The sequence below is a fragment of the Halobacillus litoralis genome, from assembly GCF_009856355.1.
Classification (GTDB): Bacteria; Bacillota; Bacilli; order Bacillales; family Halobacillaceae; genus Halobacillus; species Halobacillus litoralis_B.
The window spans coordinates 692060-749730 of sequence record NZ_WMEW01000001.1; the positions used below are offsets into that span (position 1 = coordinate 692060).

The 57671-nt window shown below is 48.8% G+C and carries 48 protein-coding genes and 1 riboswitch (2 of these 49 running past the window's edge); of the genes, 20 read left to right on the forward strand and 28 right to left on the reverse strand.

Annotated features, from left to right (window positions below; translation table 11 throughout):
- From GLV97_RS03205 to gltB, 3 genes are all read right to left on the reverse strand, one after another.
- Nucleotides 1-931, reverse strand: partial view of a catalase gene (locus tag GLV97_RS03205; RefSeq protein WP_160837264.1) — the 5' portion only. 1106 nt of this gene lie to the left of the window's left edge; only the first 931 of its 2037 coding nucleotides appear in the window; the start codon lies at nt 929-931; the stop codon falls past the left edge of the window.
- Between the two features lie 183 nt (nt 932-1114).
- Nucleotides 1115-2602 carry a glutamate synthase subunit beta gene (locus GLV97_RS03210; RefSeq protein WP_160837266.1) on the reverse strand — a complete coding sequence of 496 codons (1488 nt, stop codon included), beginning with the start codon at nt 2600-2602 and terminating at the stop codon, nt 1115-1117.
- A gap of 19 nt (nt 2603-2621) precedes the next feature.
- Nucleotides 2622-7202 carry a glutamate synthase large subunit gene (gltB, locus tag GLV97_RS03215; protein WP_160840999.1) on the reverse strand — a complete coding sequence of 1527 codons (4581 nt, stop codon included), beginning with the start codon at nt 7200-7202 and terminating at the stop codon, nt 2622-2624.
- A gap of 374 nt (nt 7203-7576) precedes the next feature.
- Between gltB and GLV97_RS03220 the strand changes: the two genes are divergently transcribed.
- Nucleotides 7577-8629 carry a P1 family peptidase gene (locus GLV97_RS03220; RefSeq protein WP_160888982.1) on the forward strand — a complete coding sequence of 351 codons (1053 nt, stop codon included), beginning with the start codon at nt 7577-7579 and terminating at the stop codon, nt 8627-8629.
- 39 nt (nt 8630-8668) lie between these two features.
- On the opposite strand, the gene GLV97_RS03225 is transcribed toward GLV97_RS03220, so the two are convergent.
- The 9 genes from GLV97_RS03225 to glgB all read right to left on the reverse strand — a co-directional run bounded on the left by GLV97_RS03225 (nt 8669) and on the right by glgB (nt 21483).
- Nucleotides 8669-9493 carry a YihY/virulence factor BrkB family protein gene (locus tag GLV97_RS03225; protein WP_160841001.1) on the reverse strand — a complete coding sequence of 275 codons (825 nt, stop codon included), beginning with the start codon at nt 9491-9493 and terminating at the stop codon, nt 8669-8671.
- Between the two features lie 60 nt (nt 9494-9553).
- Complete coding sequence (gene rpoN / locus GLV97_RS03230; protein ID WP_160888983.1) at nt 9554-10852, reverse strand: RNA polymerase factor sigma-54; 1299 nt, start codon at nt 10850-10852, stop codon at nt 9554-9556.
- Nucleotides 10853-10967: 115 nt separating this feature from the next.
- The gene (locus tag GLV97_RS03235) at nt 10968-11342 is read right to left on the reverse strand and encodes a PH domain-containing protein (protein WP_160837276.1); all 375 of its coding nucleotides are present in this window, start codon (nt 11340-11342) and stop codon (nt 10968-10970) included.
- Between the two features lie 11 nt (nt 11343-11353).
- On the reverse strand, nt 11354-13273 hold the full coding sequence (locus tag GLV97_RS03240; RefSeq protein WP_160888984.1) for an alpha-amylase family glycosyl hydrolase: 1920 nt from the start codon (nt 13271-13273) through the stop codon (nt 11354-11356).
- A 20-nt stretch (nt 13274-13293) separates the two neighbouring features.
- Entirely contained in the window at nt 13294-15732 is a 2439-nt protein-coding gene (locus GLV97_RS03245) for a glycogen/starch/alpha-glucan phosphorylase (RefSeq protein WP_160837788.1), read from the reverse strand.
- A gap of 26 nt (nt 15733-15758) precedes the next feature.
- On the reverse strand, nt 15759-17189 hold the full coding sequence (gene glgA / locus GLV97_RS03250) for a glycogen synthase GlgA (RefSeq protein WP_160837280.1): 1431 nt from the start codon (nt 17187-17189) through the stop codon (nt 15759-15761).
- Nucleotides 17190-17291: 102 nt separating this feature from the next.
- Nucleotides 17292-18398: a glucose-1-phosphate adenylyltransferase subunit GlgD gene (gene glgD / locus GLV97_RS03255; RefSeq protein WP_160888985.1), complete on the reverse strand. Its 1107-nt coding sequence runs from the start codon at nt 18396-18398 to the stop codon at nt 17292-17294.
- A 17-nt stretch (nt 18399-18415) separates the two neighbouring features.
- Nucleotides 18416-19573: a glucose-1-phosphate adenylyltransferase gene (locus GLV97_RS03260; protein ID WP_202409705.1), complete on the reverse strand. Its 1158-nt coding sequence runs from the start codon at nt 19571-19573 to the stop codon at nt 18416-18418.
- On the reverse strand, nt 19570-21483 hold the full coding sequence (glgB, locus tag GLV97_RS03265) for a 1,4-alpha-glucan branching protein GlgB (RefSeq protein ID WP_160837284.1): 1914 nt from the start codon (nt 21481-21483) through the stop codon (nt 19570-19572). Before glgB ends, GLV97_RS03260 begins: the two co-directional genes overlap by 4 nt.
- 405 nt (nt 21484-21888) lie before the next feature.
- Between glgB and GLV97_RS03270 the strand changes: the two genes are divergently transcribed.
- The 3 genes from GLV97_RS03270 to GLV97_RS03280 all read left to right on the forward strand — a co-directional run bounded on the left by GLV97_RS03270 (nt 21889) and on the right by GLV97_RS03280 (nt 23497).
- Complete coding sequence (locus GLV97_RS03270) at nt 21889-22305, forward strand: DUF948 domain-containing protein (RefSeq protein ID WP_160888986.1); 417 nt, start codon at nt 21889-21891, stop codon at nt 22303-22305.
- 7 nt (nt 22306-22312) lie between these two features.
- On the forward strand, nt 22313-22765 hold the full coding sequence (locus tag GLV97_RS03275; RefSeq protein WP_160837288.1) for a DUF948 domain-containing protein: 453 nt from the start codon (nt 22313-22315) through the stop codon (nt 22763-22765).
- A 219-nt stretch (nt 22766-22984) separates the two neighbouring features.
- Entirely contained in the window at nt 22985-23497 is a 513-nt protein-coding gene (locus tag GLV97_RS03280; RefSeq protein WP_160837292.1) for a hypothetical protein, read from the forward strand.
- Between the two features lie 110 nt (nt 23498-23607).
- On the opposite strand, the gene GLV97_RS03285 is transcribed toward GLV97_RS03280, so the two are convergent.
- Entirely contained in the window at nt 23608-24036 is a 429-nt protein-coding gene (locus GLV97_RS03285; RefSeq protein ID WP_160837294.1) for a MarR family winged helix-turn-helix transcriptional regulator, read from the reverse strand.
- 121 nt (nt 24037-24157) lie between these two features.
- On the opposite strand from GLV97_RS03285, the gene GLV97_RS03290 reads away from it, so the two are divergent.
- On the forward strand, nt 24158-25309 hold the full coding sequence (locus GLV97_RS03290; protein ID WP_160888987.1) for an MFS transporter: 1152 nt from the start codon (nt 24158-24160) through the stop codon (nt 25307-25309).
- Between the two features lie 109 nt (nt 25310-25418).
- Here the strand turns inward: GLV97_RS03290 and GLV97_RS19750 are convergent, their stop codons facing one another.
- The 6 genes from GLV97_RS19750 to GLV97_RS03315 all read right to left on the reverse strand — a co-directional run bounded on the left by GLV97_RS19750 (nt 25419) and on the right by GLV97_RS03315 (nt 31801).
- Nucleotides 25419-25586 carry a hypothetical protein gene (locus GLV97_RS19750; protein ID WP_202410551.1) on the reverse strand — a complete coding sequence of 56 codons (168 nt, stop codon included), beginning with the start codon at nt 25584-25586 and terminating at the stop codon, nt 25419-25421.
- A 60-nt stretch (nt 25587-25646) separates the two neighbouring features.
- On the reverse strand, nt 25647-27062 hold the full coding sequence (locus GLV97_RS03295; protein ID WP_160888988.1) for an NAD(P)H-binding protein: 1416 nt from the start codon (nt 27060-27062) through the stop codon (nt 25647-25649).
- A 370-nt stretch (nt 27063-27432) separates the two neighbouring features.
- Nucleotides 27433-28740: a PucR family transcriptional regulator gene (locus tag GLV97_RS03300; protein ID WP_237417274.1), complete on the reverse strand. Its 1308-nt coding sequence runs from the start codon at nt 28738-28740 to the stop codon at nt 27433-27435.
- A 127-nt stretch (nt 28741-28867) separates the two neighbouring features.
- The gene (gene pruA / locus GLV97_RS03305; protein ID WP_160841008.1) at nt 28868-30415 is read right to left on the reverse strand and encodes an L-glutamate gamma-semialdehyde dehydrogenase; all 1548 of its coding nucleotides are present in this window, start codon (nt 30413-30415) and stop codon (nt 28868-28870) included.
- A gap of 30 nt (nt 30416-30445) precedes the next feature.
- Entirely contained in the window at nt 30446-31363 is a 918-nt protein-coding gene (locus tag GLV97_RS03310; RefSeq protein WP_160837794.1) for a proline dehydrogenase family protein, read from the reverse strand.
- 252 nt (nt 31364-31615) lie between these two features.
- Nucleotides 31616-31801, reverse strand: coding sequence for a YjzC family protein (locus tag GLV97_RS03315; protein ID WP_027956040.1), 186 nt, complete (start codon nt 31799-31801; stop codon nt 31616-31618).
- A 236-nt stretch (nt 31802-32037) separates the two neighbouring features.
- Here GLV97_RS03315 and GLV97_RS03320 point away from each other — a divergent pair, with 236 nt between their 5' ends.
- Nucleotides 32038-32805, forward strand: coding sequence for an SDR family NAD(P)-dependent oxidoreductase (locus GLV97_RS03320; protein WP_160888989.1), 768 nt, complete (start codon nt 32038-32040; stop codon nt 32803-32805).
- A gap of 81 nt (nt 32806-32886) precedes the next feature.
- On the opposite strand, the gene GLV97_RS03325 is transcribed toward GLV97_RS03320, so the two are convergent.
- Nucleotides 32887-33324 carry a universal stress protein gene (locus GLV97_RS03325; RefSeq protein ID WP_160837304.1) on the reverse strand — a complete coding sequence of 146 codons (438 nt, stop codon included), beginning with the start codon at nt 33322-33324 and terminating at the stop codon, nt 32887-32889.
- 136 nt (nt 33325-33460) lie between these two features.
- On the opposite strand from GLV97_RS03325, the gene GLV97_RS03330 reads away from it, so the two are divergent.
- The 4 genes from GLV97_RS03330 to GLV97_RS03345 all read left to right on the forward strand — a co-directional run bounded on the left by GLV97_RS03330 (nt 33461) and on the right by GLV97_RS03345 (nt 37176).
- A complete protein-coding gene (locus GLV97_RS03330) occupies nt 33461-34159 on the forward strand; it encodes a bacteriorhodopsin (protein WP_160841010.1) in 699 nt (232 codons plus the stop codon).
- A gap of 144 nt (nt 34160-34303) precedes the next feature.
- Nucleotides 34304-35347 (forward strand): fatty acid desaturase, encoded by a 1044-nt coding sequence (locus tag GLV97_RS03335; protein ID WP_160888990.1) that lies wholly within the window; start codon nt 34304-34306, stop codon nt 35345-35347.
- A gap of 87 nt (nt 35348-35434) precedes the next feature.
- On the forward strand, nt 35435-36571 hold the full coding sequence (locus tag GLV97_RS03340) for a histidine kinase (protein ID WP_160841012.1): 1137 nt from the start codon (nt 35435-35437) through the stop codon (nt 36569-36571).
- The gene (locus GLV97_RS03345; protein WP_160837312.1) at nt 36568-37176 is read left to right on the forward strand and encodes a response regulator transcription factor; all 609 of its coding nucleotides are present in this window, start codon (nt 36568-36570) and stop codon (nt 37174-37176) included. The genes GLV97_RS03340 and GLV97_RS03345 overlap by 4 nt, the downstream gene beginning before the upstream one ends.
- A gap of 61 nt (nt 37177-37237) precedes the next feature.
- On the opposite strand, the gene GLV97_RS03350 is transcribed toward GLV97_RS03345, so the two are convergent.
- Entirely contained in the window at nt 37238-38494 is a 1257-nt protein-coding gene (locus GLV97_RS03350) for an MFS transporter (RefSeq protein WP_160888991.1), read from the reverse strand.
- A gap of 246 nt (nt 38495-38740) precedes the next feature.
- Nucleotides 38741-38918: riboswitch (Lysine riboswitch) on the forward strand.
- A 120-nt stretch (nt 38919-39038) separates the two neighbouring features.
- Between GLV97_RS03350 and dapA the strand changes: the two genes are divergently transcribed.
- The gene (gene dapA / locus GLV97_RS03355) at nt 39039-39944 is read left to right on the forward strand and encodes a 4-hydroxy-tetrahydrodipicolinate synthase (protein WP_160837316.1); all 906 of its coding nucleotides are present in this window, start codon (nt 39039-39041) and stop codon (nt 39942-39944) included.
- A gap of 51 nt (nt 39945-39995) precedes the next feature.
- On the opposite strand, the gene GLV97_RS03360 is transcribed toward dapA, so the two are convergent.
- Complete coding sequence (locus GLV97_RS03360; protein ID WP_160888992.1) at nt 39996-41057, reverse strand: branched-chain amino acid aminotransferase; 1062 nt, start codon at nt 41055-41057, stop codon at nt 39996-39998.
- Between the two features lie 211 nt (nt 41058-41268).
- On the opposite strand from GLV97_RS03360, the gene GLV97_RS03365 reads away from it, so the two are divergent.
- The 6 genes from GLV97_RS03365 (at nt 41269) to GLV97_RS03390 (ending at nt 48271) form a co-directional block, all read left to right on the forward strand.
- Complete coding sequence (locus GLV97_RS03365; RefSeq protein WP_160888993.1) at nt 41269-41958, forward strand: response regulator; 690 nt, start codon at nt 41269-41271, stop codon at nt 41956-41958.
- A complete protein-coding gene (locus tag GLV97_RS03370; RefSeq protein WP_160888994.1) occupies nt 41955-42989 on the forward strand; it encodes a sensor histidine kinase in 1035 nt (344 codons plus the stop codon). The genes GLV97_RS03365 and GLV97_RS03370 overlap by 4 nt, the downstream gene beginning before the upstream one ends.
- Before the next feature lie 53 nt (nt 42990-43042).
- Nucleotides 43043-44332, forward strand: coding sequence for a purine/pyrimidine permease (locus GLV97_RS03375; RefSeq protein WP_237418549.1), 1290 nt, complete (start codon nt 43043-43045; stop codon nt 44330-44332).
- 570 nt (nt 44333-44902) lie between these two features.
- Entirely contained in the window at nt 44903-45664 is a 762-nt protein-coding gene (locus GLV97_RS03380; protein ID WP_160837324.1) for an ABC transporter ATP-binding protein, read from the forward strand.
- Nucleotides 45654-47579: an ABC transporter permease gene (locus tag GLV97_RS03385; protein WP_160837326.1), complete on the forward strand. Its 1926-nt coding sequence runs from the start codon at nt 45654-45656 to the stop codon at nt 47577-47579. Before GLV97_RS03380 ends, GLV97_RS03385 begins: the two co-directional genes overlap by 11 nt.
- Nucleotides 47580-47644: 65 nt before the next feature.
- A complete protein-coding gene (locus tag GLV97_RS03390; protein WP_160837328.1) occupies nt 47645-48271 on the forward strand; it encodes an NUDIX hydrolase in 627 nt (208 codons plus the stop codon).
- Between the two features lie 116 nt (nt 48272-48387).
- Here the strand turns inward: GLV97_RS03390 and GLV97_RS03395 are convergent, their stop codons facing one another.
- A complete protein-coding gene (locus tag GLV97_RS03395) occupies nt 48388-48843 on the reverse strand; it encodes a hypothetical protein (RefSeq protein ID WP_160888995.1) in 456 nt (151 codons plus the stop codon).
- Nucleotides 48844-49163: 320 nt separating this feature from the next.
- A complete protein-coding gene (locus GLV97_RS03400) occupies nt 49164-50087 on the reverse strand; it encodes a hypothetical protein (RefSeq protein WP_160888996.1) in 924 nt (307 codons plus the stop codon).
- A gap of 196 nt (nt 50088-50283) precedes the next feature.
- Here GLV97_RS03400 and GLV97_RS03405 point away from each other — a divergent pair, with 196 nt between their 5' ends.
- Complete coding sequence (locus GLV97_RS03405) at nt 50284-51735, forward strand: DASH family cryptochrome (RefSeq protein ID WP_160888997.1); 1452 nt, start codon at nt 50284-50286, stop codon at nt 51733-51735.
- A 38-nt stretch (nt 51736-51773) separates the two neighbouring features.
- Here the strand turns inward: GLV97_RS03405 and GLV97_RS03410 are convergent, their stop codons facing one another.
- Together GLV97_RS03410 and GLV97_RS03415 are read right to left on the reverse strand one after the other, a co-directional pair.
- On the reverse strand, nt 51774-52472 hold the full coding sequence (locus GLV97_RS03410) for an LPXTG cell wall anchor domain-containing protein (RefSeq protein ID WP_160837346.1): 699 nt from the start codon (nt 52470-52472) through the stop codon (nt 51774-51776).
- A complete protein-coding gene (locus tag GLV97_RS03415; RefSeq protein ID WP_160888998.1) occupies nt 52472-53317 on the reverse strand; it encodes a hypothetical protein in 846 nt (281 codons plus the stop codon). Before GLV97_RS03415 ends, GLV97_RS03410 begins: the two co-directional genes overlap by 1 nt.
- 98 nt (nt 53318-53415) lie before the next feature.
- Here GLV97_RS03415 and GLV97_RS03420 point away from each other — a divergent pair, with 98 nt between their 5' ends.
- Nucleotides 53416-53763 (forward strand): hypothetical protein, encoded by a 348-nt coding sequence (locus GLV97_RS03420; RefSeq protein WP_160837350.1) that lies wholly within the window; start codon nt 53416-53418, stop codon nt 53761-53763.
- Between the two features lie 62 nt (nt 53764-53825).
- Here the strand turns inward: GLV97_RS03420 and GLV97_RS03425 are convergent, their stop codons facing one another.
- The gene (locus GLV97_RS03425) at nt 53826-54203 is read right to left on the reverse strand and encodes a hypothetical protein (RefSeq protein WP_160888999.1); all 378 of its coding nucleotides are present in this window, start codon (nt 54201-54203) and stop codon (nt 53826-53828) included.
- 236 nt (nt 54204-54439) lie between these two features.
- Here GLV97_RS03425 and GLV97_RS03430 point away from each other — a divergent pair, with 236 nt between their 5' ends.
- Nucleotides 54440-55942 carry a lipase family alpha/beta hydrolase gene (locus GLV97_RS03430; RefSeq protein WP_160889000.1) on the forward strand — a complete coding sequence of 501 codons (1503 nt, stop codon included), beginning with the start codon at nt 54440-54442 and terminating at the stop codon, nt 55940-55942.
- A gap of 50 nt (nt 55943-55992) precedes the next feature.
- Here the strand turns inward: GLV97_RS03430 and GLV97_RS03435 are convergent, their stop codons facing one another.
- On the reverse strand, nt 55993-57671 hold the 3' portion of the coding sequence (locus GLV97_RS03435; protein ID WP_160889001.1) for an SGNH hydrolase domain-containing protein. It continues 307 nt past the right edge of the window; the window shows 1679 of its 1986 coding nt (coding positions 308-1986); its start codon lies beyond the right edge, outside the window; it ends in the stop codon at nt 55993-55995.

The following is a 57671-nucleotide window of genomic DNA, read 5'->3' on the forward strand; positions in this document are numbered from 1 at the left end:
CAGGAACATCTTCTTCCGGCCACAGCTTCGTCGGATCCAGAAGATCAAAATCAAATTTATGTTCATCTTCTTCCGCTATCACTTGAATACCAAGTTCATATTCCGGATAGTCGCCGTTTTCAATCGAATTCCAAAGATCCCCGCGGTGGAAGTCCGGATCTTTACCATTGATTTTCTGGGCTTCGTCCCAAACAAGGGAGTGCGTGCCAAGGACAGGTTTCCAGTGGAACTTCACAAAGTGTGCAACGCCTTCTTTGTTAACCAGGCGGAAGGTATGTACACCGAAACCTTCCATCATACGCAGACTTCGCGGAATAGCACGATCGGACATTGTCCACATCACCATGTGCGCGGACTCCTGGTTATGGGCAACAAAGTCCCAGAACGTATCATGGGCGGAAGCCCCCTGCGGCATGCCATTATGTGGTTCCGGTTTAACAGCGTGAATTAAATCAGGGAATTTGATTGCATCCTGAATGAAGAAAACGGGGATGTTGTTTCCAACAAGGTCAAAGTTTCCTTCCTGTGTATAAAATTTCGTTGCAAACCCGCGGGCATCACGCACGGTTTCGGCAGAGCCCTTAGACCCTTGAACCGTAGAGAAACGTGTAAAGGTCGGGGTCGTCTTCGATGTATCTGTCAAAAAGTCAGCACTCGTATATTTTTCGAGAGATTTATATAATTGAAATTCTCCATGAGCAGAAAATCCTCTGGCGTGCACAATACGCTCAGGAATTCGTTCATGGTCAAAGTGAGTCATTTTTTCGCGAAAATGAAAATCCTCCATCAGCGTCGGGCCGCGTTCACCAGCCTTGAGGGAGAATTCATCCTCAGATACTTTCACTCCCTGGTTGGTGGTCATATGTTTTCCAGAATCATCTACCCTGTACTCGTCCAGCTGCTCATCCTTTTTTGTACGCTTATCGCTCATTGTGCTCCTCCTCTGATAACGTTTAGAATGGTGAGTAAAAAATAACCATTACAATCTAAACGTACCCGGGGGGTCGACAAGTTAAACAAGATCCTCACTATTTTTAGAAAACAAAAACAACGAAACCACTACCTATAAAAAAAAGGCGGACATCGCTGTCCACCCTCTGTCTATTCGTTTCACTTATGGCAGCTGAGTCGTACCCATGAGGTAACGATCACATTCACGGGCCGCTTCACGACCTTCATTGATCGCCCACACAATCAGACTCTGTCCGCGGCGCATATCTCCTGCCGCAAACACACCATCTACATTAGTCGTATATTTGCCGTACTGGGCAGCGACATTGGAGCGCACCGTCGTTTCTATGCCCAGCTTCTCAATTAGATCCTGTTCCGGTCCGCTGAAACCGATCGCAAGCAGGACAAGGTCCGCCTGCCATACTTTTTCCGTTCCAGGAATTTCTGTACGTACTTTGTTCCCTTTTTCATCATAGGAAAGCGCGACATCAATGGTATGCACTTCCTTGATGCGGTTGTTCTCATCACCGACGAACTTTTTCGTCATGACTGCATAGGCTTTCGGGTCTTTTCCGAATTCAGCTTCTGCTTCTTTCTGTCCATATTCGACACGGTGGATAATCGGATACTGCGGCCACGGGTTTGTTTCATTATCGCGGACACTGCTCTTCTTATCATAGATATCGAATTGAGTCAGGCTCTTACATTCATGACGCATAGAGGTAGCCATACAGTCTGTCCCTGTATCTCCCCCACCGATCACGATGACATTTTTATCCTTGGCACTGATGTAATTGCCGTCTTCATGATCCGAATCCAAAAGACTCTTCGTGTTGGAATGAAGGAAGTCCATGGCATAGTGAACCCCTTTCAGGTTCCTGCCGTTTACGTCGATGTTCCTCGGTGTGGTTGCACCGCCACAAAGAATGACAGAATCATATTCTTCATTCAGGCGGGACACAGGGTAGTTACGACCCACCTCTGTGTTTGTGAGGAATTGAATGCCTTCCTGCTTCAAAATGTCGACACGGCGTTCCACAACCGAATATGGAAGCTTCATCTCTGGAATTCCGTAGGTCAGCAGTCCACCTACACGGTCATTGCGCTCATATACCGTCACCCAGTGCCCGGCTTTGTTCAGCTGCGCAGCCGCAGCCAGGCCGGCCGGACCGGAACCGACAACCGCAACCTTTTTCCCGGTACGGTAGGCCGGCGGCTGAGGCGTCACCCAGCCTTCGGCGAATCCTTTTTCAATGATTGAACGCTCCACGCTCCGGATGGCTACCGGCGGTTCATTAATGCCGAGTACACAGGCACCTTCGCACGGAGCCGGGCAGGCAAATCCGGTGAATTCCGGGAAGTTGTTCATTTCATGCTCCTTCTCAAGAGCTTCCTTCCATTTCCCACGGTATACAAGGTCATTCCACTCTGGAATTAAGTGATACACAGGGCATCCGGTTGTGATGCCGTTGATCTCCATGCCGGAGTGACACGTCGGGACGCCGCAGTCCATGCAGCGGGCCCCCTGCTTTTGTACTTCCTCATCTGAAAGGGGAAGGGTGTAATCTTCCCAGTCTTTTGTTCGAACTTCAGGATCACGCTCAGGTATGGCCTGGCGCGTATATTCCATAAATCCAGTTGGTTTTCCCATCAGGTCTCCCCCTCCGCTGTTATTTAACGGTTTCCACCGGTTTGTTTCTCTCTTCAAAAGCTGTCATTTCTGCGTCAAATTTGTCCAGTCCACTTTCTTTCAGGCGCTGGATGCGTTCCTGCATGTGCAGGTAATCTCTTGGAATCACTTTGACAAATCGGCTGACGTACTGCGGCCACTCCGCAAGGATCTTCTGTCCCAGCGGGCTGTTTGTATAAGAAACATGACGGTCGATCATGTCATATAGATCCTGGATTTCCTGTGAATCCTGCAGCTGCTGCAGGAGCACAAGCTCTTTATTGCATTTCGTTTCAAAACGGTGGGCCGTTTCATCAAGAACGTAGGCGACGCCTCCTGACATACCTGCGGCAAAGTTGCGGCCGGTACCTCCAAGGACGACGACCCTGCCACCGGTCATATATTCACAGGCATGGTCTCCTACACCTTCAACGACAACATCCGCCCCGCTGTTCCGCACACAGAAACGTTCGCCGGCAAGGCCGTTAATATAAGCTTCTCCAGCAGAAGCTCCATAGAAGGACACGTTTCCGATAATCGTGTTCTCCTCTGGTCGGAAGGACGACTTCGGTGAAGGATGAACAATGATCTTCCCGCCGGACAGTCCTTTACCGACGTAGTCATTGGAATCTCCAATTAAACGCAGCGTCATCCCTTTAGGAATAAATGCGCCGAAACTTTGCCCCGCTGAACCTTTGAATGTCAGGTTGATCGTATCTTCAGGAAGACCTTCCGCGCCGTAACGGCGGGTGATTTCACTGCCGAGAATCGTCCCTGTCACCCGGTGGATATTCCGGATCGATCCGGTATATTTCATCGGGCTGCCTGTTTGGATCGCGTCTTCACATAATGGAAGCAGCTCTTCCATATCAAGCGTTTTATCCAGTCCATGATCCTGTTTACGCACAGCAAATAAACCATAGTTATCAGGTACATCCGGCTGGTAAAGGAGAGCGGACAGGTCGACCCCTTTTGCTTTCCAGTGATCAATGGCTTCGTTTGTTTCAAGTACATCGGTACGTCCAATCATTTCATTGATCGTACGGAAACCGAGTTCCGCCATAATCTCTCTTGCTTCCTGTGCAATGAAGCGCATGAAGTTTTCAAGATGATCCGCTTCACCCGTGAATTTCTTCCGCAGTTCAGGATCCTGGGTAGCAACACCAACAGGACAAGTATTCAAGTGGCAGACACGCATCATGACACAGCCGAGCACGACAAGAGGCGCTGTGGAAAATCCATATTCCTCCGCCCCAAGAAGAGAGGCTACAACGACGTCACGTCCCGTCATCATTTTGCCGTCCGTTTCAACAACAATGCGGTCACGAAGACGGTCGAGCACAAGGGTCTGGTGGGTTTCAGCCAGGCCGATTTCCCAAGGGAGGCCGGTATGCTTAATACTTGTACGCGGTGCCGCCCCTGTACCCCCATCATATCCACTGATCAGAACAAGGTCTGCGCGGCCTTTCGCTACACCTGCAGCGATGGTTCCGACACCGACAGCCGATACAAGCTTCACGCTGACACGGGCTTTTGGATTGGCATTTTTCAAATTGTAGATCAATTCAGCCAGATCCTCGATTGAATAAATATCATGGTGCGGCGGAGGTGAAATCAATTCAACACCCGGAGTGGAGCCACGGACTTCAGCAACCCACGGGTACACTTTCTTACCAGGCAGGTGGCCGCCTTCCCCAGGCTTGGCCCCCTGGGCGACTTTAATCTGGATTTCATCTGCATTGACTAAATAGTGGCTGTTTACGCCAAAGCGGCCGGAAGCCACCTGTTTAATCGAACTCCGCTTCAGATCTCCATTTTCTTCCGGTTCAAAACGGGCCGGGTCTTCCCCACCCTCGCCGGAGTTACTGCGGCCGCCGATGCGGTTCATCGCAACAGCAAGCGCCTCGTGGGCTTCCTGACTGATGGAACCGAAGGACATCGCACCGGTTTTGAAGCGGCGGGTAATGTCTTCGACCGATTCCACTTCATCCAACGGAATAGACGGCCGTTTTTTAAAGGATAAAAGTCCACGCAGGGATTGAAGGTTATGCTTTTCATCTGTGAGCATCTGTGAATACTGCTTGAACAGATCATAATCGTTGGCACGGCAGGCGTGCTGCAGTGTCGCGATCGTCTGCGGGTTATACTGATGATCCTCTCCATTTTTCCGGTATTGGTAATCGTCCCCCGCATCAAGGGTACGGCTTCCGCCGCGGGCTTCGCTGAAAGCTGTTTCGTGACGCATCAATACTTCTTTTTCAATTATGTCCAGACCGATTCCGCCAAGGCGGGAGGCTGTACGTGTAAAGTATTGGTCGATCACATCCATATGAATACCGACCGCTTCAAAAATCTGAGCTCCGCGGTAACTCTGGATGGTTGAAATCCCCATCTTGGACAGTACTTTAATAATTCCGTCTGTTGCCGCTTTAATATATGTCTGTACAGCATCCGCATGGGATTCAGCTTCAATCTGACCGGTTTCAATAAGGTCACGCAGAGACTCATAGGCCAGATACGGGTTGATTCCTTCTGCCCCATAACCGAGAAGCGTTGCAAAGTGATGGACTTCGCGGGCTTCCCCGGATTCTACAAGCAGGCTGACCTTCGTCCGTGTCCCTTTACGGATCAGATGGTGGTGAAGGCCGGAAACGGCAAGCAGCGTAGGGATCGCAGCATACTCTTCATTCACACCGCGGTCAGATAAAATAATCAGCGTTGCTCCGTCTTCCACCGCTTGATCGGCGTCTTCAAATAAACGGTCAAGAGAAGCTTTCATTCCATTCTCTTCCGCTTTGAATAAAATCGACAGCGTCACCGGCTTGAATCCTTCCACCGTCTGCTGGCGAAGCTGTTCAAGTTCTGAATTTGTCAGAATCGGCGTCTTCAGCCGGATCTGACGGCAGCTGTCCGGTTTAGGGTCCACGAGGTTCCCTTCGGCACCAATCGTCGTCTCCACCATGGTGATTAACTTTTCACGAATGGCGTCGATCGGCGGATTGGTAACCTGGGCAAACAGCTGTTTAAAGTAGCTGTACAGCAGCTGAGGCTTTTTAGAGAGAACAGCCAGCGGAGAATCATACCCCATCGAACCGACCGGATCTTTCTTATCCGTAACCATCGGCATAAGGATCTTATTGAGTTCCTCCGTCGTATATCCAAAGGCGAGCTGCTGATCGATCAGGTTACCGATCGGACGATGCTCTGTGGCCGGCTCCGGAAGATCCTCCAAATCGAATTTATGTTCATCAATCCATTCCTGGTATGGATATTCACGGGCAATCTGCAGCTTGATCTCTTCATCCGGGATGATCTTCCCTTCTTCAAGATCAACAAGGAGCATTTTCCCTGGGTGCAGACGGTCTTTGTACAAAATATCATCAGCGAAAATATCAAGCGCACCGACTTCGGATCCGAGAACGATCATGCCGTCTTTCGTTACGTAATAACGGGCAGGGCGCAGGCCGTTACGGTCCAGGCAGGCACCGATCTGCTTCCCGTTCGTATAGGCAAGGGCAGCAGGGCCGTCCCATGGTTCCATCAACGTGCTGTGGTATTCATAAAAACTTTTCTTATCTTCCTGAATGGTCTCATCATTGGACCATGGCTCAGGGACCATCATCATGGCGGTGTGCGCCAGTGAACGTCCTGATAAGTAAAGGAACTCAAAAGCATTATCAAACATGGATGAGTCACTTCCGTTGGCATCAATGACCGGCAGAAGCTTGTCCAAATCTTCTTTGCTGAAGTATTCAGACTCACACAGCTCCTGTCTCGCTCTCATCCAGTTCACATTTCCCCGCAGTGTATTGAACTCTCCATTATGAATGGTATAGCGGTTTGGATGTGATCGTTTCCAGCTCGGGAAGGTGTTCGTACTGAATCGAGAGTGCACTAGAGCGAGGGCGGTCTTAAAGTCAGGGTGGTTCAAATCAATATAAAAGGAGTCCAGCTGTTCCGGAATCAACATACCTTTATAAACGATGGTATTGGAAGACAGGCTGCTGATATAAAAGTCATCATACTGCTCCATGGAAGCTATTTCGCTTTCCGCCCGTTTGCGGATAATATATAAACGACGCTCCAGATCCATCTGTGACTGGATCGTTTCAGAAGGTGCGACAAAAGCCTGACGAATGAATGGTTTCGTCTTTTTCGCATCCTTCCCTACGAAGGAATCGTTGACAGGTACAGTACGCCAGCCGAGAAACTGCTGGCCCTCTTCCTCAACGATACGCTGGAAGCGGCGCATGCAGTCGACTCTTAATGCATGATCTTCCGGGAAGAAAACCATGCCGATCCCGTATTTCCCAGCCTCCGGAAGGTATATATCTTCTTTCTCACATTGTTTTTCAAAGAATTTATGAGGAATCTGGGTTAAAATACCGGCACCATCCCCTGTACTGACATCCGCGGACTGACCGCCCCGGTGCTCAAGGTTACATAAGATCGTGATGGCATTTTCTACGATACTGTGACTCTTTGTCCCATCGATGTTGGCAATAACTCCGATACCACAAGCTTCATGCTCATTTTCCGGATGATAAAGCCCCTGCGGAACAGGATATCCGTGTTTTTGCATTATCTTTCCCCCTAGCGGACTTATTCTTGAAGATTGCAGGCAATAATAGAAAAATTCTGTCTTTTCAGTTTCTTACTAGTATAGCATGAAGACAGGGAAGAATCACGCCTTCATCAGGCATGACCGGTGAATTTTCATGCAAATACGACAATGACAATCCTTTACAAATCCACTTATAAAAACGATGTAAGCGCAACCAATATCGCGGATAAATTTTTTTGAATAAATTTTATTTTATTCATAATAAAACGGGGAAATCCTCTTTTACCGACGGTTCACACGCATAATAAACCCTTCATTTGTATTTTCATACAAAAGAAAGGAATAACGGACTTCGGTTTAGAAGTAGTGAGGTGGTAAGGAGGAATACATAGATGGGAACAAAAACAAGAACATACGGAATTACAATCGGTCGGATGACGGCAGGGGAACGGAATCAAATCACCGACGTGCACGGCGTCAAAGTCGGCCACCAGACCCGAATGGAAGGAAAAGCCCGTACAGGGGTAACCGTCATCCTCCCGCATGAAGGGAACCTTTTCAAGCAAAAGCTGCTGGCAGCCTCACATGTCATCAATGGATTCGGAAAAACCACTGGTTTAATCCAGGTCGATGAAATGGGAACATTGGAAACCCCCATCGCCTTAACGAATACATTTGCAGTCGGTCGCGTATACGATGCACTCGTTGATTACAGTCTGGAGCGGAACCCTGAGATCGGACGGACGACGGGAACCGTCAACCCCGTTGTCGGAGAATGCAATGATATGCATGTGAATGATATCCGAAACCGGAGTGTAACGAAAGAGGATGTTCTCCAAGCGCTCCAGGAGGCGGAAAGCAGCTTTGATGAAGGGAGTGTCGGGGCAGGGACAGGGATGCTGTGTTATTCCATGAAAGGTGGAATCGGATCAGCCTCGCGGAAGATTGATCTTAACCACGGTTCTTACACACTTGGCGTTCTTACATTAACCAACTTCGGCACGTTGAGTGACCTGCGGGTGGATGGAAAAGCAGTCGGCAGAGAATTGAGCCAGGCTGTTCAGGACCAGGAAAAGGACCGGGGATCGGTCATGGTCATCTGTGCGACCGATCTTCCGGTCTCAGAGAGGCAGTTGAAACGGATCCTCAAACGGGCGGCAGCCGGATTGTCCCGGACCGGTTCCATTGTCGGCAATGGCAGCGGTGAGGTCGTTATCGGTTTTACAACAGCCGGCACCATTCCACATGATAAACCGGACCAGCCCCTCTCTTTAGAGATGCTCCATGAAGAAGACATGGACGAAGCCTTCCGTGCCATTCGTGAATCCTGTGAGGAAGCTGTTTTGGAATCTCTTCTTCACGCAATGCCGGTAGAAAGCAGCAAGGGTGGTCAACGCCCGACACTGAACGATCTTCTGGAGAAAACCGGATGCTCCCTCCTATAAAAGAAGGTCTCCCGCTGTATGGGGAGACCTTCTTTTCCATTAAGCTGCTTTTGACTTTCTTCCTCCGTGGCGTCGGTGATAGACGACATTGATTTCTGCACCGATCATTAAAATAATACCAGTCAGGAAAAACCACAGCATAAGAATGATGACACCACCGAGACTTCCATAGGTTGCGGAATAATTCCCAAAGTTCGTGATGTAAAACGAGAAAGCCAGAGAAATGACCTGCCAGAGAAGAGCGGTGATGACAGCTCCCGGCAGAATGTGCTTGAATGGAATATTTTTATTAGGCGCAAAGTGATAAAGGGCCAGTAACACAAGACCGATCACAGCTATACTAATGACCCAGCGCAGCACCTGCATGAGCATTTCCGTCTGAGCGGGAAGGTTGATAAAATCAATCAGGACCTGCCCGAACACAGGCAGTGCAAGAGCCACAACAATCGCTACGATCATACCTATCGTCAAGGCAACCGCCAGTAACCTAACTTTGATGAATGACCTCGTTTCTTCTACTTCATACGCTTCGTTGGCGGATTGGATAAACGCATTGATTCCGCTGGAAGCTGACCAGAGTGTACCAAGAATACCGACTGTAAGCAGTCCCCCGTTCGGCTGTTCCACTACCGCAACGATGTTCTCACGGAAGACATCAACGGTGCCGCTCGGAAGAACGTTCCCCATCGCCTGGATCGCCGTATCTGATTCGATATTCAAATAAGGGAGGATGGATAATAGCAGAATCAGCATGGGAACGATGGACAACAGGTAATAATAAGCCTGGGCGGCCCCGAGAAGGGGAACGTTATCTTTTTGAAATTCCTTTATAACCGCTTTCGTATAATCGATGATTTTCTTCAATGTTTCTCTCCTCCTTCATTCCACTTTAATAGTCTATCCCCGATTTAAGGGAATATTAACCTATGAATGTAGGAGAAGAGGCTCCCCCGTGCCATCCTTTCTCCGTGTGGAGGACGGGAGTTTCAAAGATTCTCTGTACTTGGCAACCGTTCTTCTCGATATGTGCAGCCCTTCCTGGTGATAGAGGAGACGGCTGATGCTTTGATCGGAATACGGTTTTCCCTTAGTCTCTTCCCGGATGATCCGGATGATGCATTCCTTCACATAACTGGATGAATACCCTTTTCCTTCGTCATTTTGATACCCTGTGACAAAGAAGCTTTTTAAAGGATACAGCCCTTTCGGCGTCTGCATGACTTTATTGGCAGCTGCCCGGCTGACAGTGGATTCGTGCACTCCTACCTGTTCCGCCACGTCTTTCAGTGTCAGCGGCTGCAGTGGACGGCCGCTGAAAAAATCCTGCTGATGCCGCACGATGGCTTCAGCTGTCTTCAGCAAGGTATTCTTTCTGCTTTCCAAACTTTTCATCAGCCACCGGGCCCGTTTATAATCCTCTTTAAAAAAATCGGCAGTCTCCTCATTCGTATCATACAGCTCAAGAAGCTCCTGATCCCATCCAAGGTATTTCGTTATGGAATAAGGATCGTGCAGATGACAGCCTTCTGTGGTTTCCTCCAAAATCAGATCGGGAGGCAGAGACGGTCCGGCTGACGACAAAGAGGAAGCTGGCGGCCGAGGATTGAGCTGCTTCAACCGCATAAGTGCTTCTTCCGCTTCAGGCTGTTGAATACCCGTGTAATTTTCGATTTCCTCCCAGTTTCCATAAGCGAGATCATCGAAATGATCACGAATGATAACCGGCAGAACCTCATCTCCGGGAAAACGCTGTAAAGCCTGAAAAATCAAATACTCCCGGATGTCCCTGGAGCCGACGCCTTCTGGTTCCAGGTTGAACATAGACATGCGTGCCTGCCTGGCCGCCTCCACCGTTGTATGAAAAGTGTCCGCTGTTTCCTCGTCTGTGGCTTCACAGAAACCATCATCATTCAAATGCCCCGCAAGAAAAGTGAGCATGGACTTCGTCAAAGCGGACACCTGCATCAAACGGATTTGATTCTCCACATTTTCCCGCCACGATGTGTTCCCGGGTGTGAGCTCCTCTATGCGGTTCCCAGACGATCGATTTGAAGGCATCGAAGAGTCCGCTGCAGAAAAATGAAGGAGCGGGTTTTCATCGACCTCCCGTTGAACATACTCCCACAGCTCTCCCGATGTATATTGAAGCATTTGGACCGCCTGGCGCATTTCTGTTGTCATGAATAACCCAGTCGTTTGTTTCTGAACAAGCTCAAGCTTCATAAAAACACCTCTTTGGTAACGCTTTCACAACTATGTACTTCCATGATGCTTGAATGGGAATCATTTTTCAATAGAAAAAGCCTTCTTCCCATGACGTGGAAGAAGGCCGCGGCGGTCACAACACATGTTCAGCCAGTGTTTTTTGGACGGATTCAATCGGGCTGTCCTTCTTAAACAGCTTCCCGATCGGCTCCGAAGACCCTGATATCCAGATTTTAAGCTCAGAATCCAAATCAAAGCTTCCCGCTGTTTCCACACTGAAGTGGGTAATGCTTTTATACGGAATAGAGTGGTACTCGACTTTTTTGCCGGTCATGCCCTGCTTATCCACGAGCAGCAGACGTTTGTTTGTAAAAATGAACGAGTCGCGCAGCACCTTATAGCCGCTCTCCACCTGCTCACCCCCGGCCAGGATATCCTCTAAATCCTTTTCAAGCTTCGATACATCTACTTCTGATGCGTTTCCCATTAAACCATCTAAAAAACCCATGGGTATGCCTCCTATTTCATTAACCTCAGAATCATATTTTCTGACGGATCCAGTTTGATTGTCAGCCAGTTATTCTTCGAACTGAAGATACTTTTCTTGTTCTCCAGCTGCTGCCACTTTCCTTTTTGAATGGGAATATTGATCTCCCGCTTTTCACGAAGGTTCCGGTTGAACAAAAAGAGAATCCGTTCGTTTGAGGCTTCATTTCCAAAATGGTCGACATTGTTGTCGTTCCACCTCTCAAACCCGATGACATCATCGTCCAGCGCAAAAGATTTCCAGTGCCCGGTACGGAGGACGTCGTGCTCTTGGCGCCATTTCCCAATCTTCGTGTACCAGTCAAGCAGCTCCTGGTCCTCCCTTCCCCAAGGGTAAGGCTTCCGGTTATCCGGGTCTGCTCCTCCCGTCAACCCGGCTTCATCGCCATAGTATAAAGAGGGAACCCCCGGAAAAGCATAGATCCAGAGACTGAGAGCCTTGATCTGCTTGAGAATAAGCTTTTCCTTCTGCTCATCTGAAAAGTCATCCGGCAGAAAGTCGGCAAGCATCGTATAAATCCTTTCAACGTCATGACTCGACAGCATGTTCATCACGGCATAAAAATATTCTTTCGGATAGTGCTCGCATAAGGTCATCAAGCGCCTGTGCACGGTATAGGCATCCATATCGCCTTTAACAAAGTCGAGAAGAATCCGCCGCATCGGGTAGTTCATCACCGAGTCCAGGACCCCTCCGAGAAAATAATCGCGGCGTTTTCCATAAGCGGATTTGTTGGAGGCATCCTCCCACACTTCCCCAAGGAGTACACTGGATGCATCCTTCTTCTTCAGCTGGGTGTAAATCTGACGGATTAAATCATCAGTCAGCTCATCTGCTACGTCGAGACGCCAGTGCTTCATCCCTGATTCCTGCCACGTTTTAATGACACTATTTTCATCGTGAATCAAAAAATTCTGGTAATCTTCATTTTCCTTCCTTAATGTCGGCAGCGTCCCTACACCCCACCAGGCGTCGTACTCGTCAGGGTAGTTATGGAATGTATACCAGCTGTAATAAGGGGAATTTTTGGATTGGTAGGCTCCAAGGGAATCGTAATTTCCTTCACGGTTGAAATAAATACTGTTGCTTCCCGTGTGGCTGAACACCCCGTCCAGCATAACTTCCATTCCTCGTTTCCCCGCTTCTTCAATCAGCGTCTCAAAGTCTTCCTTTGTCCCCAGCAGTTCATCGATTTTATGATAATCCCCCGTATCATAACGGTGATTGCTTTCCGCTTCGAAAATCGGGTTCAAATAGAGAACGGTGATTCCGAGTGTCTCCAAGTAATCCAATTTTTCCGTAATGCCTTGCAAATTCCCCCCGAAGAAATCCCACCGGATGACTTCTCCACGTTCATTGCGGATATAAACAGGGTCGTTCTCCCAATGGGCATGAACAAGACTCGTTTCCGGTGCTTTTTTCATATCGATGTCGCCGGCTGGATAAAACCGGTCGGGAAAGATTTGATACATTGTTGCATTCTTCCACCATTCCGGTGTTTCATATGCAGGGTCATAAACCGTAATCTGCCAGGACGGCGGAATATGGTCGTATACCCTGCCTTCGCCGCTCTCATTGCTCCGCTCCCGCCCATAAAAAAGGGTGCGGTCTTCAGAGATGATCTCAAAGAAATACCAGATCAACTGCGGACTTTCCGGTAATTTAATCGTCGTTTCATAGGTCGTACACTGATGCTCCTCGCTGCACACATCCATTTCCTTCGTTTTTTCATGATCGGTGCGGTCCAGGATATAGTGCAGAATGACATGGGATACACGATGGCGGTTGAGTACATCCAGTTTCAGCGTAACAGCAGAACCTTTCGGCGCAGCACCGAAAGGCTCTCTGTAGGATTCTTCAAAGCTGTTATGATACATTTCCTTTTGTCTCACAAATCCGTCCCCCTATATAACTACTTCAGTGCCCCGACACGATCGATCTTCCAAATCTCTTCGGCGTATTCCTGAATCGTTCGATCGCTGGAGAATACCCCGGATTGGGCAATGTTCACGAGACTCTTCAAGTTCCACTGACGCTTTCTCTGATAATCCTGGCTGACTTTTTTCTGAGCCAGCAGATAATCTGGAAAATCTTTCAGTACAAAGTACTCGTCGTTATAGGTGACCAAAGCATCGTAAATGGCCTGGAATTCAGTCTCGCCTTTAGAAAAAGGACTGTAGTGAATCAATTCATCGAGAATATGGCGGATCCGGTCATCCTTATGATAAATCTCACTGGAAGAGTAGGAGCCTTGATTGTAATACTCCCAGATCTCCTCGGAAGTGAGACCGAAAATATAAATGTTATCGTCCCCGACGTGGTCATGGATTTCAACGTTAGCACCATCCATCGTTCCCACAGTAACAGCACCGTTCATCATGAATTTCATATTCCCTGTACCCGAAGCTTCTTTCGTAGCCATCGAAATCTGCTCACTGATATTGGTCGCCGGGATAATTTTTTCCGCCATGGAAACCGAATAATTCGGAAGGAACACTACTTTTATATAATCGTTTACAGCAGGATCATTGTTGACCACTTCTGCAATACGGTTAATCAATTGAATGACTGTTTTCGCGAAATAATAGCCCGGGGCTGCCTTGGCTCCAAAGAAGAAGGTCCTCGGTACCATTTCCATCGAAGGATCTGCCTTTAATTCATTGTATAAATGCATAATATGAAGAGCATTAAGCAGTTGACGTTTGTAACCGTGGAGGCGTTTAATCTGGACATCGAAAATGGAGTGTGGATTGACGGTGATTCCTTGAGTCTGCTGTACCCACTCCGCAAATTCCACTTTGTTCTGGTGTTTGATATCGTGAAGCTGATCGAGAAAGCTCAAGTCATCCTTCCGGCTCATCAGACGGCTCAGCTGCTGCGGCTCACGTATCCAGCTGTCGCCGATCGCTTCCGTAATGAGTGAGGTCAGTTTGCGGTTACTGTGCATGAGCCATCTGCGGTGAGTAATTCCGTTGGTTTTATTGTTGAAGCGATCTGGGAATGTATGGTAGAAACGTTTCATTTCCCGTTGTTTCAAGATTTCTGTATGGAGTTTCGCCACACCATTGATGCTGTGACTGCCGACAATGGATAAATGAGCCATTTTCACCTGGCCGTCTGCTACGATGGCAAGGTCGGCAATGCGGTCGAAGTCGCCTGGATAAGTGCTCCACAGTTCCTGACAGAAGCGCTCATTGATTTCGTTAATGATCATGAAAATCCGTGGAAGCAGCGACCGGACGAGACCTACAGGCCAGGACTCAAGAGCTTCACTAAGAGTTGTATGGTTGGTATAGGAGACAGAAGCCCGGGTAATTTCCCATGCCTCTTCCCATCCAATCCCTTTTTCATCCATAAGGATCCGCATCAGCTCTGGAATAACGAGGGCCGGGTGGGTGTCATTGATATGAAGGGCCGCTTTCTCAGGGAAGGAGGACCATGGAACGCCCAGGTTCTCAAAGTAGCGGACCACCGACTGGACCCCGGCGGACACAAGAAAGTATTCCTGCTTTAAGCGCAGGCGCTTCCCCTCTTCCGTGGAATCATCCGGATATAGAAAGTCGGATATAGATTCCAGTGAACGTTTATGCCCGAGGAAATGGCCGAAATCTCCTTCTTTTTCTGCACGGGACATCGTATCTCCCACAGACGGTTCAGCGGACCATAGACGGAGCGTATTTACAGTCTCGTTATTGTATCCTGTGATCGGGACATCGTACGGGACCGCCTGTATCGGTTCATAGTGTTCATACTTAAAATGCAGCTTTCCATCCTTATCACGTGTGGATGAAACCTGTCCGCCAAAACGGACTTCAACCGCCTCATCCGGTCGTCTCACTTCCCAGACAAAATCCTCGGAAAGCCAGTAATCAGGAAATTCCACCTGTTTTCCGTTCATGATATGCTGATCAAACATGCCGTACTTATACCGCAGGCCATAGCCGTGCCCGGCCATTTCCAAGGATGCCAGGGAATCCAGGAAACAGGCAGCCAGACGGCCGAGTCCACCGTTACCGAGGCCTGCGTCACTTTCTTTCTCTTCCAAACCGGAGAGGGACAAACCAAGCTCCTCCAGCCCTTCCTCTACAAGGTTGAGAACATTCATGTTTAATAGATTGTTCCCAAGCAGGCGGCCCATCAAAAACTCCATAGAGAAGTAGAACACCTGCTTCGTTTTGTTACGCTTGTAATGCTGCTGGGTGTGAAGCCACTGGTTATTGATTTTCTCCTGAATCAACGTCCCTAACGCCCGATACGTATCGTACTCCGAAGCGGTCTCCAGTGTTCTGCCGTACCGGTCCTCCAACTGTGCCTTAAACGCGGCCTTGAATTCCTCTTTACTACTGAACATCACCATAAAGGTTCCTCCTATCAACTCTACCGGAACATCGTTTGATATAAATCCATGTACTGCTCCGCAGAGTTTTTCCAAGTGAACTTACTCCTGCAGATGTTTTTTACAAGATTCTGCCAAGAAGCAGGCTCCTGATAGAATTCGACGGCCCGGCGGATCGTGTACAGCATGTCGTGGGCGTTATAGTTTGTAAATGAAAATCCGTTCCCTTCCCCTGTCTCCTCATTATATGGCTGAACAGTGTCCACAAGTCCCCCTGTTTCCCTTACGATCGGAGCAGACAGATACCTTAAGGCTATCAACTGACCGATACCGCACGGTTCAAAACGGGAAGGCATCAGGAACATGTCACTGGCCGCATAAATCTGACGGGATAACGGCTCTGAAAAACGGATATTCGCTGACATTTTTTCGGGGTGTCTGTGCTGTACCCATTGAAACAGCTGCTCATATTGATATTCCCCTGTACCAAGCAGGACTACTTGAACATCATCATGGTAAAGCAGCTCGTCAATCACCCTTCCGATCAAGTCGAACCCTTTTTGTTCCACTAATCTGGAAACGATGCCAATCATCGGTACTTCCTTGCGTACAGGCAGTCCTAATTCAGCCTGCAGCCACATCTTGTTCTGAGCCTTTTTGACCATGGAGCTGCGATACGGAAATGCTAATGCTTCATCTTTCATAGGGTTATAGTTATGCTCGTCGATGCCGTTGACAATTCCGATTAATTCGTCAGTCCGCTTTCGAAGTACTCCGTCTAGGTTTTCCCCATAATACGGGGTTTGAATCTCTTTTGCATAAGTTTCACTGACGGTGGTAATAAAATCGGCGTAGTTCAAAGCACCCTTCATAAAGTTGATGTTTCCGAAAAATTCAAAAGCGTCATCTCTCATCATGCTTTCATCGAAATCCATCAAATCATGAAGTACCGACTGCGGATAAATTCCCTGATACTTCAAATTATGGATAGTGAAGACCGTTTTCATACCTTGAAGCTTTTCCACATCCTTGTAATGGGTATGTAGGTAGACAGGGATGAGTCCGGTCTGCCAATCGTGGCAGTGCAGAACATCAGGGGTCCACTCCAGCGTGCAGATAAAGTCCATGACCGCTTTATTGAAAAAGACGAACCGCTCTGCTTCATCTCCATATCCGTAAAGGTTGGACCGTTTAAAGTAGTATTCGTTATCTATGAAGTAAACAGGGATGCCCTCATAGTTGATGTATTCGATCCCTGCGTACTGACTGCGCCATCCAAGCGTGACATCCAGTTCATCGAGATGAGTCAGCTGTTCCTTCCAGTGGTCATCCATGTTCTCATACTTCGGAAGAACGACACGAACATCAGCGCCTTGTTTTTTCAAGGCATGAGGCAGGGAGCCAAGGACATCAGCAAGACCACCGGTCTTAATAAAAGGGGTGCATTCTGAACCTATCATTAAAATATTCACGTATTTCCACTCCTTATCTTTGTTCAATCCATCACTTAACCATCGTTAAAGGAAAAGGACTGCCCGAGCGGTAAGGTCCAGACAGTCCCTGACAAAGGGGGATTACATTGATCGCCGCTTCGCTAGCACATACGGCTTTTCGGGTGCTCCAATCAGCGTTTTGCCGCTGGAAATGGTGCAGTCCTTATCAAGGATGACATTTTCCAGAACCGCTCCTTCTTCAATTTCACAGCGCTGCATGATGATGGAGTTCTTCACCACCGCCCCTTCTCCCACTTTGACGCCACGGAACAGGATGCTGTCCTCGACTTCCCCTTCAATGACACATCCGTTGGCCACCATCGTATTCCTCACATGTGAGGACTGGGTGTAATTCGAAGGGGCCTCGTTTTTCACCTTCGTAAAAATCGGGGCATCCTCCTTGAACAAATCATCATGCTCTGAGGCATTCAAAAGCTTGGAGCTGTTGCGGTAGTAACTTTCCACAGAATTGATCAGGGCATGAGTCCCGCGGTACTCATAGGCATTGATATGAATATCCGGAAGTTTACCTTTAATCCCATCCAGGAAAAAGTTGGAGCATCCGTGGGCGATGCATTTTTCAATCAGGTTATACAGGAATTCCTTATCAATGATGTACATATCCATATAGACGTTATGACTGCTGCGGTCATTGTGAATATTCGTCACACGATTGTTTTCGTCGATATCAAGCTTGTGGGCCCGTTCATGCTCGTGATGCATCTCATTCACATTTTTATAAATGACCGTCACGTCCGCTCCTGACTGCTTATGCTCCTGCAGAACATCCTGATAATCGATGTTGCAGATGTGCTGGGATCCGGAAATGACGATATAATCCGCCAGCGTCCGGTTAATGAAATCGATATTATTATGGAAGTGCTGCAGGTCCCCGCGGGAAATATCGGTCGGGTCATTCCAGTCAGGAGGGAGGATGAAGAGACCGCCCCGTTTGCGGTCCAGATCCCAGGCTTTCCCTTGTTCCAAATGGTCCATCAGCGACCGGTATTTTCTTCTGGCAAAGACCGCTACAGATTCAATCCGGGAATTGGTCATATTCGAAATAGCAAAATCTATCATCCGGTAACGTCCGGCAAAAGGTACAGCTGCCCCGCAGCGAAAGTACGTAAGTTCATCGAGCATATCCTGCTCATGGTCCAGGTTAATAATTCCAGCGATGCGATCCATAATATCCTCCTCGAAAATCAATTTGTAGCATAACTTTTTGCCAGAACACTTCCTTCATCCGCAACCAGCGTGATTTCGCTGTCCGGAGAAGGATCACCGATCACGGCTCCATCCTCGATCACCGTTCCTTTGGATATAATGGCCCGGTTGATGGTGACATTTCTGCCGATTTTAACATCCGGCATAATGACAGAGTCTTTGACAACAGAAGATTCACAAACGTGGACACCGTAGAAAATCACCGATGTATCCACTCGGCCGTAAATCCGGCAGCCTTCATTAATCAACGCATTCTTCACCGTAGCCGATGGAGCAATATACTGCGGCGGCTGGTTTGGGTTTTTCGAATAGATCCGCCATCTGGAATCACTAAGGTTCAATTCAGGATTTCTCTTAAGCAGGTCCATGTTGGCTTCCCACAGGCTGTCGACTGTTCCGACGTCCTTCCAATAACCTTCAAAGGTATAAGCCATCATCTTTTTATAATCGTTAAGAAGAGTTGGAATGATGTCCTTTCCGAAATCATGGGAGGAATCCTCTTTTTCCGCATCGTCGATCAAGTACTGCTTCAGGACATCCCAGCGGAAAATGTAGACACCCATGGAGGCCAGGTTACTCTTCGGATATTCAGGTTTCTCATCAAATTCCGTAATCTTTCCATTATCATCTGCGTTCATAATTCCGAAACGGCTGGCTTCCTCCCAGGGAACCTCAATGACAGATATGGTTACATCCGCATCTGTTTCCTTATGATAGTCAAGCATCGCGCCGTAATCCATCTTATAAATATGATCGCCGGAAAGGACAAGTACGTGCTCCGGATCATACTGGTTCAAGAATTTCAGGTTGCGGTAAATGGCATTGGCCGTTCCTGTATACCAACCACCGCCTTCAGACTCCATAAATGGAGGAAGTACAGAAACACCTCCGAATTTGCGGTCCAGGTCCCACGTATCCCCGATGCCGATGTAATCATTTAAAATAAGCGGTTCGTACTGGGTGAGTACGCCGACCGTATCAATGCCTGAATTTGTACAGTTGCTGAGCGGAAAATCAATGATCCGGTATTTACCGCCGAAGTATACAGCAGGTTTAGCAATCTGTTTCGTCAATGATTTCAGTCTGGTTCCCTGCCCACCAGCTAGAAGCATCGCTACACATTCTTTATTTTTCATGATTCTCCTCCTTGGATTACTGATGTTCTTTTCAGGAAGCTCACACCGAGCGGGGGAACCGTCATGGTGATATGCTGGTTCTGACCCTGCCATGGAGAGGATACGGTATCCAGCGGCAGACCGTTTCTCTGCCCGGAACCACCAAAGTGCTCCGCATCACTCGAGAATATTTCCTCATATGAGCCTTGTTCCGGCACTCCGACTTTATAATCGTGGTAAACCTCTGGAGTGAAGTTGCATACAATCACTAGTTGATCGTTTGATGTCCTGCTGTTCCGTACAAAAGAAATAATGCTCTGCTCATAGTTATTCGGATCGATCCATGTGAAACCCTCTGCCTTGTGATCAAGCTCCCATAACGCAGGCATATCCTGATACAGCTGATGAAGCTGTTTCGTGTACTCCAAAATGGAGGCGTGGGAGTCGTAGTCCAGCAGTTCCCAGTCCAGGTCCTCTAAATCCTTCCACTCATCGAATTGTCCGAATTCACCCCCCATAAATAGAAGCTTCTTACCGGGATGGGCGTACATATAAGCCAGAAATGCACGCAGGTTGGCGAATTTCTGCCAATAGTCGCCCGGCATTTTATTTAGCAACGATTTCTTTCCATGGACGACTTCGTCATGAGAAATCGGTAATACAAAGTTCTCGGAAAAGGCGTAATGAAGAGAAAATGTGATTAAATTATGATGGTACTTACGGTGGATCGGGTCCATTTCCATATACTTGAGCATGTCGTTCATCCAGCCCATGTTCCACTTGTAATTAAACCCGAGGCCCCCGATATGTGTCGGTGCACTGACGAGCGGCCAGGACGTTGATTCCTCCGCCATCATGAGCGTATCCGGTACCTCTTCAAAAACGGCTTTATTCATTTTCCTTATAAAATCGATCGCCTCAATGTTTTCCCGACCGCCATATTCATTCAGCTCCCACTCGCCATCTTCCTTGCCGAAGTCGAGGTAAAGCATACTGGCTACAGCGTCAACGCGCAGACCGTCCAGGTGGTATTCTTTCAACCAGTACACCGCATTTGAGATGAGAAAGCTCTGTACTTCACTTCTTCCAAAGTCAAACGTAAGCGTTCCCCACTGCGTTTTCTCGGCTTTGCTCGGGTTGGCATATTCGTAAAGCGCCTCCCCATCAAACCTGCGCAGACCGTGCTCATCCTTACAGAAGTGGCCGGGAACCCAGTCCAATATGACACCGATTCCAGTTTTGTGACATTGATCGACAAAGTATTTGAAATCATCCGGGGTGCCGTAACGGGAAGTGACGGAAAAGTATCCAGTCGCCTGATATCCCCAGGAGCGGTCAAATGGGTGCTCGGTCATCGGAAGAAGTTCGATATGGGTATAGCCGAGCTCTTTCACATAAGGAATCACCATATCTGCATATTCCCGGAAGTTGTAAAATACCTCGGGCTCTATGTACTTCCAGGATCCTAAATGAAGTTCATAGATCGACATTGGTGATTCATAGGGGTTACGTCCTTTCCGCTGGTTCATCCAGTCATGGTCGCCCCATGAATAATCATCCAGCGGGTAGACAACCGAAGCGGTATTCGGACGAAGTTCACTTGAAAAAGCATAAGGGTCAGCCTTCAAGCGCAGGTGTCCGTGAGGAGTTAAAATCTCGTATTTATAAAGCGCCCCTTTTTCCAAGCCCGGAAGAAAGGCGATCCATATGCCGTTGTCATTGATTTTTTCCATTGGGTTTTCCCGTCCGTCCCAGTCATTGAATGGACCGACGACACTCACCTGAACGGCGTGCGGAGCCCAGACAGCAAAACGGATGCCCTGCTCCCCGTTTCTCGTATCCGGATGGGCCCCCAGCAGTTTGTGGCTGTACCTGAGATTTCCCTCATGGAATAAATAAATATCATGTTCTAAAGATGTATCCTGGACCACACAATCACTCCTCGTCTAAATATCAAACTTTCTGCCCAGACCTTCTGCAGATCAACAAATTCGGAAACGTTTGTTATCTCCTATATTCATCATAAAATCACTAGTATAGATTTACAATTACAATTCATTAAAATATTCTGAAAAGTTTTGTCGGAATTTGTCGAAGAGCCGTAGTTTCATTACTTTTGCAAAATTAATATTAAAAATCCTCATTTAGTAAACGCTTACATATTCTGCTGTATTCCCCGCCTCGTAAATAGAAAAACCAAAGATTCTCTGAGTCTATAGCCCCCCGCCTTTCTCTTCTATGAAAGAATGGCAGATATTTTCTTTTTCAGAAGCGTTTCAGAAAAAAAGAATAGTGGTATAGCTTTTACAAACCGAATTTAAGAGAGGTGGAACGAGATGTCATTAGCAGGACTTGGACTACTCATCATTGCAGTTGCATTTGCCTTCATCAGTATCTTTGTCGTAAAAACATTGAAGACAGCGTCCAATACGATGTCCAGTGTTTCCAATACCCTGGAGAAAGTAGAGGGACAGATTCAAGGCATCACATCGGAATCAGAAAGCCTGTTGAAGAAAACCAATGCCATGGCGGCTGACCTTGAAGAAAAAAACCAGAGCATCAACGGACTGATGGATGCCGTCAATAATGTCGGCTCCACAGTAGGAAATGTGAACAGCTCCCTTCAGGGGGTTTCAGAAAGTGTGGCCCACGCTTCCCACGAGCGCAATGAGAATGTGATAAAAGCGATGCAGTGGGGCGATGCAGCCATTGATTTATATGTAAAATGGAAACGAAAGAAAGTAAAGGAGTGAGGTTGGCATGGATTTTCTAGGAATCGGCGTACTTATCATCGGAATCGCGTTTGCTGTAGTCTCTATTTTTCTTATTAAAGCTCTAAATAACCTGGCCGGTGTTTTAAGCGGTGTCCGCGAAACAGTGGATCAGCTGCCGGAACAACTGGACTCCGTCATGAAGGAAACCACCGGGGTTCTGCATAACAGTAATGATACGCTGGCCGATGTGAATGAAAAGATCAAAGCATTGAGCCCGTTATTCTATATCGTTGGAGATATTGGTGAATCCTCCAGGAAACTCACCTCCTCTCTTGTAGATATGACCTCCTCCCTGAAGAATACCACCCATGAAGGAGAGCAGAAAATCAATGAAGAAGGCTGGCGGGGTATCTATGGGGCGCTAGCCATGACCTATTACCTGTCCCAGAAAAGAAAAGCGCTTAAATCAGCAGCCCAGCTGGATCGTACGACGTCATGAAGGCTCTTGAATGGCTATCAGGATTGACGGCAGGAGCTCTGACAGGTATTTGGATCAACTCCCTCACGCGTGATCCCTCCATTGCAAAAATGAAGATGGAGCGTAAAAAGGGCGAGTTTTACCAGACAGGAAAAATTCAGTACGAAGACATTCAGACCGCCAGGGAAACGATGAGGAATGAAGCTCAAAAAAATACAATGGTAGAAAGGTGATTCAATTATGACAACTCAACAGACGACTAAAAAAAGCGGGAGCAAAAAGCTTCCCATCGCAATCGTAACCGGAGCTCTTATCGGAGGAGCAATCGTACTTGCCAAAGATCCTGAACAACGCCGCCGCTTGAAAGAAGGCTCCCGCTCTAAGAAGGATTCTGTAGCGGAATACGCTTCCGAAGTGAAAGAAAATCCATCTGAGAAAAAAGACGATCTTGTTACACGCGTCCGTAACATCGTCAATATTGCATCTGAAGCGGCTGCCACGGTGCAGGAGGTCTTTAATAACCAGGGGAAAGAAATCACAGATAAAGTGAAGGATATTAAAGAAGAGTCTGAAGAAATTGTTTCCACAGCTAAGGATGCCGGCGAAGAACTTCAGGAAGTTGGAGACAAAGCCAAGGAAGCGAAAGATGAGCTTTCCAGCGATGAAGAAGATCAGACCAATCAAACGGCAGGCAAGACCTTTACTCCATCCAATACTCAGGACAACGTTACAGAAATGAATACACGCTCTTAATCAAAAAAGTCCCCGAGGCCGCTGAGCTCCGGGGACTTTTCTATGTGCATGGAGTACTTCTATTTGGCCTGCTCTGATCATTTCCCCATTTCCTCCCACCAGGCGGCAGTCTACCCCTCAAGGTGGTTCTTCATTTTTGTCAGCATCTCCTGCATCTGGATGACCTCTTCTGGTGTAAGCGCACGGGTCACCTCATTTTCCAGATCATAACGGATATGCTGAAGCTGCTCCTTCCGTTCTTTTCCATAAGAAGTCAGGTAGATCAATTTCGTTCGGGCATCCTTTTCAATCGAAGCTTTATAGACAAGGTCTTTCTGAATTAGAATATCGATCAATTTAGACAGCGAGGAGGCTTTGATTCCCAGCTCTTTTTGAAGATACGACTGCGTCACCCCGTCCTTCTCATAAAGAACGAACATCACATTCACATGGGAAACGCTCAGATCTTCCTTCTGCAGTCTTTCGTTCTGCAATTGTTTGATGGAGTGGGATATTTTCTGGATTTGATAACCAATATCCTCATTATGAGATTCATTCATCACGTTCACCCTTTCTGATCCCATTTTAGCATAGAATGTTTTCATTGAACGACCATTTAATTAGTTTCCTAACTAAAATTATGTTACGATGATATCCGAATCATTCAAGGAGGTATGTAAAATGAACACATTATCCAAGACAGGGGTATTCGCTTTAATGATGGCGGCGAGCCTGACCGTTATGGTCGGCAGTGCCATCACCCCTGCCCTGCTCGATATATCCCGGCATTACAACATGGAGAACTCCGCTGCCTGGCTGACGACACTGCCCTCGCTCGGGGTTGTCCTGTTCGCTCCACTTGCCGGTAAATTCATCGATAGGGCCGGTCCTTACAAGGCTTTATGTACAGGACTGATTTTATATGGAGCATTCGGTATCACAGCCATTTGGCTGGACGGACTCGTGATGGTCCTGGGTGACCGGATTCTCCTCGGGGGAGCAACGGCTGTTGTGATGTCTTCGGCCACGGGACTGCTTGCAGAATTTTTCGAGGGGGAGCAGCGCCTGAAGATGATGGCCCTTCAGGGCATGTCCATTGAAGCGGGAGGTATCATCTTCCTGAGTATCGGAGGCATTCTCGGAAGTTTCGGCTGGCAGTTCCCATTCCTGTTGTATCTTCTCGGCTGGATCGCTCTCGTTTTTCTTATTTCCTTTGTCCCCTTCCCAAAAAAGGAGACCATGCCAGAGGAAGAAACAGACGGTGCTGCCTCTTCCGAGAAGATCTGGCCCGTCCTGTTATCCGCGATGCTCGCCATGACGATCTTTTTTGTCACGATGGTCTCTGTACCGTTTTACCTGGCCGAGCACTTTAACATGACTTCCACAGGAACCGGATATTTCTTAGCGATGATCTCTCTTGTCGCCGTCATCTCCGCCAGTCAGATGCCTAAGGTGGTCAATAAAATCAGTGACTATTCCACGCTGATGGCCGGATTCTTTTTATTCGGCAGTGGGTATCTCATACTGGGGCTCAACCAGACGTCCCTCCTGCTCGCTGTCGGTGCGGGGATCCTGATTGGTTTCGGGTTTGGGTTTACGATTCCTCTCGCCAACCATATGACGGTGGAGAAAAGCAGCGTGTCCAATCGCGGACAGAACCTCGCGTACTTTTCTTCCGCTGTTTTCCTTGGCCAGTTCTTATCCTCTTTTGTAGACAGTATTTCCAACGACCTGTCCATCGTCTATCTTCTGACGGCTGCAGCAGGGATGTTGATCAGCGCTGTTTATTTTATAACTTTGAAAAAAGTGCGCACCGCTGTGCAGGAAAACTGATCGTGGATCTATGGAAATCCTGAGGAAAGCGCGGCGGTAACACCTGTACTAAAACCCAGGAACTTTTTCTACTTTAAGAGGCCTGTCCATGGATGGACAGGCCTCTTATTTATGCGTCGCCCTTATAGCCAAGGCGGGCACGGTCGATATATTCATCCGGTTCAGCGCCGAATTCTGTACTGTGATTCTTAAATTGAGCCAGGCGGCCGTTACGGTGCTCACCGTGACTCCTGCGTTCCTTGAACTGCCGGTCGTGCTTTTTGTCCTTTTTGCTCATCCCAATCACCTCATACAGGCTTAAGTGTTACGCCCTTAGTTTGGGAAAAGGATGGACAGCTTATGCATGGTGAAGAACGGTGGAATTCCCCCATTTCTCCAAATGCTTTCGGAATAACGCCATGACTACAAGGTGGGCTTTCGCCTGTGTATACTTATAGAAAAACCAGGGCAGGGAAGGCATATAGTCGTGAATCGCTACGATGGCTTCCTGCCGGCCCGGGATTTTCCTGAATTCCAGGCGTCCGCGCACATTTTTCCCGCTGTCAGCAAGCATACCTCCGGAAATGTAATACAGCGCCCGGTCCTCGGTACTCCGCTCTTTCGCATACTCGAAGGACAAAAGCGGAGACTGATTAAAGATGATCCCGATCTTACAGCAGTTGTCTTCATCCACTTCGGTTTTCACCCATGGGTTGAGTGTGTTTTCCAGCCATTTCACATAGTAACGTCCGACCCAGTCGGCGTCATACCCCTCTGGAATCGGAATACGCTGCACAGACCGGACATCCTGCTGCATCGGCTGAAACATCGGAAGAGCACTCTTACCTTTTTTATTCTCTTCTTCCTTTTCGAGCGCCTCTCCAGCTGCCTCCTCAAAAGAGATGCGTCCGTCACTTAACCCTGCGACTTTATTCTTTTGTCGGGTAACCATAGGGTGGGTCAGGCTTTCTATCAGAGGATAGACCATTTCTTTGGATGAACCCGTCACAAGACGCACCCACAGTTTGGAAAGTTCAACGGTCAGAAAAGGAACGTTCACGGTGAGCGGCTTTCTACCCATGACAGCAGCCGTTCGTTTCATCATCATCTCATAGGTCATGACATCCGGACCGCCTACATCGACGGGCCGCCCCTTCACCTCTTCATTATCAATGCTGCTGTCGAGGGCATGAAGCACATCCGGAAGAGCAATAGGCTGGGTTTTCGTCCGTGTCCACTTCGGAAGAATCATAAATGGCAGGCGCTTCACGAGTTTCTTCAGGATCGGGAAAGAAGAGCCCTTCGGCCCTACAATCAAACCGGCACGGATCGTAGTCACCGGTACGCCGTAGGCTCCGAGGATTTCCTCCACTTCCAGACGGCTCTTCAAGTGCCTGGACAGATTCTTTTCCTGCTCTGGAATGATGCCGCTCAAATAGATGATCTGGCGGACCCCCTGTTTCTTTGCAGCCTGGGCAAAATTATCAGCTAAAATAACGTCCATATCCTCAAATTTCCCCTGGGTCAGCTTAGCAGAAGGCAGCATGGAATGAACGAGGTAAACTGCAATGTCAGCCCCTTTGAGGCCTTTTTCAGCATCCACCATCGAGTAAAGGTCACAGGAACGCCACGTCACCTGCTCCTCATCTTCCTTTTGATCACCGCTCCTGGATAGAGCGATGATGTCGGCATGCTTTCTCAACTTTCCCATCAGGTTCTGTCCTATATATCCACTCGCTCCGGCAAGCGCAATGACCGGTCTTTTTTCTGCCATCATCGTCACGTCCTTTCGGTTATAGTGTCCCTGTACCCGGTCTGTCCTCACTCTTAACCCTTCAAGAACGTATATAAAAAAGGTGAACCGCCCACACAGGCGGTCCCCCTTCTCACGCTGTCCAGATTCGCATCCGATTTTCCCACTCTGGAAAGAGAATCGACTTTTATCTTCCCTGAATGAATAAGCAAACCAACATTGTAGAGACACCCTTCCGCGCCCCCCCTCGTGTTACGTGGAGCGTTCAGCGGTGACGCCTGCGGGAACAGCGCGAGCCGAAGATCCACTGGATCCAGTTAGCTAAGGCCGTGCCCGCGGCAGGCATCCACCGATAAGCGGAGCGTGCCCATCACTCTTATGTGCAGATCGTTCACGACCTTAGTGCTGACTGGTAACGTTTGTAGTAGTGTTCGACGTTATTCAAAAGCAGGAGTTCTGTATAAAGATAGGCTTTCATATTGAAATCCTGGAAATCGATCGTCGTCATTTCCTGAATCTGCTTGATCCGGTAATTGAGTGTATTGGGATGGATAAACAGCTCGCCGGCCGTCTGCTTTCCTTTCCCGTTGTTAGCGAGATACGTTTCAAGCGTGAGCAGCAGCTCCGTCTGCTTATCCATATCATTTTTCATTAAGGCCAGCAGGTCTTCGCTGTAGTAATCCTCGGAGCTGTTTTTTTCATAAAGGGCAGCAAGATACCTGTACAGACCGAGCGTCGCAAATTCCCGCGGCATCGTTTCCGGGCGCGGGTTAATGAAGTTGGCGGTTTCAATTACTTCGAGTGCTTCCAGAAAGCTTTTTCTCATTAAGGATAACGTTGTATACTCCTTGCCGACGCCAATCAGGAAATGATAAAACGCTTCTTCGCCTGTTTCTTTTTTCACTTCCTCAATAAAATCCCTCGCTGTTGCTCTGGATGAAAAGCGGTTATCCGCTCTCCCTTCCACGAGCAGAATAAGCTGGAATTCCGTTTTCAGCACATACATCGGCCGGGAAATCCGGAAGCGGTGCACCGTTTGTAAGAGGTCATCGAGCATGCTTTTGTACTGCGGAGCGGTCACCGAAAAAACGACGACCGAAAAACGCTCCGCCAGATTCAGCTTGGCCAGGCCGGCTTCATGGCGGAACTGGCTTTCGCTGCCATATTCATGCTGCAGCAGCTGCCAAAGCAGCTCCTCTTTCCGGCCTTCCTTGGCGTTATCCCTCATAAACTGATCATAAATCAGCTTTCCAATATGATTCGTGATGTCCTCAAGGAACTGAAAGTCCGTATCATCCAGCAGCTGGTCGGCTTCCTGGACCCAGACATACCCCATCGTATGATTCAGGTGTCTTGCTGCCACGACGACACGCTGCTGGAAGCCAAGCTCTTCCATAGGATGGACACGGATCGGATCCGGCTGCATTTCCAGACGCTGGACAATGCCTTCTTTCTTCAGGCGGTCGATAATAAAGATCGGACATTTCTTGGAGAGGATGGTTTTCTGCTGGGTTTGATCGAAATCATCATGGGTCGAGCTGTAGGCGATCAACTCAAAGTTTTTGTTTTCAATAATTACAGGCTTACCCAGTTTGGAGCTGAGTAACTCCGTCGCTTTATGGATATCTTCCGCCTGCAGAATCCTATCTTTAACTTCCATGGGAATCCTAACCTTTCTCAATAGGCTGAATGGTTTCATTCGTTACCCTCCATTATATCGGTTGTCATTGGAAAGAAAAAGAAAATCGCCAAAGGTTCATGGAAAAGACCGGACTTCCTTCAAATAAAAAAGGCTCCCCGGAATGGAGAGCCTTTATGAACATGGTTTAATACTTTTCGGAGATTGTTTTTGCCTGCATATGAAGGGCAATGTAATCCGGTCCGCCGGCTTTGGAGTCGGTACCGGACATCTTGAATCCGCCGAACGGCTGGTAACCGACAATCGCACCGGTGCAGTTGCGGTTGAAATAAAGATTTCCGACGTGGAAATCGTATTTCGCTTTTTCAAGGTGGGCACGGTTATCGGAAATCACGGCTCCAGTCAGGCCGTATTCCGTATTGTTGGCAATTTCAATCGCTTCATCAAAGTCTTTCGCTTTTGTAAAGCAGACGACCGGTCCGAAGATTTCCTCCTGCTGCATACGGGAATTCGGATCAAGATCGGCAAAGATGGTCGGGTTGATGAAGTACCCTTTGGAATCATCGCCTTTGCCGCCTGTTACAAGACGACCTTCTTCCCTGCCGACTTCCATGTAACTCATGATCTTGTCATAAGCGCCTTGATCGACGACAGGACCCATGTAGACATTTTCTTCAGAAGCGTTGCCGACCGTTAATTTTTCAGTAGCTGCTTTGACTTTTTCCAATACTTCGTCATACACATCTTCGTGAACGACCGCACGGGAGCCTGATGAGCATTTCTGTCCGGAAAAGCCGAACGCCGAAACAACGATCGCATCGACAGCTGTATCAATGTCTGCCTCTTTGTCAACGACGACGGTATCCTTCCCGCCCATTTCAGCAATGACCTGCTTCAAATGATTCTGTCCCGGCTGGCGGACAGAGGCACGTTCCATGATACGCAGGCCGACATCACGGGAGCCTGTAAAGGAAATCAAGGCTGTCTTTGGATGATCGACGAGATAGTCGCCTACTTCACCGCCGCTTCCTGGAACAAAGTTCAGCACGCCTTTCGGAAGGCCGGATTCTTCCAATACTTCTACGAACTTGGCAGCAATGACGGCACTGTTACTGGCCGGCTTCATAACGACTGTGTTACCAGCTACAAGCGGAGCAACGGTTGTACCTGCCATAATAGCAAGAGCCAGGTTCCAAGGCGGGATGACGACCGTCACGCCGATCGGCTGGTAAACATAGCGGTTTTCTTCACCTGGGCGGCTTTCCACTGCTTTTCCTTCTTTGAGTTCAATCATCTGGCGGCCGTAATACTCAAGAAAATCGATCGCTTCGGCTGTATCTGCATCAGCTTCCTTCCAAGGCTTACCGACTTCATAAACGAGGTAGGAAGAGAACTCGTGCTTACGGCGGCGGATCTTGGAAGCAGCCCGAAAAAGAATTTCAGCACGTGCTCTTGGGTCCCATTTTCTCCAGTCTTCAAAAGCGTCGGACGCAGACTGAACGGCTTTTTCAGCAAGATCTTGATTCGCTTTCGAGATTGTACCTACAACCTGCTTTGTATTCGCGGGGTTGGTGGATGTAATCGTGTCGTCTGTCCGGACACGCTCTCCGTTAATCAGAAGGTCATGGTGCTGCCCCAGCTGCTCCTTGACCTGCTTCAATGCATCTTCAAAGGCTTTCTTATGCTCCTGTTGTTCAAAATCCGTGAATGGTTCGTGTTTGTAAGGCTGTACCATATGATAATTCCCCTTTCTGATTGTGTGGTTTTATTTAGAGAAAATCCCTTTGACGGCAAAGGCAATGTTGGCCGGACGCTCGGCTAGACGCCGCATGAAATATCCATACCAGTCCTCACCGTAGGGAAGATACACGCGTACTTTATATCCTTCTTCCACCAGATCCTTCTGCATTTGGTTCCGCATGCCGTACAGCATTTGGAACTCAAACTGTTCACGTGGAATATTGTGTTCTTCTGCGAGAGCTTTTGTATACTCGACGATCCGGTCATCATGACTGGCAACAGCTGTGTAATGACCGTTCAGAAGATTTTTCCTGATCAGGTGCTTCAAGTTGTCATCCACCAGCTTCTTCTCTGAAAAAGCCACTTTCGGTGATTCCTTGTAGGCACCTTTTACAAGACGAAGATAAGGGTCACAGTCATTCAAGGCATCCAGATCTTCATCAGAACGGTATAAGTAAGATTGAACGACCGTACCGAGATTCGGATACTTCTGCTTCAACTCTCTGTAAATATCAAGCGTTTCTCCACATCTGGAGGAGTCCTCCATATCGATGGTGACTGTAATGTCGTGCTTAGCCGCTTCTTTTAATATCAGGGACAAATTTTCGATGACGAGGTCCCGGCTGATATCAAGCCCGAGCGAAGTAAGCTTAAGGGACACTTCCGAACGGAGGCCTCCGGAAGCAATCTGCTGGATGGTCCGGATACACTCCCCGGCGCGGTCTCTCGATTCTTCCTCACAATCCACAAATTCCCCTAAATGGTCGACAGTGACCTCGAGCCCGTCATGGTTTAACTGCTGTATAATTGGAATTGCGTGGGAGAACGTCTCTCCTCCCACGATCTTGTCAGCCCCGAACTTAGCGCCAAAACGCTTTGCAAAGCGGTCTAACAGCTTGTTGTTGGAGAGGTATAAGAAAAAATTCTTGCTGATGGCTTCCAAGAACACCACACCCTTTCATCATTCTCCTATCGATTGCCATGCGGGCCGTTTAGGTGGAATGTCGTATTTTAATTGTTAAGAAAATTGTAACGAATAACGCTTACATAAAACAACGTGCGCCAACCACAAAGATAAGTACAGCAATTTAGTGTTTAAACACAATAGAATGGTTTTCAGATCTCATTTATTATATTAATAAAATAAATAAGACCCGCCGGATGAATCATTCCGGGGGTCTTATTCATTTTTACATTACGCTTTTTTCCAGTAAGCCGCTTCCTTATTGGAGCGGATCGGCGGGAACTGATCCCCGTTTTCCAGTTCGATATGTTTTTCGTCTTCGGTAACGTCGTTCTCACTGCCCCCATCAACTAACCCATCGAATTGATATGTTCCCTTTTCAGGTGCTTTTTCGCCAGTCTTAAAACGATCTGCCATCTTAAAAAACTCCTTTCAAAAAGTTGGTTGTTGTTGTGTACACATCCTTTATATATCACAGAAATTCCCATGATAAACATTTTTCTCATATAAAAATGTGTAAAAGTCTTACAATTATGAATCTCCTCTCTTAGGAATACTGAAGACGGATTGGTTTACATGGATACAGGCCGGGTAATACCATTCTCGTACCCTCTTCCTATGGGAGGAACTTAGAAAAAAAGGATGTGAACATCATGGAATTGTTTAACAATAAAGGGAAGACAGCCATTGTGACCGGTGGAGGCAGCGGAATCGGAAAAACAGCCGCCCACACTCTTGCCGAAAGCGGAGCTTCTGTCGCCCTGATCGGACGCACAGCAGAGAAAGTAGAAAAGGCTGCGGCTGAAATCAGCGAGGCGACCGGTTCTGAGGTTAAAGGTTATTCCGGCGATGTCACAAACACCTCCGACATCGAGCGTGTGGTCAAGACCATCAACAATGATTTCGGACAAATCGATATCCTTGTCAACAATGCGGGAACTGCCGCCTTTAAAGATATCAACAGCCTGACCGAGGATGATTGGGATACGGTCATGAATACGAATGCCAAATCCATCTTCTTCATGACTCAGGCCGTTGCCCCATATATGAAAGAACAATCGTACGGACGCATTATCAACACAGCGTCTGTCGCCGGTGAAGTGAGCCTGTCCTTCAGCTCTGTGTACGGCACAAGTAAGGCAGCAGCCATCCACCAGACGAAGCAGCTCGCCCTTGAGCTTGCGCCATACAACATTACGGTGAACGCCATCAGCCCATGGTTCTTCAAAACCGATTTGAACGAAGAGGCACTTGCCGATGACAGCTTCCGTTCTGCCATTGAAGATCGTTCTCCAATGAAGCGTCTCGGACAGCTGGAAGAGCTTCAGTCCTCCATTCTGTACCTCGCTTCTTCAGGTTCCAGCTACGTATCCGGCCAGAATATATTCATCGACGGCGGGATGACGTCCTACGGCTTGTAAAAAGAAGCGGAAAATAAAACTCGTAGAAACAAAAAGACTCTCCTCTGTGTATGCAAAGGAGAGTCTTTTTTCGTCCATTTGTTATTTCATGACAAGGACCGGACAGGAGGCCTGCTGGACGACTTTGCTGCTGACACTTCCGAGCAGCATCTTTTTCATGTTTCCGAGACCACGGCTTCCGATAATAATGAGGTCCATGTCGTGCTTATTGGCATAAGCAACAATCTGGACGGCGGCATTTTGTTTCACAGGGCTGACTACAACTTCTGTCATAACATCGATGTTATGGGCCTTGAATTCCTGTTTGAGTTCTTCCATTTCTGATTGAAACCGATCGGCCATTTCCCTTCCGAGGCTCTTGGACACGGCGGCATTTGTAGCAGGGCCGGTAGGTGTTACAACAGCCATCAGATGAATCTCACGCTGCGGAGCTTCTACTGCCTGCAGATTCGCTTCGGCTACAGCTCTTTTACTCATTTCACTGCCATCATAAGCAACAAGAATGCGTTTCGTAGTCATAGAAAAACCCTCCCGATCAAGATGGTATTCACACTTCCATCATACCACGTTGTAAGCGTTCACTTAAGTGTGTGGGTCTATTTTCTATCGGTTATGACCAAAATAATGGAAGAAACGTAATAAGGAGCTGACGATTATGAGCCGTTTTGATATTTTTATGCATTATTCCTATTCAGCCATCATGCTGATCGGTGCTCTCACCTTTTTCATATGGAGCCGGAAGCCGCGTGGCGTTTCCAAAGGGGAATATATCATCGCAATGATTATCCCCCTTTGGTCCGGAGCTGCCTACCTCTCCATCGCTCTTGGCCAGGGCGTTCTGCTGGAGCCGGATCAAACCATTTATTTTGCCCGCTACCTGGACTGGGTGGTCACGACTCCTCTTCTGCTGCTGGCGCTTTCGTTGACGGCCATGTTTTATGAATCGAAGAAGGATAAAGCCTTGATCGGCGGATTGATTACAGCGGATGTGTTTATGATCTTAACCGGACTGATTGCTGATTTTTCCAATGATACGCTTAAATACGTCTGGTATGCGCTCGGCCTGGCCGCTCTCGTCATTGTTTTGTATATCATCTGGTATCCCCTGCGGAAGCTGGCTGCAAGGAGCGGGGACGGGCTGAGTCGTCATTATAAGCAGATGGCTGCCTACCTGACCTCCTTCTGGGTGCTTTACCCGACCGCCTGGGTCCTCGGGCCCTCGGGTGTAGGAGCTTTTCAAGAAGTGATGGAAATCACAGCCTTTATCGTGCTCCCCATTCTCTCCAAGCTTGGATTTACACTGCTTGATTTGAAAGGGCTCCGTAAATTGAGGACCCCCGGTGTGGATGCCTGAGGATGTGTTTCACGTGAAACACATCCAAAAACCGGAAAACACCCATGACAAGTGTCATGTGAAAGTGCTGACGTTTATGTCTTCAGATACGTCTCCTTTTACTCTATTGTTAGAATTACGAATTACTACGAAGGAGTCGTTACGATGGATAAGGAGAAAGAAAAAGAGCTGAAGAAAAGCGTCGCCCGCTTTGCTGTACCAGATCGAAACGCCGGCATACGCCAGTTGATTAATACACTCGTTCCATTTCTAATCTTATGGATTGCAGCCTATCTAAGCATGGCTGTCTCCCCGTGGCTCGCTGCCGGACTGGGAGTTGTGGCGGGAGGTTTCGTCGTCCGCCTGTTTATCATTTTTCACGACTGTACCCACCAGTCCTTTTTCAAAAATAAAAAAGCCAACCGCATCATTGGTACGATTACAGGTATCCTGACGTTGTTCCCGTTTGATAAGTGGAAGCGGAGCCACTCCATCCACCATGCGACAAGCGGCAACCTCGACAAGCGCGGGACAGGTGATATCTGGGTAATGACCGTGGATGAATATGTACAGGCTTCATTTAAAGAACGTCTCATCTACCGTCTGTACCGCAACCCTGTCATCATGTTTGGTCTGGGTCCGATTTATTTGTTCCTCGTTTCCAACCGATTCAACCGTAAGGGAGCGAAGCGGAAAGAGCGTGTGAACACCCATGTGACAACAGCTGCTGCCGCATTGATTTACGGAATGATCATCTGGATGGCCGGATGGGAAGCATTTCTCATTGTCCAGCTCCCGATTCTCTATATATCCGGTGCCCTCGGTATCTGGCTGTTTTACGTCCAGCACCAGTTTGAAGATTCCTATTTTGAAGAGGAATCTGAGTGGAACTTTGTAAAAGCTGCTGTCGATGGAAGCTCTTATTATAAGCTGCCGAAAGTTCTGCAGTGGATTTCCGGGAACATCGGCTTCCACCATGTGCATCACTTGAGCCCGAGGGTTCCCAACTATGCACTGGAAAAAGCTCATGATGCGACACCACCGCTCCAGTACGCGACAACGATTACTCTGAAAACGAGTCTGGAGTCCATCAAATTCCGCCTTTATGACACCGAGAACAAAACGTTCCGGACGTTCAGGGAAGTCCAGCCGCTCCTGAAGACAAAAGAGAGCGCACCGGTCTCCCGCCGCATGCAGAATGAAAGTTGACTTTAAAGCCCATTCGTTGAGAATGGGCTTTTTCCTTCATGACAGCCGACCGATTTTCCAATATGCTAGACACAGGAGGTAGCGATCATGCAGAAGTGGTATCATATCATTCCAAAAAACACAGGACTAAGCATTTACGTCTGGATTATCTTTTGTATCCTGCCGTTTTTCTTCATCTTCCGGGCTTCTTCCATTTATGAGATCTTGACCGGGCTTATCCTTGTCTTCATTTTCTTTCTGGCCTATCGTTTTTCATTCATATCAGACAGTCGTCTCGTCTATCTCTGGGTGAGCGTTGAGATGGCTATCAGCCTCGGAATGACTGTGCTGTTCGGCTATATTTATTTTTCATTATTTCTTGCTTTCTTCATTGGAAACATCCGTCAATTCGGAGGATTCCTTGCCTTATACATTGTTCACCTGACTCTGACGCTTGCTACGATTGCCTACACCTTTGTGCAGCAGCTGGATTCCATTTTCCCGAACCTTCCGTTTATCATTATTACTGTCATCGGGGTCATTCTGCTGCCGTTCACCGTCCGTTACCGCAATCAGCAGCAGGACCTTGAGAATAAGCTGGAAGACGCCAACCAGCGGATTTCCCAGCTCATGGTGATTGAAGAGAGGGAGCGGATTGCCCGTGACCTGCATGACACACTTGGTCAGAAGCTGTCCATGATCGGGTTGAAAAGTGACCTTGCCGCCAAGCTGATGACCGCTAAGCCTGAAAAGGCAAAAAAAGAAGTCGAGGATATCCAGCACACGGCCCGCAACGCTCTTAAAGAGGTCCGGGAGATGGTTTCCAACATGAGAGGAATGAAGCTGAAGGATGAATTGATCCGTGTGCAGCAGATCATTGAAGCTGCGGAAATGGAATTCACCTATGAAGGGAACCTTGGGAAGACCGCTATTCCGGTTTTAACTGAAAACGTCCTCAGCATGTGTCTGAAGGAAGCCGCCACCAATATCGTCAAACACAGCCGTGCCACTCGTTGTCACGTCCAGATTGAAGCCTCTTCCATGGAATTGACGGTCACGATTGAGGATGACGGCATCGGCCTTCCAGAAACGATGGACCCGTTCCAGGGTCACGGTCTGCAGGGGATGAGGGAACGACTGGAGTTTGTCAATGGACGGCTTGATTTGGAAAGTGAACAGGGAACGAAACTGACCCTGCATATTCCCACAGTCATTCAGCAAGGGAAAAAGGAGGAACTCTTATGATTCAAATTGTCATTGCCGAAGATCAGCGTATGCTGCTCGGTGCACTCGGTGCACTGCTTGATTTAGAAGAGGATATGGAAGTCGTCGGCCACGCCTCCAATGGCGAAGAAGCCTGCGGTCTTGTCCGCCGTCTGAAGCCGGATATCTGCATCATGGATATTGAAATGCCGGTCAAGGATGGCCTGGACGCTGCGGAAGAATTGTATGAGGAACCCTGCAAAGTGATCATCCTTACAACCTTTGCGCGCCCGGGTTACTTTGACAGGGCCAGGAAAGCCGGCGTCAGCGGCTACCTGTTGAAAGACAGCCCGAGCGAGGACCTGGCTACAGCGATTCGTAAAATTACAGCCGGCCAGCGCATCTTTGACCCGGAGCTCGTCGACCTTGCCTTCGCGGACCAAAATCCGCTGACAGAGCGTGAACGGGAAGTGATGCAGCTGATGGCGGACGGACGGAATACGAAGGATATATCCAAAGCATTGTTCATTACACCTGGAACAGTCCGCAACTATGTATCTGTCATTCTGGAAAAGCTGGAAGTCTCCAATCGAATTGAAGCCATCTCCAGATTCAAGGAAAAAGGATGGTATAAAGGACAGCGCTGACGCTGGAATACTTAGGAAACACCACAGAGAGAGTGTTTCCTTTTTTATGGGACAGACACCTTCAGTCCAGTTCCCGGAGTTCCTTAAAACGGAGGTAGACAAAAAGGACATACAGGGTAACGAGCACCGATCCCCAGGCCATGATCTGATGGATCGGCACCCCTGCCGCTAAAATGACGGATGTCAACGCGTAGCTGACCGGAACGAGGCCCATTGAAGCCAGGGAAACAAGCCCCATCACCCTTCCCATCATTTTATCTTCAATGAAACTTTGCAGGACGGACAGGACCGGGATGTTGCAGACGGACAGAAAAAATCCGAATACCACCAGACAGCCAAGGCTCAGCCACAACTCTTCTGTAAAGCTCAGGGCGAAAAAAGCACCACCGGCAAAGACTAGAGCAAGAAGACTCGTTCTTCCCCGTCTTTTCTTCACATTCAGGATGCCGAGCAGAACTGCTCCAAGCAGCATACCGCCCGCCAGACCAGCCTCGAGAAAACTGAAGTCGAGAGCCGTGCCGTTCAGACGCTGCTTCACAAAGAGCGGCAGCCCCATCGTCATCGGCCCTACCATAAACAGATTCAATAAAATGCTCATTCCGATAATCAGGGTAAGCACCCGGGAGTTTCTGACGTAACGAACACCTTCCTTGAAAGCATCCCAGAATGCTTCCTCCTCTCCTTCCGTTTCCTTCTCTTCCTCCACCTTCATAAGATAAATAAACAGACTTCCGGTAAACAGCATCACGGCTGTCACCGTGAATACGAGGGCATAGCTGCCAAGGGAAATGATCACTCCTGCCGCCATCGGGGCTAGAATGAACGACGTCTGATTGGTCATTTGAATGATTGAATTCCCACGGGTTAAATGATCTCTTGAGATGATCGATGGCAGAACCGCCCCCTCTGCCGCCCAGAAAAACGCATCTAAAATACCAAAGGCAAACGCAAAGCCCACGAACGTCCAAAGACTGATGTCACCGAATAAAAACCAGAAGACCAGTCCCGTTAACAGAACCCCCCGCGTGAAATCAGAGAGAAACATCAGCTTCGTCCGGCTGAACCGGTCAGCCACCGTGCCGCTGACGATCATAAAAACGAGACGCGGGATGCTTGCAGCTGTGTACAGCACGCCCAGAGAGGCTTCCAGCCCAAGGACATGAACGACATACCAGCTTTGCGTAAATAAAAAGAACGAAATACCGAAACTTGATAAAAGAGCCGCTCCCCAGAGCAGCAGAAAATTTCTGTTACGGAAAATCGAGGGCCCGGCTTCGGCAGCCGAGGTTTCAGATACTGCAGCAGACGCTTTCAACATGACGATCCCCACCTTTGGATAAGTTACTTCCAGTGTAGAGAATCGTGAGGGCTGTGCCGATGTGCCCGGGATGGATTTGACCTCCGCCTCCGGACGGATTTTTCACAAAAAGGACGGGCAGCCATTGGGGATCGGAGAGTATTTTTGTCGAATGGGATGATTTTAACGCTTCCCTGTTGTAAGTGGTCGTGAATTTTGGTACTATTTTTACTAACTAAATAGTTTCTTATTTCAAATTTTATTTGGAGTAAGGATAGAGGTGCAATGACAAGAGTACGCATGTGGAGGAGAATGAGATCCATCGAGGCATGCGGAAAGGGGAAATTGCCGAAGTGTACGGACTCTCATGGTCCTGAAGCTGGGTCTGATGCTGAACAGGCACAGAACTGTCATATAGGAAACTATATGGAGGGCTATCTTACGCAGGAACGGTATAAAGTTTCTACGGCAGCATCGAAGCCCTCGGTGCTGCCGTTTTTGATTTTACTGCCGTATGGCCCTCACCACCTCGAACGTACAAAATACAAGAAAAGGTGTGAGGTTAATGAATTTCGGGCAAGTACTGACAGCGATGGTGACCCCTTTTGACAACGATGAGAATATGGACCTGGAAGCAACGGGAGCTTTAGTCAACCACTTGATCGAGAACGGCAGTGACGGGCTGGTTGTCGGCGGGACGACCGGCGAATCCCCGACACTGACTACGGACGAAAAGCTGCAGCTGTTTGAGCATGTGGCAGCAGTGGTGGACGGCCGCGTACCGGTCATTGCCGGTACAGGATCCAACAACACCCGTGCGTCCATAGAGCTGACAAAGAAAGCGGAACAGACAGGCGTGGATGCCGTTATGCTTGTGACTCCCTATTACAATAAGCCTACACAGGAAGGTCTGTACCAGCACTTTTCAGCTATTGCAGCAGCCACTTCCCTTCCGGTCATGCTGTACAACATTCCAGGTCGCAGTGTCGTCAACATGGAACCGGAAACGATTGTCCGTCTATCCGAAATAGAAAACATTGTTTCGGTAAAAGAAGCCAGCGGCGACCTGGAAGCTGCGGCAGCCATCATTCGTGAAACAGACCGGGACTTTTCCGTATACAGTGGTGAAGACTCCAATACGCTGCCGTTTGTCTCAATCGGAGGCAGCGGGATCGTGTCCGTATCCTCCCACGTGATTGGGAATGAGATGCAGCAGATGATTCAGAGTTTCCGCGAAGGAGACGCCCCGTTTGCCGCGCGTCTTCATCAGAAACTGCTCCCTGTCATGGACGCGGTCTTCTCAGCCCCGAGTCCTTCCCCGGTTAAAGCGATGTTGAATGAAATGGGTGTTCACACCGGAGGCGTACGCCTCCCTCTCCTTCCATTAACGGAAGAAGAAACCGCCCGTGTCATGGAGATCTACAACCATCTTCAACCCAATGAAAAGCAGAAAGCCCATATGGTCGGTTAATTAAAAAAAGGCTGCCGGGAAAAGTTCCCGGCAGCCTTTTTTTGAGGTTTCTTATACTTCTATGGTCCAGCCGAAGCTGTCTTCTTTTCTTCCACGCTGAATGCCTGTAATCGTATCATACAGGTCCTGGGAGAGGGCGCCGATTTCGTGGTCGTTGATAACCATTTTCTTCCCGAGCCAGTTCAGCTCACCAACGGGAGAGATGACGGCCGCTGTTCCTGTACCGAACGCTTCTTCCAGTTTCCCCTGCTCATAGGCCTCATACAGCTCATCAATGGAAATGCGGCGTTCCGTTACAGGAATGTCCCACTTTTTCAGTACTTCAATGATCGATGTACGCGTAATCCCCTCAAGAATACTTCCGCTCAAGGCCGGCGTCACGATTTCCCCGTCAATTTTGAAGAAGATGTTCATGCTGCCGACTTCTTCAATGTAGCGCTTCTCCACACCATCAAGCCAAAGGACATCGGCACTGCCTTCCTCAGCCGCTTTCGCCTGTGCCTGATAGCCTGAAGAATAGTTACCGGCCGTTTTGGCCATTCCGGTTCCGCCTTTAACGGCTCTTGTGAACTGATCTTCCACATTGATTGTGACCGGCTTGATGCCGCCGGAGAAATATGGACCGACCGGGGACATGATGATCATCAGCTTATACGATTTAGACGGAGCGACAGCGAGGCTCGGTTCCGTAGCGATGATAAACGGGCGGATGTACAGCGAAGTCCCCTCAAATTCCGGCACCCAGTCCTTTTCAAGAGCGACAAGCTCCTTCAAATAGCCAAGCACCTCGTCTTCATCCACAGGCGGGATGCTGAGGCGGTCACCGGAAAGGTTGAGGCGCTCAAAGTTTTTTTCCGGACGGAACAACAGCACACGTCCGTCATCTGTACGATAGGCTTTCAATCCTTCAAATACGGTCTGTCCGTAATGGAAGATCATAGCGGCCGGATCAAGCGTCAGCGGCTCGTAGGGAACGATGCGCGGCTCATGCCAGCCCTTCGCTTCTTCATAGTCCATCACAAACATATGATCTGTGAACGTTCTTCCAAAAGGAATCTGCTCCGTTATGGGTTTTTCCTTTTTATAGGCGGCTTCAACGATGGGTAGGGACATAGGTAAGACTCCTTTTCGATTGGTTTCACCTGACATCGCAGGCAGAAATATTAGTACTCATTGTACGCTCTCCTTCAAGCAAATGAAAGAGGGAGATGCTGAAATGTTCAAAAAATTCACCGCGTTCACGCGTTACAAAGGGACCATGTGGAAATCCTCGTCTGTCTGCTATAATAACAAAAGGTAAATAACGGAAAAATGGGGTGTCATTGTGTTTGATGTGCTGTTGATTGAAGATGACCGGACATTGTTTCAGGAAATGCAGGAAAGGCTGTCCCAATGGTCATATGAGGTTCACGGTGTGCAGGATTTCGGCCGGGTGATGGAGCGGTTCACGGCGGTTGAACCTCAGCTGGTGATCATCGATATCCAGCTGCCGAAGTTCGATGGCTTCCACTGGTGCCGGATGATCCGGGAGCATTCCAATGTCCCGATCATCTTCCTTTCCTCCAGGGACCACCCGACGGATATGGTCATGTCGATGAACCTTGGAGCGGATGATTTCGTACAAAAACCGTTCCACTTCGAAGTATTGATCGCTAAAATCCAGGCGATCCTCCGGCGCGTGTACAATTATAATTCCGACGCCTCTGACTTGCAGATATGGTTCGGAGCAACGGTGGATTTTGAGAGGGGCCGCGTAACGGTGAACGATACGTCGATTGATTTAACGAAAAACGAAAGCTTCATCTTAAAACAGCTGCTGGAGAAAAAGAACAAGGTGGTCACCCGTGAAGAAATCATCCAAAAACTATGGGAGGATGAACGCTTCGTAAGTGACAATACATTAACTGTCAATGTAAACCGGCTGCGCAGACGACTGAACGAAATAGGTCTGGAACAGGTCATCGAAACGAAAGTCGGTCAGGGATATGTCGCAAGAGACGGAGCCGGCTCATGATCTTCACCTATCTGCGTGAACGGCTGAGCTGGATGCTGCTGTTTGGATTTCTGCAGTTTCTTGCCCTTCTCGTTGCGTATCTCGACCCATCGATTCCGTTCCGTGCTGTCATTTATTACGTGTTTTTATCCCTGATCATTTTCGTCCTGTTTCTTATCCTCCGCTTCCCGAAAGAAACCCGTTTTTATAAGCAGTTGAAAGAGCGGGACAACGATCTTGACCTGAGTACTTTTCCTGAAGCTGAAAGCCCTTTGGAGTCCATCATTGAAGCCGGCGTCCGGGAGCAGCTGGAACGGTTTAAAGCCGTGGCCGCCTACCATCAAGATCTTCTGGAGGAGGAGAAAGACGACCTGCTTGGCTGGATTCATGAAGTGAAAACCCCCATGACAGCCATGAAGCTGATGATTGAGGGGATTGAGGACTATCCGCTGCGCTCGCGGCTGACGTATGAATGGATGCGCATCCACCTCCTCCTCGATCAGCAGCTCCACCGGAAGCGGATCCCTTTTATTGAAAACGACTTATACATAGAGGAAACCGCACTTGAGCCTTTATTGTTCAGCGAAATTAAAACATTGAGGTCGTGGTGCATGCAGAAGGGCATCGGCTTTGACGTTGATCTCCCTCAGCCATCTGTACTGACCGATGCAAAGTGGCTGTCCTTCATCGTCCGCCAGCTGTTATCAAACGCCGTTAAGTACAGTCATTCCTCCGACATTATGGTGACAAGCGGCAGAAAAAATGGACGGTCTTTTCTTACGTTTGCTGATCATGGCAGAGGGATAGCACCGCAGGACATTCCGCGCATTTTTGAAAAAGGGTTCACGTCAACGACCGATCATGGCAATGAATCAGCGTCAGGAATGGGCCTTTATCTCGTTGACCGCATCCGCCGACCTTTGAACATCGAACTGGATGTTCAATCGCAGCCCGGCCAAGGGTCCATGTTCACGCTCTGGTTTCCGGAACCGAACACGTTCACTAAAATCAGACACAGTCGGGACCGTCCCCCACTTCATGGCGCAACGTGATACACTCATAGAGATTCTTTCCAGACGTTTTCATTTGAAGGAGTGTTTACACATTGAATTACACCAGTCCGGCAGCCAGCCTGCTTGAAACCATCCAATGGTTCGTCTTCATGCTTGCCAATGCGGTTGCGCTGCCGATTGTGATCGGATCGATTTATCAATTAGACTACATAGAAACCGCCGGATTGATCCAGCGGACCTTCTTTACCGTTGGGATCGCTTCCATGCTTCAAGGTATGTTCGGGCACCGGTTACCGATCATGGAAATTCCCGCAGGCATCTGGGTCAGTGTCTTTACCGTCATGGCGATGACCGGTGCAGAAACAGGGGGCAGTTATACAGGAACGCTCCAGGCTTTGGAAATGACGATGCTCATGACAGGTGGATTTTTGTTTCTGTTCGGGGCATTTAAGGTGTCTCAGAAAATCCTGCCGATCTTCACCCCTCTTGTGACAGGGGCATTTTTCCTGTTCTTAACTGTACAGCTGAGTGGAACGCTGCTGAAAGGGATGCTCGGAATTCAAAGCGGCAGCGGAACCATTCAGGGAACGACCGCGGTCATTGCGTTTCTGACGTTTTTTATTGTGCTCGGGTTATCGACATTTGCCAGAGGATGGCTGAGCAGCTATGCCGTTTTCATCGGTATTGTGATCGGCTGGGTCATTCACCGCCTGATTCTCGGCGGGCAGAAGGCGGAAGCGGAGATGCCTTTGTTTTCACTTCCCGAACTCTTTGCTTTCGGCGCTCCGACACTGGATTGGAGCCTGCTGCCGATGGCGTTCATCACAGCGGTCATTTCCATTTCCAATATCGTCGCTTCCATTACAGCGGTGAAACAGACCCTGGGGGAAGGGAAAGAAAATCAGGGCCTGCAGGTGGACAAAGGAACAATGTTTTCCGGATTGAACACGATGATGGCCGGCGGCATGGCAACCGTCGCCAACGTGCCGGGGGCTACGTCAGCAGGATTCATTGCCATTACCGGCCAGAAACGAAAGAATCCGTTCATCTACGCTGCGGTTCTGCTGCTTTTCACAGCCTTTTTCCCACCGGTGACACGGGTGATTTCAAGCATCCCCTCCTCTGTTGCCAACGCGGCGCTTATGGCGACATTTGTACAGCTTGTCGGGATTGCCATCAACAACTTTACACTCGAACCTTTGGACTCAAGAAAGATCACCATCGTCGGCATTGCCTATCTCTTCGGGATGGGGACGATGTTTCTGCCGGCGGAAGTATTTTCTGCGATGCCGGCCCTTGTGCAGAATTTAATGAGCAACGGCCTGCTCGTCGGTACCGCCCTTGTCATTGCCATGGAGCAGCTGTGGCGTCCTAAGAACTAACCGCTATCCTTCTGCCTGATGGTAGAAGGATACTTTTTTATGGATCCTCCTCCTCGTGAAACGTATAAAAGAGCCGCATCGTATGGAATAGCAGTCATATGAATAGGGAGCGGATCGTTCATGTTTATTTTCACACTGTTGTCCGGGTTGTGTTTACTCTTTTTCCCTTTACAAGGGATAAGAGATTTCAAATCGGAACAATGGTCGTACAAAATCACCCGGATGATTTTTATCACTTTGGCTCTATTACTCATTACAGCAGGTATCATTGGGATTATAGACTTTGTTCATAACCCCAGGGGTACCTTTTAACGAAACAAAAGGACCACTCATGTAAAACCCTGAGTTATTCTGCACCTCCAAAATCGACGTACGAACGTGACTTGAACCTTATTTAAGCTTCTAAGGTGAACCCTGGTCTGCTTGTTCAAAACCTATCGCGAGAGCTCTTATTAAATGAAAGCCATGTGACAAAAGTGTCACTTCCACCTCCGATTTTGTTAGCTGAATCGAAGGAAACACGTTCCAGACCCACGTACAATAAAGTCAGATAGCAAAGGAGGTCAAACGATGAGTTTATTAGAAGCAAGAAAAATCCATAAGAGCTATGGAAACAAATTTATGAAGCAGCACGTGCTGGAGGGAATTGATGTCACGATTGATAAAGGAGAGTTCGTCGCCATCATGGGGGCATCCGGATCAGGCAAAACGACGCTGTTGAACGTCCTCTCTTCTATTGACCGGGTCAGCCACGGGTCGATTACCATTAACGGTCAGGAAATTACCAGGCAGAAGGATAAACAGCTGGCGGAGTTCAGGAAGCACCACCTCGGTTTCATTTTTCAGGAATATAACCTGCTGGATACGCTGACCGTGAAGGAAAACATTCTCCTTCCCCTTTCCATTTCCAAAACGGACCGCAAAGAGGCACAGCGGAAATTCAACGCTCTTGCCGAGGAACTTGGCATTACGGATGTCCAAAACAAGTACCCGAACGAGATTTCAGGAGGACAGAAACAGCGGACTTCAGCGGCCCGGGCCTTCATCCATGAACCGAATATCATTTTTGCCGATGAGCCGACAGGGGCATTGGACTCCAAGTCCGCATCCGATCTGCTGGGCAAATTGAGCGGCTTGAATGAAACACGGGAAGCCACCATAGCGATGGTCACGCACGACCCGGTAGCTGCGAGCTACAGCAGCCGCGTCATCTTCATCCGTGATGGGCAGATGTATACCCAGTTGAATAAAGGCGGCCAGTCACGGGAGACGTTCCTGAAGGACATCATGAAAACCCAGGGTGTATTGGGTGGTGTGAGCTATGAGCATTAATCAGCTCATTCTGCGTAACTTGAAAAAGAATCTCAAGAACTACTATTTATACGTTTTCGCCCTCGTCTTTTCCGTCGCCCTTTACTTTTCCTTTGTGACCCTGCAGTACGACCCGGCTATGAGTCAGGACGGATCTGTAAAGGGAAGCGCAGGATTGATGGTCGCTTCGGTTCTATTGATTGCCATCGTGGCTGTTTTTCTGCTTTATGCCAATGCTTTATTTGTGAAGCGCCGCAGTAAGGAAATCGGCTTATTCCAGCTGATCGGCATGACGAAGAACCGGATTTTCCGCCTGTTGACCATTGAAAACCTGATCATCTATTTCGGATCGATGGCCGTCGGCATTTTCATCGGATTTGCCGTATCCAAACTGATCCTTATGGGCTTTTTCAAGATTGTGAACGTCGATGAAGTGGCTGACCTGCACTTTTCCATGGCGGCCCTCTTCCAGACACTGATCGTATTTGCCGGCATTTTCCTGCTGATCATGGGGACGATGTACATTTTCATCCGGAAACAGTCGATCCTCTCCCTCTTCCGTGTCACCTCAAGCACCCAGGGAAAGGTGAAGAAACTCTCCCTGTGGGAACACATCATGGGAGTGCTCGGCATTGTCATGATTGCCATGGGTTATTACGTATCCACCCAGCTGTTTGAAGGAGAGATTACATCAATCAACGGGCTGTTTGCCGCAATGACGTTCATCCTGGCGTCCACGATCATCGGAACATATTTTTTCTACAAAGGTTCTGTCCGTTTTGTCAGCAACCTGCTCAGAAAACGAAAAGCCGGCTATATGAACATCAACGAAGTGCTCTCGCTCTCTTCGATGATGTTCCGGATGAAATCCAATGCCTTCCTGCTCACCGTAATTACGACCGTTTCCGCCCTTTCTATAGCACTGCTGGCGCTGAGCTACATTTCCCTGTACTCAGCCGAGAGCCTGGCGGAAAACAATGCTCCTGATGATTTTGCTATTACCAATGAAGAAAAAGCGATGGCCTTTTCCGATACACTGGAGGAAGAAGGCTTCGAGCATTCCTACAGACAGGTGGAGGTGCTGCAGGCGAAGTTCAATGTGGAGGACATTCTGGATGTAGACCTCGAGGATATGAATTTCAATGTAGAAAATACGACCATTCCTATCATCAGTGAAACCGCCGTGCCGGAGCTCGACTTGGATAGAGAAAGCATGATCATGACCGGCTACAACGATATTATGCAGTCCTACATTTCGTTAAAAGGCGATGGGAAAGTGGAATGGCTGTCTGAGAATGACTCCGTGGATCTTTCCTATCAAGGACTGCGGGAAGACTATGTGATTTCCTCCTATTATACCGCCGGCGGTCTGCCGATCGGCGTCGTGTCCGAAGAGCAGTTTATGGACATGAAAGAACAACTGGAACCTTCGATCTACACCGGGATCAACCTGGAGGATGACAGCAGGAACGAAGCGGCTTTTCAATTGTTTGAGGAGGCCGGTTTAACTGAAAGTTTCGAACACCGGTCCCAATGGTACGTGGAAACCTCCCAGAAACAGAACATGGGTGCCGTCATGTTCATCGTGGCCTTTTTAGGGCTCACCTTCCTTATCACCTCCGGCTGCATCCTCTACTTCAAACAGATGGATGAAGGAGAAGACGAGAAGGAAAGCTATACGGTACTGCGGAAGCTCGGCTTTACAAGGGGCGACCTTCTGCGCGGCATTCAGGGCAAACAGCTTTTCAACTTCGGGGTACCACTCCTGATCGGCCTGCTGCACAGCTACTTCGCCGTGAAGTCCGGATGGTTCTTCTTCGGTAATGAAATCTGGACACCGATGCTCATGGTCATGGGAGTCTATACTGCTCTTTACTCCATCTTCGGTCTTCTTTCTGTCTTTTACTACAAAAGGGTGATCAAAGAAGCGCTGTAATTGTCGAGCGGCTCTTTTCCTCCCAGCAGGGACGGTCTGGTATAGTAAAGGCATGAGGTGAAACTATGAATTCGAAACATATACTCGAACAAATGAAACAACACCAGCCTTCTGTGCTTGGTCACGAGCAGTTCCGTAAATTCTCTGTCCTTCTGCCGCTCCTGGAAAAGGATGGAGACATCCACGTTCTGTTCGAGGTGCGTGCCAATACACTAAGACGTCAGCCCGGGGAAATCTGTTTCCCCGGCGGGAAAATCGATCCGGATGATCCTTCAGCACGTCAAGCCGCTATCCGGGAAACGGAGGAAGAGCTCGGCATCGGACGCGGACAGCTGTCCGACATCTATCCGCTCGACTATCTCGTCTCCCCTTTCGGAATGATCGTCTATGCTTTTGCAGGATACTTGAATACCGACGAAAGTGCATTTGAAAGAAATCCGGATGAAGTGAAGGAGCTGTTTACCGTTCCGCTTTCCTTCTTTATGGACCAGGAACCGGACATCCATTACGTCCATTTTGAAGCCCAGCCGGCGGAAAACTTTCCTTACGAGCTCATCCCGGGCGGCGAAAACTACAACTGGCGCACCCGTCAGATGGAAGAATATTTTTATCAATATGGAGATAAAGTGATCTGGGGGATGACCGCAAGGATCCTTGCCCACTTTGTCGACGTATTGAAAAAGGAACAGTAAATTCAAAAGAAAAAAGCCTGTCCCGTGCTTAAGGTTTGAGCACGGGACAGGCTTTCTATGTATTTCTTCTGCCATATACGTTGTGATTTACAAGCTGATTTCACGGGCCTGACGTATTACGGTAAAGCATCAAAAAAGGACCGGCCTTCTTCTACTGACTCCCGGAACATGAAGAGAATAAAAACCAGTAGAATGAATAGAAAGGTGATCGATCCCCATTTCACTATATTCCCCCACCTCTTTGATAACATTCCGGTACTTTTAATACCAAGACGTTTATAAACACCCTCCGTAAGCAGGATGAAAGGAAAGGCTGCGATGATTGAAATGAGGAGCCCAAACATCTTTTTCAATTCCTTTTCTACAAAAAGCGTGCCGTTGTGGGATACATTCTCAGCTGGAAGAGGGGCTGTTTCCACGACCTTTCCCCTCCAATTATATTTTTCAACGGTCTCCCCCTCCATCCCTACACCAAACGGAACGTGATAAGAACTATATTCAAGCGTGAACTGGATGCCGTAGATCATAAGAACAAGTATCAGAGGAACCAGCCAGGGAATCAAACGTTTCATACATGTCCATCCTCCTTTTCCATAATCAGGATAACATTCAACTTCTTATTTTTACCATAATATAAACAGATAAATAGATATTGGAATTTCCTGTAATCCTATAGGAACTGGAGGCGATGATAGGACGGAAGAAGAGAGGTGGAAGGAAATTAAACGTCTGCGCACCGATGAAAAAAGGCAGAGTGTGCCACTGAAAGCATTGACCGGAAAAGCCCTCTATGAAACACCAACGGGGACGGCCCCATCATCCTTAACGTTGATGATCCAGAACAGCAAAAATTATGGAGCCTGGAGCAGCTGAAATATAAAAACGCTGCAACTTACGCAGCGTCTCCAATTACTAAGAGATTCTTATAATTTTCCTGTATGAATCCGATGATGGTTCCCAGCGTCTGTCCTTTAAAAGCATCCGGAACCGATTCACCGTTCGGATCAGCATAATAAAAAGCGTCTTTTTCTTCGCTGTAGGAGAATCCCAGCTTGGTCAAACGATTGTTCAATTCTTCCGGATTTTCTTCAAGTCCCGTCTGCTGCTTGAAGTACTCTGTCGGATATATCCATACATCAACGTCATCACTGCCGGTCTCTACAATGAATAAGTCCGTGTCATACTGGGAAATCCACTGATTTTTTGAGAAAAGGGCTACACCTGATCCTTCCAGTCCTGCGATTCCTACTAAGTTCACTCCAAAAATTTCATTGATCATTGTATACCGTTCTTCAGCGGTCAGGCGTTTTTTGAAGGACGACCAGTACAGTTCCATGACGCGGACTTTGGAAAATTGACCGATTTCTTCATCACTCAACGGTTTAGGAGAAGCCTCCCGGACGCGTTCAAGGACATGGTCTGAATACGTGCCTGCCTGCTTTCCAGCTCCAAGGTCGGAAATGGCTTGAAGATCAATACTGAACACAGCATCGACCACCCTGATCAATGTATAAGGCGTAACCCGCCGGTTGTTTCGATCCAGATAATGATCCATAATGTCCGCCTTGGTCATCGTTTCAATCGAGGATTCTGCCTCATGAAACGAATCCGTGCCCTTCGATTCCTTTCTCCTATCCTTATAAACGGTAGACATAATCGGATCGCTGTACTTCCATTCCTCTGCGTCAAGATTCTGTTTCCAGCTCTTCGCCTCAACCTCTTGAGGAACTGCAGCCGATACTCCTGCCGTGAACAAAGTGAACGCCGTCAAAATTACCGCAGACTTCTGCATCCATTTTTTACGAAAACGCTCCATTTCTTCCTCTCCTCTATCGTGTGTCTGCCACCTTCCCAGGCTGGACACATCAAAAATATGGATGATGTACTCTCCCGTTGAGTGGTCTATTTTAACTATACCCGATGTTGTCGAATAAGGACACATCCAGCCGATTAAAAGTGTGAGGATCCCTTCTGCACAGGGTACACTAGGAGAAAAAAGGGAGAGAATGAGCATGAGCACCTATTCGATTGTCTGGTTCCGGAACGACCTCCGGGTTCACGACCATAAACCGCTGACGAGGGCTGTTATGGCAGGGTATCCAGTCATCGCGCTTTATATTTTCGATCCTTATGAATACAGGGATCTTTCCTATGGTTTTAAAAAAACCGGGAGACACCGGGCACAATTTATCCAGGAGAGTCTGGAAGACCTGCGGACGAATCTCGCTGAGCTGAATGTCCCGCTTGTGATTAGGTACAAGGACCCGGTAGATGCTTTCCTCGAGCTCTCCGATTATTTGACTATTAACGGTGTGTACCTTCATGAAGAAATCGCCACGGAAGAGCAGCAGACCGAAAGAGGAGTTCGAAAGGCTCTTCCCGGCGTACCTTTTTACGTTGATCACGGACATAATCTGTTTCCCCCGGAAGACCTGCCGTTTTCCATCAAGGACGTCCCGGATACGTTTTCCCAGTTTAGAAAAAGGATCGAAAAAATTGGCATGATGCCTCCTCAAGCACTCGCTCCACCTCAAACGGCTGTAAAAGCGGAGCTTCCAAACAAGCTGGAGGAAGGAAAGATTCGGGGCGCAGCTGTCTCAGGCCGGGAGGTACAACGGGAAGAAGCTCGTTACCGCGGAGGATCGACAGCGGCTAAACGACGGCTCCGCGATTACATCTTCACCAAGGACCGCCTCCGTATTTATAAGGAAACGAGAAACGGGATGCTGTTGGAGGACGATTCCTCCAAATTTTCTCCTTACCTGGCCAACGGCAATCTGTCCCCGCGCGTCGTGTATGAACAGATCCAGCACTATGAGAGAGCCTATACGAAGAACGAATCGACCTACATGCTTTATTTCGAACTGCTGTGGCGGGACTACTTCCACCTCGTTCACCGAAAATACGGGGACCGCTTTTTTTACAAAACGGGGCTGACTGGCTTGGAGATCCCCTGGAAAACAAGCGATGAACACCTGCAGGCGTGGATGGATGGACGCACTGGTTATCCGCTCGTCGATGCAGGCATGCGTGAGTTAAAACAGACCGGGTTCATGTCCAACCGGGCGCGTCAGAACGTGGCCAGCTTTTTCACGAAAAACCTGGGGCTGGACTGGCGGATCGGGGCCGCCTGGTTTGAATCCCAGCTCGTCGATTATGATGTAAGCAGCAACTACGGCAACTGGCTGTATACGGCCGGAGTCGGAAATGATGCTGTTTCCTTCCGGGCCTTTAACGTGGAAAAACAGGCAGAGGATTATGATCCTGATGGTGATTACCTGCGCTGTTGGCTTCCAGAGCTCCGCGAACTGCCTGTACCCTGGATCTTTAAGCCTAGGGAAATGGGGATGATTGAGCAGGAGCAGTATGGGGTTCATCTCGGAGAGGACTACCCGTTTCCGATCATTGACTTATACGAATCGATGCGGGAGATGAAGACCGCTTTTGAAGAAGCGTCAAAATAGAGAAAAGCCGCTGACACCTTCCTGTCAGCGGCTTTTTCTCAATTCTGTTTCGTTTTCCGTTTCTTCCGCATATAAAAGAGGACAGCTCCGATGATCAGGAGAGCTGCGACAGCGGTTATGATGATGTTCCGGATGTTCGGCACAGCGATTTCCACCATCATGTTCGTCGTACCGGCGGTCTGAATATCCCACTGCAGCTCATTTCCATCCACCCGGTCGGCGTTGTGGTCTTCCGGGGCGATCGGAAGGTCAAGGGTGAATGTCAAATCCAGCTGGTCCGAAACCATCTGCTGCATACCACCCATGATCCCGCTGTTTTTAAGATCCATTTCAGCTTCGACCTGATATGTAGTCGTAAACCACCCGGGCTCCTCCGACCATTCTACAGGAAGACCTTCCATCACATCCCCGATTCCAGCGGCTGCCGGCTGTTCCAGCTGATCCGGAACCTGGATCTCCTCAACATTGTCAAACGCCTTTCCGGCTGTAAACCCGACATAGCCGTCTTCCTCGTAGGGGTCCACTTGATAGCCGCGGGATTCCAGGTCCTGCTCCGCTTCATCAATCACGCCCTGCATCCGGTCCATGAACAAACCCGCCTCTTCCTCATTCACCCCAATCTGCACCCGGGCATCTCCACTCTTGTCCTTATTAACGGTAAGCTTCACATCTCCCTGTACACAACCGCTTATGAAAAGCAGACTGACTAAAAGCAGCATGCCCAGCCTTTTTCTCATTATCCTTCTCCCCTTTCCCAGAAACACTGCTGGATATAGGCTCCAATCTCCTTCTGACTCTCTCGTGTCCCATAACGTCCGTGGTGTGTACCGAGCTCATCCCTCCGGCTGCCAAGGGCCAGGAACGGCTCGGACGGCTTAAAATCAAGACCAATGACAGGAACACCGAGGGCGTGATGGGTGCCGATATGAAAACGCGCCGCTGGATATTTCCCCACTTTCCGTGTGCAATCGTACGTCACGGGGTAAACGTCGGCAAACCTTTTCCTGTGCTCTTTCCCAAGGAGCAGAATACAGGAAGGCTGTAAATAATCCAGCGTCTTGTCCAGCATATCCGTCACTTCAGGAAGCCGCAGCCATTCTTCTTTTCTTTTTATTTTACCCATAAAACGGAGCGTGGGAAAAGGAAATGCATCCACATGCATGAGGGGTGGATCACTTTCATAAAAAGAGGCGCCGATTCCATTCATAAAGCCTTCGAGCTTCGATCCGCCCGCTCTGCCGAACCAGCGGGTATAGGCTTCTCCTCCCTTGAAATAGGTCTCGTATTTGTTGATGACGGCTGTCTGCTGAACAGCCTCTTTTTGAAAGGATGCGAGCAGATCCGCGCTCTGCGGACCAAACGGCTCCGCCGTCGTCTGCCAAACAGCCTGCTCGTTTAAAAAGTACCGGGATGTCGGATTTGTCCCGATGGTGACAATCGGACGGTACCGCTTCTGCCCGAGCCATAAAACGGGGACCGACCGGTGGACCAACTCCTGCCGGATATCCGACTGTCCCAGTTTCACTTGAATATCCACCGCCTGCCGAAGCAGCTGACGGCCTTCATATCCATCATCAGTCATCGATCTCCCTCCTCTCCCTTCCTTTCCCGTCACGTCCACGAATTAACAGCGTAGAGCACGTTTCATTGGGAGACGATAAAGAAAGGAGGGATCTTAGAATGGATGGACAACCGTTAACCATTGAACATTTCAACGAACGCTTCCAGCGATGGAGCGGTGCAGATATTATCATTACGAAGCATGAGCTGAATGATGAGGACACCACCGTCATGCATCTCGATCACATCGCCTATGGAACAGACACCACCCGGCTGGATGAGTACCTGCCGATGCATTCCCTGTTCCTATACGGCGAAGGCGAAGCAGAAATCGGACCTCAGCAGATGGAGCCTCTTCCGGCACCTTATTATGAAATCCCCCTGCAGGATACGACGCAGTATATCTACAGCAGGGACGCCTTCGTGTTAATGACAGACCGGGCGACCTACACGATCGAGAAACGATGAAAGCCCCGGCAGCCCGGGGCTTTTTTACTGAACAAAAATAAAATCAGGGAAGATCCCTGCCGTTAAAATTTATACCCGAACACCACGACATCCACAGCATTCAGTCCCGACCCTTCATCCGCTTCTGTCTTTATCGTCAATCCTGTTCCCGGTACGTTGAACACCCGTGTAAACTGCTGGCCCGGGATGACCCGGAAGGAATCCAGCAGAAGAAAATTCACACCTTCGACTTTCATGATCAATTTGAACGTGACCGGCCCCTCCGAAACCACCCGGTTGCCGCCGGCGACCCGGATCGAGTAGAATGGGCGGACATCAATACCGCCTCGAAGATCTTTGGTCACATCCACGGTCGCTCCTGATTCAACCGTCTGACCTCCCGGTTCTGTCATAAAAATAAGGTTATTCCCGCGTGAAACATCTTCAGCCACCTCTACCACTCCTCCCCTCCTCTATCCTATGAAGACGGCTGGTGTTTAGGGAGTGGAAATCGCACCTTTCCGCCTTCTTTCTCCCTCCCGGCTCCTACCACCCGCAGCCTTCCCCTTTTCACCGACTTTCTACCTGTTCCGAATGCACCTTGTAAGTTTTCCCAGGATTCGTACGATAGAAGTGGTGGACACGCCAGGAATCAACCTCACGACCTCCTCAAATCCCATTATGAAGGAGAATGTACATGGTGTTACTGACCAAAGGTTTCTTCGCCTGCGCCATCCTGCTTTTCTTTTTTCCCATTACAAGCTACGCCGGCTCTATTAAGGACGGAGCATCCGGGAACCCCGGGGAATGGTATATCGGAGACCTTCCCGGCTCTGTAACCGAAGAGAAACGCCCCATTCTGTTCATCCACGGCCTCAACAGCTCCTCAGAAACGTGGTACGGGGATAATGATATGTATGACACCGCTCTTGAAAACGGCTACGAAACAGCCTTTATCGACTTGTACCCGACCAAGAATATGTGGGACAACGGAGAACTGTTAGCCGGAAAGATTGCTGATATGTACAACCATTTTGGTGAAAAAATCGTCATCGTCGCTCACAGTAAAGGAGGCATCGATGCCCAGTCCGCCCTCGTTCACCACGGTGCCTCGACCTATGTGGACCGTGTCATTACGCTTTCCACCCCTCATCACGGCTCACAGCTTGCAGATCTTGCCTACAGCAGCTGGGCGGGATGGCTCGCCGGAATTATCGGCAGTAAAAATGATGCCACGTATTCACTGCAGACCGGATACATGAGTTATTTCCGCTCCATGACCGACAGCAGGCGGGAGATCGGCACGGTCCCTTTTTATACGTTCGGTGGTACGGAATGGGGAAGCTTCGGCAGCTCATTGTACTGGGGAGGGTTGTACTTGAATTCCTACGGCCGGAATGATGGAGCGGTTACAGTGAAAAGCTCCCGCCTCCCTTACGCTCAGGAGCTTCAGGTTGGAAAATGGGACCACTCCGGCATTAAAGAAGGTTCCTCAACCTTCTCCCTTTTCCGTCCTTACTTGAATGAGACCGCTCCGCTGGCGGCATTCGGGCTTGAAACCGCCGCTGCAGCAGAAGAAACCGATCCTGCAGCCGGCCAGTACGTCTCAGGCGGCGAATATACAGGACGAACAAGGGAGACCGTTATTGTTGAACCCGGAGCAGATGCCGTCACCTTCGACTGGATCACCTCCAGTCCAGGTGTGGACTTGAAGCTTGTCTCCCCTGATAAAAAAACCTACAGTGGCTTTCAGGCAGCGAAGGACGAAACCGAGGTGCTCGAGGGGTCGTACCATCACACCCTGCGGATCGATGACCCCGCAGCAGGGAAATGGAGACTGGAAGCCCGGAGTCCAGGCGGAGAATCCTACCTTCTCAACACCTCCTTTGACAGTGAGCTGAACGAAAAGATCAGCGCCACCGTGAACATGGACGAGCTGAAAGTGAAAAACAAAGATGCCCGCCTGAAATATAAGACAGATATGACCATCACCCATTATCAAAACGGACAGGAGAAAGAAACGAAGCTGAGAGTGAAGAAGAACTCCGACGGATCCTACCAGCTTCCGAAGCTTGGAGAAGGGGTCTACAGTCTGACCATTGAAGTCGAAGGGACTTACAAAAAAGCCCCCTTCGCCCGTACGATGATCTCTTCGGTCTACATCGACCACAACGGCAGCGTTTATAGTGAAGACTTTTAACAACAGGAAAAAGCGGCAGGAGAACGTCATATGTTCTCCTGCCGCTTTTATTAGGATTGTTTCTGCAGCGCTTCCTCTATAGGCTCTTTCAATGCGGGCGCAAGGGTTTTGGAGTAAGCTGTACTCAAGTGGTGTTTGTCACGGTATACAATAACATTACCAATGACAGGCTCACACACTTCTTCCCCGCAGAAGTAATCGGACAAATCCACAAACGTGACGTTATCCGGAATGCCTTCCGTGTTTTCCCAAGGGACGACATCAGCTAAGGCTTCGTCTCTGGAAACCGAACATTCCTCGATCGACCCTTTTTCCTCAATGCAAAGCGGCGTATCCTCTTCCATCCGCGGGTTGTCACGGACAGCCATGATGTGGGTCGTTCCTTCGAGTTTCCTCCACTGTTCTATATAGCCGTCCGGCACGGTCGTTCCACTGTTGACAGTGGATGTCGTAAAGACAAGGTCCGGCGGGTCCTCCTGGAGATCCTGAAGCACCTTTTCATTCCAATCCATACACGTTTCGTTTAACAGCCCATCAAAGTCATCATTGGAGAATCGGCAGGCATCTTTATTGTAAAGATCGATTTTCAAATTCAGATCATCAGACAGTTCACTGAGAGCCGGGAACCAGTGACCGGAGTGGGAGCCGCCGACAAGAGCCACCGTATAATCCGGGTCCTCGGTCTCCCCCTTCGAACAAGTTTTCATCCCTTCTTCACTCGTATACATGAAGCATTCCCTGTCTTCATAAAAAGCAGGGAGCTCTTCCTGCACTTCAATGGTCGACGGATAAGGATCCAGTTCATCGGCCTCTACATTATAGAAAACCGCCTGGGCGCCTGGATAATCCCCCGCTTCATAGGCTTTGCCCTGCATCTGACTGACGTAAAAGGTCCAGCCTCCGTTTACGAGAAGGACAGGTACAATCAAAGCGGTGAGTGCTTTCCCGATTTTCACTTTCGATGTTTTCACACTCAAGCTCCTGACAGGGGCTTCAATGTAAGTCACCGACACGTAGGCGAGCACAAGCGCTGTCAAAATAATGACCGCCCCGGCGAGGATGGACGCCTGTCCTGTATCGAACCAGGCAAAATAAAAGATCAGCAGCGGCCAGTGCCACAAATAAAACCCGTAGGAAATGTTTCCGAATTTCAGGAATGGCTTGGATCCTAATAGACGGTCCACGCCGAATCCACCGCTGTTTTCAGCCGATATAATGACAAAAATGACCCCGGAAGCCGGCAGCAGAGCCACCCATCCCGGGAAAACGGTGGAGACCGGGAGCAGAATGCCCGTGAGCGCAATCACAGCCAGCCCCGCCCACCCAAGGATGAGCGATATACTCTTCTTCAGCTGAACATAGGGGAGCAGCAGGGCAACGATGCCGCCGAGACTGAATTCCCACGCCCGGGCAAACGTATCAAAATACGCCCACGGCTGGTTCACAGCGGTTTTGTAGACAGAATAAGAAATAGATAGAACAAATAACGTAATCAACACACCGAGCAGCGTTTTCCGGACCGGTGTCTTCAAGACTTTCTGTGCCAGAAAATAAGCGGCCGTGATGACGATCGGCCAGGTTATGTAAAACTGTCCCTGTACAGATAAGGCCCAGAAATGCTGAAAAGGACTCGCCTGGTTGTTCTGCGCCAGGTAATCAACGGAACTGATGGCCAGCTGCCAGTTCTGGAAATAAAACACCGAAGCGAATCCTTCAGCAATGATCTGCT

Bases quoted from the DNA above. Each gene is read 5' to 3' on its own strand.
- GLV97_RS03350 (WP_160888991.1), bottom strand. From the start codon at position 38,494: ATGTTGAAAGCGTCTGCTGCAGTATCTGAAACCTCGGCTGCCGAAGCC.
- GLV97_RS03245 (WP_160837788.1), bottom strand. From the start codon at position 15,732: ATGTTCAGTAGTAAAGAGGAATTCAAGGCCGCGTTTAAGGCACAGTTG.
- GLV97_RS03390 (WP_160837328.1), top strand. From the start codon at position 47,645: ATGAATTCGAAACATATACTCGAACAAATGAAACAACACCAGCCTTCT.
- GLV97_RS03370 (WP_160888994.1), top strand. From the start codon at position 41,955: ATGATCTTCACCTATCTGCGTGAACGGCTGAGCTGGATGCTGCTGTTT.
- GLV97_RS03290 (WP_160888987.1), top strand. From the start codon at position 24,158: ATGAACACATTATCCAAGACAGGGGTATTCGCTTTAATGATGGCGGCG.
- GLV97_RS03220 (WP_160888982.1), top strand. From the start codon at position 7,577: ATGGGAACAAAAACAAGAACATACGGAATTACAATCGGTCGGATGACG.
- GLV97_RS03405 (WP_160888997.1), top strand. From the start codon at position 50,284: ATGAGCACCTATTCGATTGTCTGGTTCCGGAACGACCTCCGGGTTCAC.
- GLV97_RS03270 (WP_160888986.1), top strand. From the start codon at position 21,889: ATGTCATTAGCAGGACTTGGACTACTCATCATTGCAGTTGCATTTGCC.
- pruA (WP_160841008.1), bottom strand. From the start codon at position 30,415: ATGGTACAGCCTTACAAACACGAACCATTCACGGATTTTGAACAACAG.
- GLV97_RS03345 (WP_160837312.1), top strand. From the start codon at position 36,568: ATGATTCAAATTGTCATTGCCGAAGATCAGCGTATGCTGCTCGGTGCA.
- GLV97_RS03285 (WP_160837294.1), bottom strand. From the start codon at position 24,036: ATGAATGAATCTCATAATGAGGATATTGGTTATCAAATCCAGAAAATA.
- GLV97_RS03335 (WP_160888990.1), top strand. From the start codon at position 34,304: ATGGATAAGGAGAAAGAAAAAGAGCTGAAGAAAAGCGTCGCCCGCTTT.
- GLV97_RS03340 (WP_160841012.1), top strand. From the start codon at position 35,435: ATGCAGAAGTGGTATCATATCATTCCAAAAAACACAGGACTAAGCATT.
- GLV97_RS03385 (WP_160837326.1), top strand. From the start codon at position 45,654: ATGAGCATTAATCAGCTCATTCTGCGTAACTTGAAAAAGAATCTCAAG.
- GLV97_RS03300 (WP_237417274.1), bottom strand. From the start codon at position 28,740: ATGAAACCATTCAGCCTATTGAGAAAGGTTAGGATTCCCATGGAAGTT.
- GLV97_RS03430 (WP_160889000.1), top strand. From the start codon at position 54,440: ATGGTGTTACTGACCAAAGGTTTCTTCGCCTGCGCCATCCTGCTTTTC.
- GLV97_RS03210 (WP_160837266.1), bottom strand. From the start codon at position 2,602: ATGGGAAAACCAACTGGATTTATGGAATATACGCGCCAGGCCATACCT.
- gltB (WP_160840999.1), bottom strand. From the start codon at position 7,202: ATGCAAAAACACGGATATCCTGTTCCGCAGGGGCTTTATCATCCGGAA.
- glgD (WP_160888985.1), bottom strand. From the start codon at position 18,398: ATGGATCGCATCGCTGGAATTATTAACCTGGACCATGAGCAGGATATG.
- GLV97_RS03380 (WP_160837324.1), top strand. From the start codon at position 44,903: ATGAGTTTATTAGAAGCAAGAAAAATCCATAAGAGCTATGGAAACAAA.
- GLV97_RS03235 (WP_160837276.1), bottom strand. From the start codon at position 11,342: ATGGGTTTTTTAGATGGTTTAATGGGAAACGCATCAGAAGTAGATGTA.
- GLV97_RS03410 (WP_160837346.1), bottom strand. From the start codon at position 52,472: ATGAGAAAAAGGCTGGGCATGCTGCTTTTAGTCAGTCTGCTTTTCATA.
- GLV97_RS19750 (WP_202410551.1), bottom strand. From the start codon at position 25,586: ATGAGCAAAAAGGACAAAAAGCACGACCGGCAGTTCAAGGAACGCAGG.
- GLV97_RS03395 (WP_160888995.1), bottom strand. From the start codon at position 48,843: ATGAAACGTTTGATTCCCTGGCTGGTTCCTCTGATACTTGTTCTTATG.
- GLV97_RS03360 (WP_160888992.1), bottom strand. From the start codon at position 41,057: ATGTCCCTACCCATCGTTGAAGCCGCCTATAAAAAGGAAAAACCCATA.
- GLV97_RS03295 (WP_160888988.1), bottom strand. From the start codon at position 27,062: ATGGCAGAAAAAAGACCGGTCATTGCGCTTGCCGGAGCGAGTGGATAT.
- GLV97_RS03315 (WP_027956040.1), bottom strand. From the start codon at position 31,801: ATGGCAGATCGTTTTAAGACTGGCGAAAAAGCACCTGAAAAGGGAACA.
- GLV97_RS03275 (WP_160837288.1), top strand. From the start codon at position 22,313: ATGGATTTTCTAGGAATCGGCGTACTTATCATCGGAATCGCGTTTGCT.
- GLV97_RS03280 (WP_160837292.1), top strand. From the start codon at position 22,985: ATGACAACTCAACAGACGACTAAAAAAAGCGGGAGCAAAAAGCTTCCC.
- GLV97_RS03415 (WP_160888998.1), bottom strand. From the start codon at position 53,317: ATGACTGATGATGGATATGAAGGCCGTCAGCTGCTTCGGCAGGCGGTG.
- GLV97_RS03330 (WP_160841010.1), top strand. From the start codon at position 33,461: ATGAGCCGTTTTGATATTTTTATGCATTATTCCTATTCAGCCATCATG.
- dapA (WP_160837316.1), top strand. From the start codon at position 39,039: ATGAATTTCGGGCAAGTACTGACAGCGATGGTGACCCCTTTTGACAAC.
- rpoN (WP_160888983.1), bottom strand. From the start codon at position 10,852: ATGAAGCTTGAGCTTGTTCAGAAACAAACGACTGGGTTATTCATGACA.
- GLV97_RS03420 (WP_160837350.1), top strand. From the start codon at position 53,416: ATGGATGGACAACCGTTAACCATTGAACATTTCAACGAACGCTTCCAG.
- GLV97_RS03325 (WP_160837304.1), bottom strand. From the start codon at position 33,324: ATGACTACGAAACGCATTCTTGTTGCTTATGATGGCAGTGAAATGAGT.
- GLV97_RS03320 (WP_160888989.1), top strand. From the start codon at position 32,038: ATGGAATTGTTTAACAATAAAGGGAAGACAGCCATTGTGACCGGTGGA.
- GLV97_RS03260 (WP_202409705.1), bottom strand. From the start codon at position 19,573: ATGAAAAATAAAGAATGTGTAGCGATGCTTCTAGCTGGTGGGCAGGGA.
- GLV97_RS03400 (WP_160888996.1), bottom strand. From the start codon at position 50,087: ATGGAGCGTTTTCGTAAAAAATGGATGCAGAAGTCTGCGGTAATTTTG.